Raw genomic sequence first — 55,773 nt, 5'->3', positions numbered from 1 at the left:
AAAGTGCACGTCATCCCTCATGAAGAAGTCTTCATGATCGTGGTTCGCGGTGAGACCGACCACGAGGACAGCGACGAGTTCGAGGCCGTCTGGGACGCGGCCGACCGGGCGGCCCTGCCGGTCACGGCGATCGACCTGTCCCAGGTGACCTTCGCCGACAGTATGCTCCTGTACGCCCTTCTCGACGCTCGCCGCCGCCATGCGGCCGCCGGTCGGGATCTCGTCCTGCTGGGCCCGCTCGCCCCGGCGGTCACCCGGCTCCTCACTCTCAGCGGCGCGCTGGCACACTTCCGGATCGCGGGCGCCGGCCCGTCGCCCACCAGCTGACGGCGCACTCCCATGACGAAGCCAAGCGCGGGTATACGCGACAACGCGAACGGTCAAGACGCGAAGACAGACTCCGGGAACACTTTCATGGTCACCCCGCTCAGCCAGCAGACGACACGCGAACAAGGACTCCCTTTGCCCCTGCGATACAGCATGGCGTGGGACGCGACGCACACGTCGATCACCGATGCCCGACGCGCCGTACGCATATTGCTCGACGAGGCAGGACACCACCCCGACCAGCGGCCGAGCCAGGACGCCCAGCTCGTCGTCAGCGAACTGGTCACCAACGCGATCCGGCACGCCCCGGGCCCCGGAGCCCTGACTCTGGAGCTCACGTCCGATGCCACCCTGCTGCGGATCACCGTCCGCGACAGCTCCTCCCGCCCGCCCGTGCTCCCCACTCCGGATCCGGGCCGGCCCGGCGGCCACGGCCTTCGCCTGGTCACGCTGCTGTGCGACCGGCTCCAGCACACCGCCCTGACGACCGGCAAGCAGATCGTCGCCCAGCTCCGCCTCGGCTGACCCACCGCATCGAGCGCACCGCGGGAGTCGGCCAGGGCGGGGGCGACCGGACGCCGTTGCTCCTCCCGTCGCCCGATCTCGCCGCGGTGGGTACGGCCGAGGAGGGTCAGCCGGTGGTGAGCATGCCCTCGCGCAGGCGGCCCAGGCAGCGGGAGAGCAGCCGGGAGACGTGCATCTGGGAGACGCCGAGGCGCTCGCCGATCTCCGCCTGGGTCAGCTCCTCCACGAACCGCATGTGGATGATCCGCCGGTCCCGGTCCTCCAGCCCGGCGATCAGCGGCGCCAGCGCGTGGAAGTCCTCGACCAGCTCCAGCGCGGTGTCCTCCGCGCCGATGAAGTCCCGCAGGACGGCCTCGCCGTCCTCGCTGCCGTTGAGGGTGGCGTCCAGCGAGGAGGAGTTGTAGCCGTTCGAGGCGAGGCGGGCCTCGCGCACCTCGTCCTCGGGCAGGCTCATCAGCTCCGACAGCTCCTTGACCGTCGGCTCACGGTCCAGACGGCCGCGCAGCTCCTCCGTCGCCCGCGCCAGCTGCACCCGGGCCTCCTGGAGCCGCCGGGGCACGTGCACGGCCCAGGTGGTGTCCCGGAAGAACCGCTTGATCTCGCCGACGATGTAGGGGATCGCGAAGGAGGTGAACTCCGCCTCACGGGACAGCTCGAACCGGTCGATCGCCTTGATCAGACCGATCATGCCGACCTGGACGATGTCCTCCATCTCCTCCGGGCCCCGGCTGCGGAACCGGCCGGCCGCGTAGCGGACCAGCGACATGTTCATCTCGATCAGCGTGTTGCGGGCGTAGCTGTGCTCGTGCGTGCCCTCCTCCAGCGTGGCCAGCCGCGCGAAGAAGAGCCGCGACAGGTCACGGGCGTCCTTGGGCGCGACCTTGGAGGGGTCGGCTACGTGCGGTAGCTCGCTGCTCCGCGTATGTGTTGCCAGCGTCTTCATGAGCGACATGTCCCCTCCCAAGGCCGAGTCGGCACCACGACCGATCGTCTGACCGGCTGCCGGAGCGCCGATTACCCTGTCATTTTGCCTTCATGCCTGTGTTTCCACGGAACCGGGTGCCGGACAGGGCCCAGGTCCGGGCCGCTGCCCGTCAGGTACGAGGCGAATCGGGGATCAGGAGGACGGTACCTCCGGGCAAGTCCGGTTCGGGGTGGGCGACCGGAATTCCTGGGGCAGGCGGGAGATGTCGAAGGCGGCAGGGTCGAGGTCCGCGGCCAGGAGCAGCAGTCGCAGCGGTTGCTGGCGCAGGCCCATCACGGTCGTCCGGCGGTTCGGGCCGTCGACCAGGGCGGTGGCGAACAGGAAGTGCAGACCGGTGACATCCATGAAGGGCGCGTCGTTCAGGTCCCACAGCAGGTCGGCCACGTCTGCCGGTAGCGCGTCGGCGGCCGCACGCAGCACAGGCACAGTGTCGAAATCGACGTCGCCGCGCCACGATATGCGAGCCGACGTGCCGTCGAGGGTTGTGGTGATGGACATACTGGGCGCGCCCCCTTCCGGGGGTTGATGAGCCCAAAGACGAGCGCCCCCGTAGCGAACAGGGGGTCCACGACGATGGCAGGGGCCCGGTGCCCGTGATGGGGGCAACGCCCGGCTCCCCGAAAGACCAGCGCTTGCAGCGGGCCGGTCGGTCTCGTTTGTCTTCCCACCGTCGCACACCTTCCCGGCACAAGAAAGCACCGGGGAGCAGGAGGGCCGGCCTGTGGCGCAATCCGCTCCTCCGCGACCAAGGTCAGGCGGTAGGCCGACCGAAAGTGTGCGCTTCGTTACGCATGCCCTTCGGTGAGCTCCTCGGCATCCCGGCAGGCGCGGCCCGAGTCGGTCCGCGAGACGTCCTCGATGCGAGCTCCCGCCCTCCCGGCCGGTGCCCGGACATGCCTGTGGGTCCCTGGCGATCGCTCGGCCGGGCCCCACAGGGCGGATATGTGCGGTGTGGTCAGGTCACCACCGGTACCAGCGGCTGCGGCCGCCGCCGGCATTCGTGGAACGCACGAGGAACCCGAGCAGCCACACCACCAGGACGACCAGAGCCACCACCCAGAGAATCTTGAGGGCGAACCCGGCGCCGAAAAGGATGAGCGCGAGAAGCAGCACAAGCAAAAGGGGAACCATAGTTATCAACCTCCTGACCCGCCGTATGCCCTTTGCCGTCGAGGACATTCCTCCTCTTCGCCTTGTTTACAGGGGGTGTGCCGGGGCACGAGGCGGTCACCGCAACATCGGACGAACGCTTCGAGGAGGCTGTCTTTCATGAGTGCCAGCGAGAAGGCCAAGGCGACGAGCGAGCAGGTCAAGGGCAAGTCCAAGGAGGCCCTGGGCAGCGCTGTCGGCAACGACCGGATGGCCGCCGAGGGACAGGCCGAGAAGAGCACCGGCGACGCCCGCGCGGCCAAGGAGAAGACGAAGGACGCCTTCAAGCACTGACGCTCCCATCTCTCAATACCCCAGAATTCAGGGGGCCTTCCCATCGACGGAAGGCCCCCTGAATTCTTTGGTCCGAGACCAGGAATGCGAGGGGGCCGCATGTCGCGGCGGCGGACGGACACGGCACGTCCGCCGGAGGGGGCGGCGGCCCAGGCGGACCTGCGACCGGCTCACCGTTCCGCCGCGGGGACCATCCACCCCGTTCCGACCCTCATCACCTCACTGCATCCATATGGGATGAATAGGGCGTATAGGGACTGGATACTCCGACAGACAACCCCCCGAGAACGGAGAGCGCCCCATGGTGATCAAGAAGATGCACGACCTGGGCATCCGCAGCGAGCACGCTTACATCGCCGGCCTGGCCTCGATCGGCCTGAGCTTCGCCTCCTGGTTCGCGAGCCTGCAGGCCGAGAAGGCCGGCATCGAGCGCGCCGACCGATGGGGAATCTTCGTCGGCGAATGGGCACCGACGTTCATCGGCCTCGGCCTCGCGCTCTCCCACTACGAACAGCAGGAAGGCACCCTCGACGGCTCCCTGCACTCGGTGAGGGAGGCCGGCTGACGACGCTCCGCCTCAAGGGCCGAGAGAGGTCCGTGTGCAGCCCGCTCGACCTCGCGCTCGACCACCTCGGCGAAGGCCCCTGCCCGCTCGGGCAGGGACCGCGCCTCACCGTGGAGGCCGACGGGTATCAGCCGACGAGGTTCCGCCGTGCGAGAGCAACCGAGGAGGCGGCTTCGGGCGGCTATTCCACCGTCCACCCGATGTGGCCGATGCCGGTGGAGTAGATGGCGCAGTGCCCCGCCGACTCCTCGGTGCGGCCCGGCTGCGCCGTCACGGAGGTGCCTTGGACGTCCGGCGCCCAGCCGCAGACGATGTCGGCGTGGAAGGTGATCGGGCCGCTGGTGTTGTTGGTGCAGTCCACCCCGCCGGTCAACGGGTCGTTGTTGTGGATCCAGGTGGTGCAGTCCAGACCGGAGCGGGCGGCCGCACGTGCCGGGGCGGCCGCCGCGGGCAGTACGGTCCCCAGCCCGATCAGGGCGGCGGCGACGGCCACGGCGCAGATGGCGCGAATCCTCAATTCTGCTCCCAGCAAATCGACCTGATGGTTCCTCTCAGAGCCTTGCCCGGGAGAACCCGCGCGTATCGGTCCATTCGAGTGAACCGGTTCGAGACGTGTTCGCAGCACGGCGCGCCCTGGTGAGGGGGCCGGCACGGCGGCTGTGGTGCGGCCACAGGAGCGACAGCCGTGGGCCGGAGGCAGGACGGGCGCTCCAGCCGGCTTCCGGGACAGGCCAGTCGTACGACGGTGACGGGCCGTCGGTCGCCGCGCGCGGCGTCAGTGCCGGGCCGTGGCGCGGCGGCGCAGTTCCTTCTTGTCGGGCTTGCCCACGTCGGTGAGGGGCAGTTCGGCGGGGAAGGTGATGCGGGCCGGCTCGTACATGGCCCCGCGTTCGGCGCGCACGAAGGCACGCAGTTCGTCCGCGTCGATGGTGGCGCCGGGGGCGAGCAGCACGGCGGCGTGGACGCGTTCCGTGCGGTCCTCGTCGTGGACGCCGAAGACGGCGCTCTGCCCGACCTGCGGGTGGCTGTTGAGCAGGTCTTCCAGTTCGGTGGTGTACACATGGCCGCCGACGACCACGATCATGTCCTTCATCCGGTCGACGACGGTCAAGTAGCCGTCCGCGTCACGGAATCCGATGTCACCGGTGTGCAGCCAGCCGTCCTGGAGGATCTCCGCGGTGAGCCGCGGCTGCTTCCAGTAGCCCTCCATGACCATGTCCGAACGCACCACGATCTCGCCGTGTTCACCGTCGGGGAGCGCGCCCCCGTCCTCGTCCCGGATCTCGACCTCGACGCCGTCCAGGATCTTTCCCGCGCTGCGCAGCCGCTCGGGGCGGGTGTGGTCGTCCTCGGACAGGACGCTGATCAAACCCGCCTCGTTCTGTCCGTACCCCTGGAGCAGCACGGGGCCGAGGCGGCGTACGGCGTCGGTCAGCCGTGCCGGAGACGCCTGGCAGCCGCCGTAGAGGACCTGGCGCAGGGTGGAGGTGTCGGTGTGCTCCATGCGCGGGTGGTCGAGCAACTGGTAGAGGAGGGGCGGCAGTAGCCACAGGTGGGTGATGCGCTCGCGCTCGATGGCCTCGAGCACCTGTCCCGGCTCGAAGTCGTCGAGCAGGACCACGGCGCCACCGTACTCCAGCACGGCGTCCATGACCATGCCGGCGACATGGGCCATGGTGGTGGCGACGAGCTGGCGGCGCGTCAGGGCGGCGCTCTCGTCGAGCGGGCGCGCGGAGCGCTGCGCGTGCACCTGCTGGTACGTGGTGCAAATGCCCTTCGGGTGGCCGGTGGTGCCGCCCGTGTGCCGGATGGCGCAGATGTCGTCCGGCCGCGCCTGGCTCGCGAAGGGCTCGTCGGGCTGGGCCGCGCAGAGCGCCAGCAGGTCCTCGCCCGTTTCGGTCGGGCCGAGCACCAGCACCGACTTGATCGGCACCAAGGCGGTGATGTCGGCGGCCCGGTCGGTCATCCGGGGATCGACGACGAGTGCCCGGCTCTCCACGTCGCGAACGATCACGGCCTGTACGTCGACGGCGAGCTTGCTGTACAGGTGATTGACCCGGGCGCCGATCAGATGGGCCGCATAGCGCACGGCCAGGGCCTCCGGCAGATTGCCGCTGAGCAGAGTCACCGTCTGGCCGCGCTCGATGCCCCGGGCCCGCATGGCCCACGCCATCCGGTGCACCAGGGTGCGGAACTCGCCCGCGGGGACCCGCTGGTCGCCGTATACCAGTGCCTCGCGCTCGGGGTTCTCCCGCAGGGCGTCGAGGATGTACTCCACATGGTTGCGGAAGCGTGGGGCGACATCGGACATGTGTGATCCTCCTGAGCCGGAACGCAGGGGTGGCGCGCGGGCCGGCCTGACGGTTCTTCATCTGTGGGGGGTGGTCAGGAGGCGTGCGCCTCATGGCCTCGGTCGCGTGGGCGTGACTCCACGCGGGATGGCGGCCCACCCGTACCAAAGGTTGCCTGGGCCAACCATGTCTACGACTCTAGGGCGTTACGCCGACCAGCGCTAAATCCGGCGGCCGATCGGCGCGACAATCGGCCATTGCCTCGCGCGTGCCTCATAGACCCTGGTCAGGGATGGTTTTCGGTCACCTCGCGAGCACGGGCGGGTGCCGCCTGAGCGCTCGCTACCGGGCGTCGGAGGCTGTCGGTGCTCCGATGTGGGGGGTGGGGCCGGAGTCGGCTCGCGGCGGCGGCCCGGTATCGCGGGCACGGAGCCGGGCGGCAGGGACGCGTCCGGATATCGGCGCACGGCCACCACCCTGTCGGCGGCCCGGTGCGGGACCGGTAGCGCCTGTGGAGGCACATCCGCACCACCGGCGAGCGCGGATGGCACCGATTCCTGCGTCGTTCGACGGATGTCCGCCCGGTCGGCGGCGGACAGCATCGTGCCATCCCCTGCTCCCCAGCCTCAGCAAGGAATCATGAGCACCTCCCCGTTGGCGTCAGGACCGGCCCGCCCGGTCCTGACGGCCGTCGAACCCGTCGTGGCACTCACCGTGCCGTCGACCGAGCAGTACACCTGGTCGGACGTCCGCCGCCGCTACCGGAACAGCCCGGCATCCCGGGCGGTGGAGCGGCGCGGGCGCACGAGCACCCGAACCGTCGTGAGCAGGGCAGGCGTGGGCCGGCGGACGGGAGCGCGGCGGTGAGTACGGTCACCCGGTCGGACACCACCACGGCTCGACCGTCCCGCGCCGCCTGGACGGTCCTGATCGCCATGACCGGCGGGCTCGCCATGATCATGCTGGACCAGACCGTGGTCACGGTGGCGCTGCCGACGATGACGCGTGATCTGCCGCTGTCCGCCGGCGGTCAGCAATGGGTGGTGAACTCCTACGTCCTGGCCATGGCGGCGACGGTCGCCCTGGGCGGCAAGCTCGGTTCCAAACTCGGACCGGTCACCACGTTCCGGGTCGGAATCTGGATCTTCTTTCTCACGTCCGCCCTGTGCGGCCTCGCCCCGGCCGGGTCGATCGGGCAGAGCTGGCTGATCGGTGCCCGCGTCGCGCAGGGCTGCGGGGCGGCACTGATGATGCCGGTCAGCGCGAGCATCGTCATCGCGGCGTTCCCGTCGGACATGCGCGGTCGCGCGATGGGGGTGTACTCCGGTATCAGCCAGCTGTTCCTCGCGCTGGGGCCCCTGCTGGGCGGCACGCTCACCGAGTGGGTGTCGTGGCGCGCGGTGTTCTGGCTCAATGTCCCGGTCGGCGTGGCCGCCCTCGTACTGATACGGCGGGCCCGGCCCGCCAATCCCAAGCAACCCGCTCTGTCCGTGTCCGTCCCGCACGCTCTCCTGCTCATGGCGGCCGTCGGCACCACGGTCTACGCACTCCAGCAGTCGTCCTCGTGGTCGTGGGGCTCGGCCCGCACGCTGTCCGTGCTGGCCACGGGCGTCGTACTGTCCGGCGTCTTCGTGATGACGCAGCTGCGGTCCCGCGATCCCCTGGTGAAACTCCGGCTGCTGCGCCACCGAGGCTTCAACGGCAACGTCGTCGTGCTGTTCGCCACGCAGTTCAGCATGATCGGCCTGGTGCTGTACTCGTCGCTGTACGCGCAGAACCTCCTGGGGTACGGGCCGGTCCGCGCGGGGTTCGCCTCGCTGTCCTTCATCGTGCCGCTGATGGTCGCGGCCCAGATCTCCGGACGCTGGTACGACCGCTCCGGTCCGCGCGCCCCGCTCCTGACCGGTCTGTCGCTTGCCGCCACCGGAACCCTTGTGTGGGCCCTGACGCTGACCCGGATCGATTACTGGGCCAACGTCCCCGGCTCGGTCATGGTCGGATTCGGGCTCGGGCTGGTGTTCTCGCCGGTGAACACGGACGCCCTCAGTCGCGTGCCCTCGGCGGACCGCCCCCAGGCTTCGGGCATCATCCAGACCGTCCGGCAGCTCGGCGGCACCCTGGGTGTCGCCGTCATCGGGACCGTCGTCCTCGACCAGCTGAACCGCGTCGTATCCCCCGCCGACCGTCTGCACCACGCGGCCGAGGCCATGCGGGGCGGATACCTCACCGCCGCCGCGGTCTTCGGCGCCGGCCTCCTGGCCAGCGCGTTCCTGCTGGCGAAGAGGAAGCCGGACATGGACGACTGATCCGTCACCACCCCGTCCGAGGACATTCCCACCACTCAGGAGACAAGACGTCATGACCGACCGCATACACAGCGAATCCTGGTTCCCGCGGCAGGTGACCCGATGAGCGCGCCGCACCTCGCCGGTAACTACGCCCCGGTCACCGAGGAACTCACCGCCCACGACCTGCCCGTGACCGGTGCCATCCCGCCCGAGCTGTCCGGCTGGTACCTGCGCAACGGCCCGAACCCGGCCGAGGCCGCCTCCGGACACTGGTTCTTCGGGGACGGCATGGTGCACGGTGTGCGCATCGAGAACGGCCGCGCGGTCTCGTACCGCAACCGCTGGGTACGCACGACCCGGTTGACCGACGGCGCGCGGCCGCACGACGGCCACGGCAACACGGATCTCACCGCCGGTCCGGCCAACACCCACGTCATCAGGCACGCGGGGCGGGTCTTCGCCCTGGTGGAGACCTGTCTGCCCTACGAGTTGACGTACGACCTCGACACCAAGGGGCCGTACGACTTCGGCGGCCGGCTCAATACGGCCATGACGGCCCACCCCAGGATCTGCCCGGTCACCGGCGAGCTGCACTTCTTCGGCAAGGGCTCCCCGGGCGTCCCGCTCACCTACCACCGCGCCGATGCCTCGGGCGAGCTGGTGCTGAGCAGGCCCGTCGAGGTCCCCAAGCCGACGATGATGCATGACTTCAGCATCACGGCCGATCACGTGATCTTCATGGACCTGCCGCTGGTCCTCGATCCCGCCCTCGCCAAGGCCGGCAGGATGCCGTTCTCCTGGGACGACGGCTACGGCGCACGACTCGGTGTCCTGCGCCGTGACGATCCCCACGGAGCGGTCCGCTGGTTCACCGTCGACCCCTGCTACGTCTTCCACGCGCTCAACGCCTACGACGCCCCGGACGGCACGATCGTCCTGCATGTGGTGCGCTATCCCGAGATGTGGCGGCGCAGGGACGACGGCACCACCGAGAAGCCCGGTGACGGGGGCACGCTGTGGAAGTGGACCATCGACCCGGCCTCCGGCTCCGTCCGCGAGGAACAACTCGACGACCGGGCGGGTGAGTTCCCGCGTGTGGACGACCGTCTGGCCGGTCTCGACTCGGGACACGGACACCTGACCAGCGACCACACCCTGGTGCGCTACGACCTGGACACCGGGGCCGCCGACGTCCACGACTTCGGCCCCGGCCGCACGCCCGACGAGGCCGCCTTCGCGCCCGCCGACGGCACGGCCGGCGGGCCGGGGTGGCTCATGACCTATGTGTACGACGCCGCCACCGACCGAAGCGACCTGGTCATCCTCGACGCCGACGACCTCGGCGCGGATCCGGTGGCGACGATCCACCTGCCCGCCCGCGTGCCGTTCGGCTTCCACGGCAACTGGCTCGCCGACCGCGACGCCTGAAGCGTGCCCCGCCGTTGATCGCTGTCCCGGTGTGGGGGGCCGGGCGGCGAGGGACACGCATGGACAACGCCCAGCGGACGGAGGGTGGTTGGACGGGCTTGGACAGTCCGTCCAGACCGGAGGGCGGGCCGATGGGAGCCTCGGTCGTCGGCACGACCAGCGTGCCCGCATGTGGCGGCTGTCGCCCCGGGGCCGGTGTCCCTGAGCGGCGTGTGCCTTGAATGCGTCGCCCGTGGTGTCACGCCGGTCGTTTGCGAGTCGACCGGGCGTGCCGGCGTGCGAACGGACCGCGCCGCACGCGCTCGCAGCGGTACGGCGAGACGGTCGGCGTCGCCTGTGCCGACTCCCCCGCACGCCGCCCGGACACCGGGACACCGGCCCCGGCCCGGGCGGCCCCCGGAGCGCGCCGCCCGGGTGGCACGGTTTCCTGCGTCGTTCGACGGATGAACGCCTGGGCGGGACGGCCGAGCATGGACGCGTTCTCGTCCTTCGACGCCGGAGTAATCCTCATGAAAGCCTCCAGTCTCCTGTTCGGGCTGGCTCCCTGGATCCTGTTCTCCCTGATAGCCGAGCACGCGGGCACGGGTGCGGTCGGCTGGGCGGCACTGGCCGCCTGTCTCGGCTCCCTGCTGCTCGCCGTGCGCGGCACCGTCCGCGACGGTCTGAAGGTCATCGACGCGGCGGGAGTGCTGACGTTCGGCGCGCTGACCGTGCTCGGTCTGACCGGCGGACACCGCGTCGAGCAGTCGCTGGTGGACTACGGCCGGGGCGGTGCCGCGCTGCTCCTCGCGGCGATCATGCTGGTGTCGGCGTTCACGGTGCCGTTCACCGAGCAGTACGCGCGCGCCGGGGTCGACCGGCGCTACTGGGGCAGCCCGGTCTTCCGGGCCGTCAACCGGCGGATCTCCCTGCTGTGGGCGGGGGTCATCTTCGTGATGGCTCTGTGCCATCTGCTCGCCGGTGCCCTCGGTACCGGGAACCTGCTGCTCAACTGGGTGGTGCCCGTCCTCCTGGTGCTCGCCGGCCTCAAGCGCACCGAGGCGATGGCGGGCGCGGCCCACATCGGCGGCGACGCGGCCCCTCGGCGTTGAGGGCGCACTCCCCCGCCGAGCGGCATGACCGGCGGCGTGTCCATGACCATGCTTGACCGGGACCGCGGTGCCCATGGCCGCCCACCGCGGCGAGGGGCCCGCGGTCGTCGGCGAGCGGACGGCAGCGAGTCGTCAACGCCTGCGTCACGGCGACGGCGGCAACCGTCGCGCCGGGCCCGCAGATAGGTGTGCCTGCCGCCGCCCGGGTGACCTGGCGGGCGGTGGCAGGCGCGCGGACCACCCGACGCTGGTACCACCGCCGTGGGCCGTGCGCTCCTGCTGCCCGGGACGGCCAGCACGCACTCCCCACTGCCCTCAGCGTCTGGAGGCGCCCCCACCCGATGCTGACGTCCCCCGCACGGCCCCAGGCCCGCCCGGCTCCCTCCTCCGCCTTATGGCCGCGGACGCCCGGCGGGCTGGCGGGCCGCCGGGCCGACACGGAAACGGAACCCGTCGGCCGCCGGGGACGGACCAAGGAACTGATCACATGGGCGAGAAGTCCGCCGGAGACCGCACCGCGTCCAGGGGCTTTAGGCTGCCTGGTGTGAACGACGTGCGGCCGAACAACCGCCGGAGCCTGGACACCTTCCTGACGGCGGCCCTCGTCCGCGGCCTGGGCGCCGGCACCGCCCACCCGCCGGTCCTCGTGGTCACCGGCGAAGCCGGGGCCGGAAAGAGTCGGGCGCTGCGCGAGGCGCTGGCGAGCGTCCCGGCCGCGTCCCGGCGGGCCGCGAGCACGGAGATCCCGCGCGGGACGCCGTACATGGTGGTGTCGGTACTGCTCGGGCTGGACCTCGGCCGCCCGGTGCCCGCCGACGCCGAGGAACGCCTGCTCGCCCGGCTCGACGATCTCTGCGCGGCCGGGCCGCTCATTCTTGTCGTGGACGACGCCCACGAGGCTGACAGCGCCTCGCTGGCCCTGCTGAACATGATGGCGTCCGCCGCCCGCGACCTTCCCCTCGCCCTGCTGATGGCCCGCAGGCCCCGCCCGGAGCGGGACCACCTCGTGCGGCTCCTGCGCGCGCCCTCGGTGCGGGAGGTCGTACTTCCCCCGCTGGACGACATCGATCTCGACGCGCTGGTCCACGAGCACACCGGGCGGTGGCCGGGCCGCCGGCTCCGTCCGGTGCTCGCGCCGCACCGGGACAACGCCCTGCGCGTGCTGACCCTCCTCGACGGCCTGGCGGACGCGAAGGCTCTCACCACCACGGGGGACGTCCTCGAACTGCGGCCCGGCAGCACGGCCGAGGAGGTGGCACGTGGTGGCCTCGGCGACCCCGTGGCCACCACCGTGTCCGCCCTCCACGGGCCGGCCAGGCACGCGGCCCGGATCCTCGCCGTCCTCGGCCGGCCCGCCACCGTGGAAGAGATCGCGGCCGTCGCGGGGGTCGCGGCCGTCGCCCTGGTGGAACCCGTGCAGGTCCTCCTGGACCGCGCCGTCGCGGTGTTCGAGCCCGGCGGGCGGCTGGCGTTCGCCCACGACAGCTACCGCGACGCCGTCGAACTCGACATCCCCGGGCCGCTGGCCCGCGTCCTGCACACCGCGGCGGCCCGGTACGAGGAGCCGGCGGGCCGCGTCCGGCATGTGATCGCGTCCGGAGCCCCGGCCGAGGACGTGCTGCTGGCCGTGCGGGGCGCCGAGGCGGACCTGGCCCACGCCCCGGCCGTCGAGGCGGACCTGCTCGCCGGTCCGGTGGCGGCCGGCGGCTCGTCGCGGGCCGCGGTGGAGCTGGCGATCCGGCGCTCCCGGGCGCTGGCCCGGTCGGGTCGGCCGAGCCGGGCGGAGACCGTGGCCCGTACCGCGCTGGACCACGCCACCGATCCCGTCCAGACCGTCGAGCTGAGCCGGGTGCTGATCTTCGCGCTGACCCTCCGGGGGCGGGTGCCCGAGGCCCTCGCCCTGGTGGACGCCTCGCTCGACGCACCGGTCTCCGGGCATGTGCGCGACATCATCGGGCAGCACCGGGTTCAGCTCACCCAGCTCGCCGGTCTGCGGCCCCTGCCGCTGAGCCCGCCCGTCGCCGACCCCCGGGAGCTCACGCTGACCGGCCTGGTGACCGAGGCCGTCAGGTTGTCGCTGATCGGTCATCCGAAGGTGGCGCTCGAACTGGCCTGGGAGGCATCGCGACAGCACATGTCGGCCGAGGTGGACCCCTACGAGGGCGCCTCCAGCGACGTGTGGCCGCCGTTCGTGGAACTGCACGTGGAGGGACCCGGGGCGGCCTGGACCGCCATGCAGGACGTGGCGCGGCTGCGGGAGGACCGGGCCGCCCAGTGGCAGAGCGTCCCCCATCAACTGCTGCGCGGATCCATCGACTTGGCCGCCGGGCGGCTGGCGGACGCCGCGGCGGCCTTCGACTCCGGGCTGGAGAGCGCCGACTGGGCCGGCCTCGCCTGGACCTCGATGTCGGTGGGCGCGCGGGCGCTCATCGACGTGCTCCGCGGCGACCCGGAGGCGGCCGACACCCGGCTGCGCGCATGGCACACCGCCCCCGCGCCGTTGCAGTTCGGCATACCCCAGCCCGAGCGAGCCGAGGTGGCCCTGCTGGAGGCCCGGCGGCGGTACCGCGAGGCGTCCCGGCTGGCCCGCGAGGTGTGGCGGACCGCCGCGCACCGTAACCTGCTCACCTGGCTCGCCACCGTCGCGCCCGAACTGGCCCGGATCGCACGGCGTGCGGCGGACGAGGAGCTGCGGGCGATGATCGCCCGCGATCTCGCACGGCTCCCCCGCCCCCTGACCCCCGCCCTCGCGCCCACCGTGCACCTGGCCGAGGCACTGACCGGCACCGACGCCGACGGCACGGTGGAGCGGGCGTGCGCCGCCGCCGAGGACGCGAACCGGACCGGTCTGCACCTGGCGGAGCTGGCGGCCTGGGAGGAAGCGGCGGTGGCCGCCGCGGAAGAGGGCGACCGGACCCTGGCCCGGGAGTACGCCCGGCACGCGCTGCGGTGCGCCGAGGAGACGGGTGCGACGGGCGCGGCCACGCGGGTCACCGGTCGGCTGCGCGCCGCCGGGGTGCGGCTCGGCGCGACGGCGGCCCGTCGGCGGCCGGCCACCGGGTGGCGGGCACTGACCCCCACCGAGACCCTCGTCGCCGACCTGGTGGCGTCCGGCCGGACCGGCCCCGAGATAGCCCGGGACCTCAACGTCTCGACCCGCACGGTGCAGACCCATGTCTCCCACGCGCTGGCCAAGCTCGGCCTGGCGAGCCGTATCGAACTGGCCGCCGCGGCCCGGGCCAGGCCGGACCCGCCGCCCCGATGAGCGCCTCGCGCCGCACGTCCGCACCCCCGGCGCGTACGCCGACCCCGCCTCGCGGACCTGCGGTCACCCGGCTCGCACAGCTCCGTGCGAGCCTCCCCTCGATGAGGGGGCGCGGGAGTGGGCCGTAAGCGTAGGACGGCCGGACTCCGACGGTCAGGAGCGTGCCGACGGCTCCCAGATACGGTCGTAGGCAGCCCAGTTCGGCTGCGGTCCGGGCAGCGGCGGGTGGCCGGCGCGCAGGCCGTCGAGGGTCATGGCCAGCATCCTGCGCCGCGCGTGCTCGTCCTCCTCGGTGCGGCGCGGGTAGCGGCTGAACATCTCGACGACGTGGGTGATGTCCAGTGTCGTCACGTCCTCGCGTACGGTCCGGTCGTCGATGCCCCGGCGCAGGAGCCGCTCCGCCAGCGCCTTGGCGCGTTCGTTCGCGTCGACCAGTTCCCGGGGCAGGCTGAACGTGCCGGCGAGTGCCGCGAAGGCACCTGCCCGCTCGTCGACCGCCGCGGCCATGTAGGAGGCGAGAGCCGCCCAACCCGTGCCCTCCGCCTCAAGTGCCTGCTGCAGCCCGGCGATGGTGCTGGTGATGCCGGTGACGCACAGCCGCTGAAGAAGCTGCTCCTTGCTGCCGTAACGGCGATAGAGGGTGCCCATGCCGACCCCCGCCCGCTCCGCGATGGCGGACACCGGGGCGTCGGCGCCTTGTTCCGCGAACACCGCACGCGCCGCGTCCAGGACGAGCACGTCGTTGCGCTCGGCCTCGGTCTGGCGGCCGAACCGTCCGCCCGCGCGCCTTCCCCCGGCCGCTGAATTCTCCATGGACCAACCCCTTGCCTATGGGAGCGATTCACTCCGATACTCCTGCGGAGCGAATCGCTCCGACAGGAGGTCTGATGGAAACCACGTCCTTGCTCGCCCTGTCCGCCCCCGCCTTCGTGCTGCTGATCGTCCTGGAGATGGTCTACTACCGGCTCCACCCCGACGAGAACGCCAGCGGCTACGGGGTGCGGGACACCGCGACCAGCCTGACCGTGGGCGCGGGGGCCGCCGCCACCGACGTCGTCTACAAGACGATCGCGGTGGCCGTCTTCGCCGGCCTGTACGCACTGACGCCCCTGCGGGTCGAGGTTACCTGGGCGACCTTCCCGCTGGTCCTCCTCGCCCAGGACTTCTGCTACTACTGGATGCACCGTGAACACCACCGCGTCCGCGTGCTGTGGGCCAGCCACGTGGTGCACCACTCCAGCCTCAGGTACAACTTCGCCACGGCGATCCGGCAGCCCTGGACCGGCCTGACCTCACAGATCTTCTACATACCCCTCGCGCTGGCCGGTGTGCCCGCGTGGGCGATCCTGCTCTGCGGCAGCATCAACATGCTGACCCAGTTCTGGCTGCACACCGACCGCATCGGCCGGCTTCCCCGTCTTGTCGAGAGGATCGTCAACACCCCGTCGAGCCACCGGGTGCACCACGCCTCCCAAGGCGGCTACCTGGACCGCAACTTCGGCGGCATCCTCATGGTCTGGGACCAGCTCTTCGGCACCTGGGCCGAAGAGGGCGAGCGCCCCGTGTACGGGCTCACCAAGAACATCGGCACCCACAACCCGCTGCGCGTCGTCTCCCACGAGTACGCCGCCCTCGGACGGGACGTGGCCCGGGCCTCGCGGTGGCGGGACCGGGTCCGTCACGTGGTGGGGCGGCCGGGCTGGCAGCCCGGACCCGCCGCGGTCGGCGGACCTCCCCGCACGTCGGCGGAGAGCACGGTCGGCACCGCGGACACCGCCGTACCGGTGCCGCGGGCGCCCCTCGCCGCGGTGCGCTCCCCGCTGCCGGCGGCGACCGTCACGGACGACCCGCGATGACGTCGCCGGGCGGACGGGGCACCCGCGCGCCGGCCGGGACGCGCACACGGGAACTGAGCGAGTCCATCCTGATCGGTGCCTCGCCCGAGCGGGTGTACGCGGCGATCAGCGATGTCCGGCGCGTGGCCGGCTGGAGCCCCGAGTGCGTCGGAGTCCTCCTCCTCGCCGGACGCGGCGGCCCTCACACCACGTTCCTCGGGTTCAACCGCAACGGCGGCCGGCGCTGGTTCACCCACTGCCGGGTGACCGAGGCGAACGCTCCGCACGAGTTCGCCTATCGCGTGTCGATCGCCGGACTGCCCCTCGCGGTCTGGGGTTTCCGCCTCACCGAGGCCGAGGGCACCGGACGGATCCAGGTCACCCAGTACTGGCACGACCTGCGCCAGGGCGCGCGGGGAAGGGCGGCCGACCTCCTCGGCAGGGTGTTCGCCGGCACGACGCCGGCCGAGCGGGTCCGGGTGAACCGCGCGGGCATGGCGGCGACTCTTCATCGCCTGCGGTCCGCGCTGGAGACCGCCCCGGAACGACCGGTTCCCTGAGAGCCCGTCGGCCGGTCCCCCGCCCTCGGCATCAGACAGCCCCCCGCCCTCGGCATCAGGACCGACCGCCTCGCACGGTCTCCTGGAGCCAGTCGAAGACCACCTCGCAGTGGAGCTGGGGAGCCATCGGCGAGCAGTGCAGCTGGGCGCCCTCGGCGGCGGTGAGTTTCACGTAGTCCTTGGGGGAGGTCAGCTTGTCGTACAGTTCGCGGGCCTGGCCCGGATAGAACTGGTCGCCCTCGTAGTCGAGGACCAGCATCGGCGTCCTGATCCTGCTCACCACGTCCGTGACCGTGAGCGCCTGGACGGCCCGGGCCGGTGTGTAGAAGTCCGTGAACACCTTCCCCTGCCGGGCGGCGAGCATCGCCGGGACGGAGAACGGCTCGAAGCGCTTCTTCATCGTCGCCGCGTCGGCCGCGGGCAGGTGTGGGACGACCTCCTTGTTCCAGATGGCGTTCGTCTCCGCCTTGCCCGGCCGCAGGATCTCCCGGATCTCCGGGGGAAAGCCCCGCCACGGTTCCACGCAGCCGGGCATCGCGACGGCGGCGGCGAGCCGTGGCTCGAACGCGGCCGCCCGGGGCACCAGATCGCCCGCCATGCTCAGCCCGGTGAGCGCGATCTTCCCGGTGTCCACGTCCTGCCGCCGGGACAGCCAGTCGATCAGCGGCGCGACGACCTTCTCCCAGGTGGGCGTGAAGGTCACCTGGTCGACGAAGAGCAGCTGTCCCTGCCCGGGGCCGTCGTAGACGAGCGCGTTCCAGCCCCGGTCCAGCGCCGCGGGCACGCCGTACGTCCACATGTCGACGTTCTGGCCGTCGCTGCCGTTGGTGAGGATGACCGTGGGCCGGCGCTTCCCGGACTCGTCGGGCCGGAAGAACCACACCGGCAGGGGGGTTTTCCCGTACGGGACGCGGTCCGTCACCGGCGGCGGGTCGCACAGCGAGCAGAACTTGTCCCACGCGGCACGCCCCGCCTTGTACAGCCGTTCCTCGTCGCCGGGCGCGTCGGAGCCGAGGACGAAGAAGAGCGCCTGGCCGTAGTACTGCGCCGCGCGCAGGGCCCGGAAGCGCGTGGTCTGGGCGTCCGGTACGCCGCTCTCAGGTGCGGCCATGAGCCGGTCGCCCAGCCGGCGGAACGTCGTGACGTACGACTGCGCGGACAGGCCCGCCTTGTTGATCGCGTTGACGGCGGTGAGCACCTCGCCGACCTCGGCCGCGCCCGCGCCCGACGCGCCGAGGGCGAAGAGCCCGTTGAAGTTGTACGCCGAGTTGTCGAAGAGCGTCATCGCTCCGGGTGTCAGATCCGCGCCCGGCGCGGTGCCGGAGGCCGACGGGCTCGCCCCGAGGTCCGGGGCGGCCACCAAGCGGCTGCACCCCGTGGCGAGGACGGCTCCGGCGCCGATGGTCAGCAGGTTTCGCCTCGCGGGGCCGGTCGCTGGGCTGTTCGTTTCGTGCGTCACACCAGCCGACAGTAGGACCACCCGCGCCGGTGACCGCCGCGCCGCACCCGGAGGTTCCCCCCACGGAGGGAGTCGCCGGCGGTGCCGCGGTGGGCGCGGGTGCGGTCGGCGCAAGCGGCTCGACGGGGCGAAGTGCGTGTCCTCTCCTGCCGCTCTCCCGGCGAGGGGTCGAGCGGGGCGAGTCGTATCGGGCATCGTCCGCCGGATTCCACGGACGGTGTGGATTCCGCCCAGAGTGCGGCGATGTCGAGGCCGGGTTCGCCGCTCCGGGTTCGATGTCCGATGTTCCACATCGGTCGCAGGGCCCCGGCTCCGTCGAAGGGGATCTGCCGCCGGGCTTCGGAGGCCGGCCGGAGGGTGAGATCCGCTCGGATGACGCCGTGGAGAGTCTCGTGGGAGCGCCAATGACACCGGGCCGCACCCCTCTTCAACCGGATCTGCTCGGCGACGTTGGCCAGGTTCTCCCAGACTTCTCGCACCGTGATGTCGTTCTCCGTAGCGATCTCCTCCGGGACCAGCAGGACTGCCGCTTCGAGCAGCTCGGGGACGTTCATGTCCTGATTCTGGACCGCCGAGAGATTCAAAAGAGCGGTTCAGCGGCGGCCTCTTGACCATCCGTCACACGAATTGAAAGCGATTCAGGCCCCCCATCGGCTTCCCGATCACTCGCCTAATGTGACGAATCGTCGGTTTGATGCCGCACAGCGGGGCAGAGGGATCTGTGAAAGGCGGTGATTTCAATGGACGAGAGGATCCGCAGGTACTTCATCGGTGCCTCGCTGGTGGGACTGCTGGCCGGGGCTCTGGCCGGCTTCGCGTCGGGAGAGGTCTTCGGCGCCCTGGTGGGCGCGGGAATCGGCTTCGCCCTGGCTGCCGGCAGCGTCCTGTACTGGAGTGAGCACGGTGGCGCGCGTCGCGGCAGGCCGGCAGGTGAGGTTCCGTCGGTCCGCCGGGACCGGCGCCTCGTCGGGACGGGCCGGGTGCCCGCCCAGCGGACCGGCTCCGGTCGGCCCCACCTGCGTCACTGACCTGCCGAGCGGCCGTACCGTACGCCTTCGCCGCTCGCCGCACACGGCTCTCCAGGCCGTGTGCGGCGAGCGCGTCAGGGGCGCGTGACGGCTCGGGTCGTCACCGCGTCGCGCGCCCCCGAGACACCGCGCGTCCCGGACCGTGGGTCTCACCGCGCATCGGTACCCCTGTCTCGCGCGGTGGCCAGCCGGGTCTCGGCCTGGGCCAGCAGGGTGTCCAGTACGACCGGATAGGCGCTGAGGTTCATGCGGTCGGCCAGCAGGTGCGCGGTGGCGGCGATGTGCGGATGGGTCCCGGCGGGCAGTCGGGCGTAGGTCGAGGTCCAGACTTCCTCGTCGGCCTCCCTGACCTCGTCCTTGATGGCGAGTGCGCCCGCGTCCAGGGCGGCGAAGGCCAGCGCCAGGTCGATGAAGGCGTGGTACACGCCGACGGCCTCCGCGTCCTCGAAGCCCGCCCCGCGCAGGATGCCGAGGATCGTCTCGTCGACCGCGATCTCGCGGGGCCGGCCGGTGACCCGGCTGGCGGTGAGCAGCGCGGCGTGGGGGTGGGCGAGGTACGAGGCGTGAATGGCGAGGCCCAGGGCGCGCAGGTCGGCGCGCCACTTCCCGGTGGGCGTCCAGCTGTCCAGGGCCCTGCCCATCAGCTCCTCGCCGATGGCCCGGGTCAGTCCGTCCAGGCCGGCGAAGTAGCGGTACAGCGTGCTCGGGTCGGCGCCCAGGGCGGCACCCAGGCGGCGGGCGGTCAGCCCGGACGCTCCGTGCTCGTGCAGCATCCGCAGGGCCGTCCGCACGATCAGCCGCTCCGACAGGACGGTGCCCTGCCGGGTCGGCCGCCGCCGGCGCCGTTCCGCCTCCGGAACCACCTTCTTGGGCACCGTGTCACCGCCTCGCGCTCCTTATGCCAACGCCGTAGACCTTAACAAGCCGCCTCGTGTTCCATCAGGTCACCTCCCGGGGCTCCCGCCCGGGGAACCGTCTCAACGAAGTGGTGTGTGACATGCGCGTACTCCTCGTCGGTGCGGGCGGTGTCGGAACCGCCGTCACCCGTATCGCAGCCCGTCGCGGCTTCCTGGCCCACATGGTCGTCGCCGACTACGACCTCGCCCGTGCCGAGGCGGCCGTCGCCGCGCTCGACGACCCCGGCGGCCGTTTCAGCCCGTGCCGTCTGGACGCCTCCGACGAGGAGGCGGTACGGCGTCTCCTCGTCGCGCGGCGCTGCGACGTCCTGCTCAACGCGACCGACCCGCGCTTCGTGATGCCGCTGTTCAACGCGGCGCTCGCCGCGGGCACGCACTATCTGGACATGGCGATGTCGCTGTCCGTGCCGCACCCGGCCGCCCCGTACGAGCAGTGCGGGGTGAAGCTCGGCGACGAGCAGTTCGCCCGCGCCGGGGACTGGCAGGATGCCGGCCGTCTCGCCCTGGTCGGGATGGGAGTGGAGCCGGGTCTGTCGGATGTCTTCGCCCGCTACGCCGCCGACGAGCTGTTCGACGAGATCGAGGAGCTCGGGGTCCGCGACGGCGCGAATCTCACCGTCGAGGGCTACGACTTCGCGCCGTCCTTCAGTATCTGGACGACCATCGAGGAGTGCCTCAACCCGCCCGTGGTCTACGAGAAGGACCGCGGCTGGTTCACCACGGCGCCGTTCAGCGAGCCGGAGGTCTTCGACTTCCCCGCGGGCATCGGCCCGGTGGAGTGCGTGAACGTCGAGCACGAGGAGGTGCTGCTGATGCCCCGCTGGGTGGACGCGCGCCGGGTGACGTTCAAGTACGGTCTGGGCGACGACTTCATCGCCAAACTCCAGACCCTCCACGCGCTGGGGCTCGACTCCACGGCGAAGGTCGCCGTCCCCGGCGCGGACGGACCGGTCGAGGTCTCCCCGCGCGACGTGGTCGCCGCCTGCCTGCCCGACCCCGCCACGCTCGGCGACCGGATGAAGGGCAAGACCTGCGCGGGCACGTGGGTCAAGGGCACCAAGGACGGCGCCGCGCGCGAGGTGTACCTGTACCACGTCGTCGACAACGAGTGGTCGATGCGCGAGTACGGCTCCCAGGCCGTGGTCTGGCAGACGGCCGTCAACCCGGTGATCGCCCTCGAACTGATCGCGAGCGGCGCGTGGCAGGGCACCGGTGTCCTCGGCCCCGAGGCGCTCCCGCCCCGGCCCTTCCTCGATCTGCTGATCGAGTACGGGACTCCGTGGGGGCTGCGCGAGGAGCGCTGACCCGGTCGTCGGCGTCCCCGCGGCCGGACCCGCCACCCCAGCCGCCGTCGCGCGCCGGCCCGGGAACCCCTCCGGGTAAAGGGAGTTGAAGCTTCCCCGGGAGTGTTGAACGATGATTCAATTCTTGCCGTGCCAGGAGGGTTCCCGGCACGGCAGCCCCACCGGAACGCGGAGGACCCTGCGGTGAACCTGACATGGATGCTGGAGGCGTCGGCCCGCGGTTGCGGTGAGAAGCCGGCCCTCGTCTCCGACTCGGGGTCGATGACGTACGCCGAGTTGCTCGCGGCCTCGAAGCGCGCCGCCGCCGTGCTGCGGGAGCGCGGGGTGCGGCCGGGCGATCGCGTGGGGGTGATGACGTACAACACCCCCGCCTTCGCCGTGGCGGCCTTCGGAATCTGGCGGGCCGGGGCGGCACTGGTGCCGGTCAATCACAAGTTGACCGCGCACGAACTGGCGTATGTCGCAGGGCATGCGAAGCTGCGGGTCGCCGTCGTCTCGGAGGAGCTGGCCGGGCGCGTGCGCGAGGGCGCCCCCGAGGCCGATGTCCTCATCACGGACGACGCCGGTGGCGGCGAGTTCGACCGGCTGGTCGCCGGAGCACCGGAATGGGAGGGTGCGGAGGTCGGTCCCGAGGCCGTCGCGCAGGTGCTGTACACCTCCGGGACGACCGGCGCGCCCAAGGGCTGCCTGCACTCGCACCGCGGGCTGTCCGCCGTGCCCGCGTACACCACGGCGGCCGCGGGGCTGCGCCGCGAGGACCGGTTCCTGCTGGCCATGCCGATCTGGCACGCCTCGCCGCTGAACAACTGGTTCCTGTCGATGATCTACCTGGGCGGCACCGTCGTCCTGCTGAAGGAGTACGAGCCGCTCGCCTTCCTGGAGGCCGTGCGCAGGCACCGGGTCACCGCCTTCTTCGGCGCCCCCATCGCCTACCTCGCCCCGCTGAAGGCGCTGCCCGCTGCGGGGGCCGACCTGTCCGGCTTCGATCTGTCGAGCGTGCGGCTGTGGGCCTACGGCGGGGCGTCGCTGGGCGCCGAGACGGTACGGACGCTGGAGGCGGCGTACGGCCCGGACCGTTTCTGCCAGGTGTACGGGATGAGCGAGATGGGGCCGGTGGGTGCGGTGCTCCGCCCGCAGGAGCAGCTCGCCAAGGCGGGGTCGATCGGGGCGGGCGGCATGCCGGGCGTGGACATCCGCGTGGTCAGGGACGACGGCGCGGACGCCGGGGCCGGCGAGACCGGGGAGCTGTGGCTGCGCTCGGGGACCCGGATGCTGGGGTATCTCGACGATCCGGAAGCGACCGAGCGTGCCTTCGCGGGCGACTGGTACCGGTCCGGGGATCTCGCGCGGGTGGACGAGGACGGCTACCTGTTCATCGTCGGCCGGATCAAGGACGTGGTCATCACCGGCGGGGAGAACGTCTACGCGCCCGAGGTGGAGGAGGCGATCCTGCGGTATCCGGCGATCCGGGACGCCGCCGTCGTCGGGCGGACGCACCCCGACTGGGGCGAGACCGTCGTCGCCGTGGTCGAGGCCGACGCGGCGGTGACGCTGGAGGAGTTGCGCGGCTTTCTCGCCACCCGGCTGGCGAAGTACAAGATTCCCCGGGAGCTGGTGGTGGTGCCGTCGCTGCCGCGCACGCCCTCCGGCAAGGTGCAGAAGCACATCCTGCGCGAGCAGGTGCGGACCGGCTCCTGACCCGCCCGGTGCCGCGGGGCCGGCCGCCGGTCGCCCGGCCGGCCCCGCGGTGTCTCAGTCCTCCTGCTTGCCCGCCCGTACGATCGTCCCCTGCGCGACGGCGACCAAGCGCTCCTCCCCCTGCTCCGAGACGACGTAGACCGAGCACTGGCACACGGCCTGACGCCGGGTCGTGACGGTCGCCTCGGCGCGTGCGACGACGAACTCGCCCACGGCGGGCCGCACATAGTTGATCTTGTATTCGGCGGTGAGCGCGTCACCGCCCAGGGCGAGTCCGCCCGCGAAGGTCAGCGCGTTGTCGGCCAGGTAGCTGAGCACCCCCCCGTGCACGAAGCCGTGCTGCTGCTGGATCTCGGGCCGGTTGGCGACGCGGATCTCGGCCGAGTCGGGTCCCGCGGAGGTGAGTTCAGCGCCCAGGAACATGCTGAACGGCTGGGCCTTGAAGATGCTCTGTGCGAAAGCGGCGTGGTCCATGGTCATGCGTGCCGTCCTGATGCTCGGGGGGTGGTGGGGGTGTCCGCGTCCGGGTCGGTCAGCCGTTCGTCGATGTTCTGCTGGAACATCGCGAGCAGGCCCTCCGCCAGGCCGAGTACGTGGTGGTCGCTGCCCCCGTGGAGCAGATGCCGCTGCACGTTCTCGGCGATGGCGAAGTCCTCCTGGTCGAAGACCGTGTCATTGGTGAACTCGAAGCGCTTGGCGAGCGCGCTCTGTCCGGCGGACCCGGCGAAGTCGCCGTCGCGGTAGAGCATCTCGTGGGTCCAGATCGTGCGGTTGGCGGCCAGGGGCCAGAAGGTGTTGATGGACACGTAGTCGGGATGCAGGATGAAGAAGGTGTTGGGGAAGAGTGTGTAGTACACCGAGGCGTAGTCCAGGACGCGCCACTCCTCCTGCGGCTTCAGGGCCGTCTCGCCGATGTTGGTGCGCGCCGCGGACAGCCGGATGTGCGGTCCGTCCTCGTCGTGCGCGATCACGCCCTTCTTGAAGGCGAAGGCGAGGGTGTCCCGGTGCAGATACGGGACGTGATAGCCCTCCAGATACGTCTTGATCAGCAGCTTCCAGTTGGCCTCCTTGATCACCTTGGTCTTCTTGTACCGGACGAGCGAGGCCACGTCGAAGTTCACCAGGTCGTCGTGGAACGTCCCGAGGAACCCGGGGATGTCGAGCGTCTCGCCGGGGGTGCGGCCGACCCAGATCAGGCCGCCCGACTCCGCGGCGGGCAGTTCCACCAGGCCGTAGTCGCAGGTCTTGACGCCGGGGAAGTCGTGCGCCCGGGTGATGCCCTTCAGGGTGCCGTCGAGGCCGTAGACCCAGCCGTGGAAGGGGCAGATGAAGTTCTGCACCGTTCCCGTCGGCTGGTCGGCGAGGCGGGCTCCGCGGTGGCGGCACTGGTTGTAGAAGGCGCGGACCCGGCCGTCCTCTCCCCTGACGACGACATAGGGGAACCGGTCCCAGTCGCTGGTGAGGTAGGCCCCGGGTTCGCCGAGCGCCGAGGCGTGCCCCGCGACCAGCGGGTAGTGCGAGAAGGCCGAGGCGATCTCCCGCTCCAGGAGCGCCTCGTCGGTGTACTTGCTGACCGGGATCGTGACGACCTCGTCCAGCATCTTCTCGTCACGGCGCGTCTCGCGCAGCGCGAGAAGACGCTCGATCATTGTCACTTGTTCACTGTGCCGCATGGGGTCCCCGTCGCCGTTCAAGCTCTGAATGCTCGTTCAATTAATGCTACGAAAGGTTACGGGGGCGAGGCAATGGGACTTCCGGAGGAGGGGGCGTTCAGGAGGGTGCGCGGCCGAGGGCCCGGAGGCAGAAGTCGCGGATCTCGGCGACCAGTCGCGCGTCCGGTACCTCCGTCTTCTGCGCGACCTCCGGTGAGAGCCTGCCGACCAGCGCCTCGGAGATGGCGCCGATGACGGCGCCGGCCGCCACCGCCGCGTTCTGCCGGGCGAACCGCCCGGCCGCGACGCCGTCCCGGATGACGCCCTCGCACAGCTGCGCGTACTCCCGCCGGTACACCAGCCGTTCGCGTTCCACCACCGGCGAGACCGGTTCGAAGAGCAGGGACCACGCCAGCCGCCGGCCGCGCAGGGCACGCCCCGTGAACGTGTCCGCGAACGCCCTGAGCCGGGCCTCGGGGTCCCCGGGCGCGGCGTCCACCGCGGCGCGCACGGCGTCCAGTTCACGCCCCGCGGCCCGCCGGAAGACCTGTGCCAGCAGTTCGTCCCTGCTGCCGAAGTACGAGTAGAGCGAGCCCGCGCTCACTCCGCACGCGCCGGCCACCGCGGCCACCTTCGCCCCGGCGAAGCCCTCCTGTGCCACCAACGCGTGCGCGGCACGCACGAACGCCTCTTCCTTCGTCTGCGCGTGCCGCTTCGTGCGTTCCGTACGCCGATACACCATGGCGGGAGCTGGGCCTTCCGTGTCGCTGCCGGGAGGCACCAGTGAACCAGGAAACCCCTGGGGGGTGTGGGGCGGACCCCGCGTCACCGCGCGCGGTTCAGGCCGGTCCGACGCACGCCGTCCGCTGGACGTCGAGGAGCCATGCGGCGCACGCGGGCGTGCCGAGCAGGTCGGAGTGGCCGCCCGGGAAGATGCGGCGGCTGAACGGGCCGGTCGTGGTGTGCTGCCACGCGGCGATCGTGTCGTCCGTGGTCAGCGGGTCCTCGGCACCCCGAGCGGCCAGCACCGGGCAGTGCAGACCGGGAACGGCCGCGGGGTCGAACCGCCGGAGCAGGGCCAGGTCCTGGGCGGCCGTCTCGGCGACCGCGGCGCGCCAGTCGTCCGACGGTGCCCCGGCCAGGGCGCCGGGGTCCGCCCGGTCCAGGAAGGCCGCCGCCCCGTCCGGACCGGCCGCGGCCGCTGCCGGCACCCGCAGCCGGGCGGGGCCGGCGGCGCCCACCGCCACCAGCGCGGTGACCTCCGTACCGGCCGCACGCAGCCGGGCGGCGGTGGCGTAGGCGACGTACGCGCCGTAGCTGTGACCGAACAGCAGGACCCGGGCGGCGCGCCGGCGCCGGATCTGGTCGGCGCAGGCGCCCGTCACCGCGTCGAAGGAATCGGCCGGGACGCCGAAGTCCCGGCCGGGCCGTCCCGGATAGCGCACCGCCAAGGACGCCCGGCCCAGTTCCTTCGTCAGCGGGCGGAACTCGGTGCCGAAAGAGCCGGCGCCGGGGAAGAACACGGTAGTGACGTCGTCCATGGTTCTGGCCTTCCGTGGCTGTGGGTTCGCCGTCGTGCTCACCGGTCCGCGCTCTCGTATTCGGGTTCGACCCTCGACGGGCGCCGCCGGGCGAGGGCGGCGGTGGCCAGCCAGACGGCGGCGAACAACGCCCAGCACCACCACATCGGCGGGCCGGCGAGCGCGGTCACCGCGACCACCGTGACCGCGCAGAGCACGGCGACCGCGCGGGGCGCGCCGGGCCCGGCCAGCTTCGAGTACGAGGCCGCTCCCAGCCCGTAGAGCACGAAGTAGATCCCGCCGGAGAGCACGAAGAGCAGCTGGAAGGACATGACGCCCGTGGAGCCCAGGAGCGCGATCAGGGTCAGGACGGCGCCGACCGCCACCACGGAGGTCACCGGGTTGCCGTCCCGGGTGCGTACCCGGGCCAGCGGGCCGGGCAGGTAGCCGCTGCGCGCCATGCCGTAGACCAGCCGGGACAGGGCGAGTACGGAAGCGCACACGTTCGCGGCGATGGCGGCGACGACCAGCGCCAGCGTCACCGGCCGGCCCAGCTCCCCGAGCGAGCGCTCCGCCAGCCGGAGCAGCGGCGCCTGGTCCAGGGCCTTGTCACCGGGGTCCACCGCGCTGAACAGGCCGAGCAGCACCAGGCCGTACAGGGCGACCACGATGACGTAGGAGGCGGCGAAAATGCGCGGGATGGCGTCCGGGCGTTTGTGCTCCTCGAAGGTGAAGGCCACGGTCTCCCAGCCGGTGAAGGCGACGTAGACGGCCGTGAGGACGCCGCCCAGTTTGCCCAGCGGCGGTACCGCGGTGCCCGGCGCGCGCACCCCGTGCACCCCGAGCGCGACCAGGGCCGTGCAGGTGATCAGGGCGAACAGGGCGAGCACCAGGGTGACCTGGACCTTCCCGGAGACGTTGGTGCCCAGGCAGCCGATCAGGGTGGCGGCGGCGAGGACGGCGACCGGGAAGAGCCAGGCCAGGCTCGGCAGTCCGGAGAACTGGGCGACGTAGCGGCCGCCGGTGATGGCGGTCGCCGGGATGCCGGCGACCAGCGCGAGGGTGGCCAGCAGTCCGGCGGAGCGCCCGACCGGCCGCCCGAAGGCCACCTCCGAGTAGTGGGCGACCCCGGAGGCCGACGGGTGGCGGCGGCCCAGCCAGGCGTAGCAGTACAGCAGCGGGATGACCGACACGGCGGCGACGGCCCAGGGCAGCCACGCGGAGCGGCCCAGCTCCTGGTAGCTGGTGCCGGGCAGGATCATCATCCCGCTGCCCAGGATGGTGGAGAGCGCGAGGAAGGTGCCGACGGCGCCGCCCAGCGACTTCTGGAGTCCGCTCATGCCGCCTCCTTCTCGGCCGCGACGGTGGCGAGCACGCCGGTGAGGGCGCGATCGAGGGCGGGGGCCCAGGACGGGTCCGGACTGTGCCCGCCGGGGACGACCGTCAGGTGGAACTCCCCCGCCACCCGTCCGGCCCAGGCGGCGCAGCGTTCGGGCGGGATGAACCGGTCGTCCCGGCCGCACAGCACATGCAGGTCGGTGAGGCGGTCGGCGGGGTCCAGGCGGTCGGCCAGGCGGTCGGCCACCACGGTGTCGCCGCGCAGGCCGGTGGCGATCTCCGCCAGCATGTTCTCGTCGTCGAGCACCTCCTGGGGAAAGCCGTCGTGGGCGAGGATCCGGGCGATCTCGGGATCGGGCAGTCGTGACATCGTCGGTATGCGTCCTGAGGAGTCGGGGCAGGGCGTATTGATCACCAGTGCCCCGATCGGGCGGCTGCCTCGCATGCCGAGGGCCGGGAGCAGACGGATGGCGGACAGTCCGCCCATGGAGTGTCCGGCGAGGACGACGCGGCGGGCGGCGCCGCGGTCCGCCGCGCGCCGCACCGCCTCGACGCTCCGCCGCTCCCAGTCCCCCGAGTCGAGGTCGGTCACGGACTCGGCGTTCGGCAGGGCCAGCACGGTCAGCCCCAGCCGGGCGGCGGCGTCGCTCATCAGGGTGAGCGGGGCGCCGCCGCCCCCGGCGGCCGGGAAGCAGACGCACAGGTCCCGGCCCGCGGCGGCCGGGCTCACTGGTGGAACTCCTTGGCGTCGACCACCTCCACCTGGAGCTCGGTCAGTCCGAGCATGAAGTTGGAGCGCAGCTTGCGCGGCTCCTCCAGCACCGCGAACGCCTTGTCCCAGGCCGCCAGTTCCTCTACGAACGTCTGGATCTCCAGGGTGGCCGCGGGGGCGCCGACGCAGCGGTGCACCCCGGCTCCGAAGGCGAGCTGCTTGTTGTCGGCGCGGTCGATCAGGAACTCGTCGGGGCGGTCGAAGACCTCGGGGTCCCGGTTGGCCGACATGTTCCACAGGGTGACGAAGCTGCCCGCGGGGATGACATGGCCGCCGACGTGGAAGTCCTCCACGGCGAGCCGCTGCACGTAGCTGTTGGTGGAGGTCCAGCGCAGGAACTCCTGGGTGGCCACGTCGCAGCCGGTGTCGCCGTCGGCCACCGTGCGCCACTGGTCGCGGTGCCCGTCGATGGTGTGGACGGTCAGGCTCGCGGTGTGCGGGGTGGTCTCGTTGCCGCCGACGGCGACGTTAAGCCCGTTGAGCACCGCCACGTCGCGGGGCATGGTGCCGTCGGCGACGCACCGGGCGAGGAAGCCGATCATGTCGTCGGCCTGTCCGGAGTCGAGCCGCTGCCCGATCAGCTCGTCGATGAACTCCAGGACGTCCAGCTGGGCGTCCACGAGCGCGTCGAGCGGGGAGGTGCCGGCGTACACCTCGTCCCGGTAGCCGATCATGGTGCGGGTGTCCTCCAGGAGCTTGGCGGCGTCCTCGGCGCCGATGCCGAACAGCACCTCCAGGACGCCCTTGGGCAGCTCCGGGGCGACGACGCTGCCGAAGTCGAGCCGGTCGCCGACCGACAGCTCGCCGAGCGTGTCGCGGAGGTTGCGGCGCACCGTGCGGCCGACCTTGGCGAGCATGTCCCGGCTGAAGCCGCTCGTCTTGATCGGCTTGCGGATGCCGGTGTGGGCGGGCTGGTCCGTGACGATGAGCATGCGGCCCGAGGCCGAGTCCTTCTGCGGCAGATACGAGCCGTCGACCATCGTCCCGTACGACGAGCTGAGCCGCTGGTGATCGACGTAGGCCGCGTAGATGTCGGCGTACCGGGTCAGCGCGTGGAACTCGTAGCCGTCCTCCCGGCGGTGCACGGACACCGGGTGGTGTGCGCGCAGGTCGGCCAGGTACGCCCACGGGTCGCCGTCGGCGAAGAACTCCGGCGAGTACAGCGGGCTGTCCTCAACGACGTGCATGCGGGCCTCCGATCAGGCCGGCGATGCGCGCCGGGGTGCGGCCCTCGAAGAAGACGTGTCCGGGGACCTTGACCCCGGTGCGCTCCTTCAGCAGGGCGCGGCAGCGCAGCACGGCCAGCGAGTCGACGCCGGCGGCGAATATGTCGGTGTCGTCGGCGAGTTCGCGGTCGAGTACGGTGCGTACGCAGTCGGTGATGGCAGCTGGTGAGATGTCTGTCATGTCTCCTCGGCCCTGTCTGTCGTTCGGTAGTGGTCCATCAAGGCGGGGGCGTCGACCTTGCCGCCGGCCCGGACCGGATAGCGGTCCACCAGGCGGACGCCGATCGCGGGTGAGAAGCCCTGGACGACGGTCTCGATCCGCGACCGGGCGGCCGGGTCCCCGAGCGTGGCCCGGTCGGTCCGGACGAAGGCCACGGTGTGCCGTTCCTGCTGGACGACCCGGCAGTCGCGCACCCGGGGCAGGGCGGTGACCCGCTGTTCCAGGTCGGCCGTGTCGACCCGCATCCCGTTGACCTTGACCCCGCCGTCCAGCCGCCCGGCGAACACGAGGTCGCCGTCGCCGTCGACGCGCACCAGGTCCCCGGTGTCGTACGACGGCACGCCGTCCGCGTCGCGGAACCGGCGGGTCATGACGCCCCCGTCGATGTAGCCCAGGCAGACGGACGGTCCGTGTACGACCAGTTCGCGGACGTCGGGCGGCCCGTCCTGCGGTGGGCGCAGCAGTTGCCGGCACCCGTCCAGCGGCCGGCCGATGGGTACGGCCGGTGCGTCGAGGTCGGCGGGAAGGCGGTAGTGGTGGGTGGCGAAGGTGGCCTCGGTCGGCCCGTACAGGTTGACGAGGCGCCGGTGCAGGCCCGCCTCCTTCGCCTGCCGGTACGTCGACATCCGGAACTGCTCGCCGCCGCTGAACAGGCGGGGGACGTCGGCGACGGCCTCGGGCAGCACCTCGACGACCGTGGCGAGCACCGCGGCCGGCAGCAGCAGCCGGCCGATGCCGTACGTCCGTGTGAGGCCGGGCCAGGCGAAGACGTCGTCGTTGACGTGGGGCAGGCAGATCACACGCCCGCCCGCGGCCACCGTGCGCCAGGTGTCGAACCACCAGCCGTCGTAGGTCGGGGTGGCGAAGCCGCCGGCCGTGAGCCGGCCGGATGCGGGTACGTCCAGGTCACGGCAGCCGAACAGCGCCAGCAGGTTGCCGCGGGTGACCGCGACGGCCTTGCGGGTGCCGGTGCTGCCGGAGGTGTAGTTGACGGCGACGACCTCGGCGGGGAGCCGGTCCGGGGGCAGCCGCTCGTCCGGGCGCCCGGCGGGCTCGACGGACGGGTGCGGGCCCGCCGACACGGTGAGGGTGAGGTCGGGCCGGACGCGGTCGAGGTCCGGCTCGGTGAGGGTGTGGTCGTCGGCGACGGCCACGGAGCCGGCGCGCCAGACGCCCAGCTGTCCCGCGAAGCAGCCGAGCCGGTCCCGCGAGCGTACGACGACCACCCGGGCCGGGCCCTCGGCGCGGACGGCGGCCTCCACCGCCGCGGCGAGCCGGTCGACGTCCGCCCAGCTGTACTCGGTGCCGTCCTCGACCCACACGGTGTCCGCGGCGGACCATCGCGGGCCGTGCAGCAGCTCGTGCCAGGTGTCCGTCATGACCGCAGTCCCAACTCGTCGATGATCGCGCTGATGCTGATCAGGCTCAGCCGGACGTCCCACTTGTCGGGGTGGGGTCGGCGGCCAGGGCGGTCAGCGCGTCGGGGCGGAAGACGCCGGTGGCCGCGACCAGGTCCCGCCAGCGCGCCATGGTCGGCTCGTCGGCCGTGTCGGCGAGTCCGTAGGCCGTGAAGCCCTGTTTGGCGCGGTGCAGGACGCGTTCGGGCACGATGCCGGCGTAAGCCTCCTTCAGGCACGCCTTGCCCTCGAAGTCGGCCACCTTGCGCTCGTCGGAGATGCCGAGGGCCAGCTCGACGACGGGTTCCCCGAGGAAGGGGTAGCGGCCCTCCACGGAGTTCGCCATGAGCATCATGTCGCCGTGGTCGCCGAGGAGATGTCCGCTCAGCTGCACGTACACGTCGGCGACCGAACGCAGTTGCATCGGGGTCAGCGCGGCGGTCTCCCGGTCGTCGAACGGGATGAGCCGGTCCCGCCAGTACTCCCGGCCGGGCAGTTCCCGCAGCGCCTGCGGGGCGAGGCACAGCTCCCGCCGGCGGGCGGTGCGGGCGGGGTCGGTCTCCCAGGAGAAGTCGGCCCTCCCCCACGCCTGTTCGTTCTCGGCGTGCGGCTCGGGCGGTTTTCTGCGGGCGCCGTCGAACGCGTAGGAGTCGTAGCCGAAGAACAGCTCGTCGGCGCCCTCGCCGGAGATCACGCCCTTGAGTCCGGTGCGCCGGACCTTCCGGGCGAGCATCAGGGCCGCGACGTTGTAGGTCTCCCGCTGCGGATAGCAGCAGTGGCGCACCATGTCCTCGAACTCGGCGGCGACATGGGCCGGGGTGCAGCGCACCTGGTGGTGCTCGCTGCCCACGGCCTCGGCGACCTCGCGCTGGAAGCGTCCCTCGTCGAGCGCGGCGTCGTCGAAGAGCACGGAGTACGTACGGGTGGGTTTCCCGCGGGCGCGGGCGGCCTCCAGCACGAGCGTGCTGGAGTCGAAGCCGCCGCTGAGGTAGGCGCCGATCTCGACGTCCGCGCGCAGCCGGTCCGCCACCGAGCGTTCCACGGCCGCGCGGATCTCCTCCCCGGTGACGGGGCGGTCGGCCGGTTCGAAGTCCCCGTACCGCCAGTAGCGCACGGTCTCGGGCTCCCCCTCGCCGAAGCGGACCACGCAGCCGGGGGGCACGGCGCGCACGTCCTCGACCAGGGTCCGCGGCGCCACGATGTTGCCGAGCGCCAGGTACTGGTCGACCGCGCCGAGGTCGAGCCGCCAGGCACGCGGCACGCTGCGCACCAGCGACTTCAGTTCGGAGCAGAAGTGCACCTGGGTGCCGAGCACGGCGTAGAAGAGGGGGCAGATACCGAAGCGGTCCCGGCCCAGGTAGAGGGTGTCGTCGGCCCGGTCGTGGATGACGGTGGCGAACTGGCCGTCGACACGGGCCAGTCCGGCGGGCCCGTAGCGGGCGAACAGTTCGGGCAGTACGGCGACGTCGAGCCGGTTGTCGGGCGGGGCGCCGCCGAGCAGGGCGCGCAGTTCGGCGGTGTTGTAGATCTCGCCGTTCGTCAGGGCCGTGTACCGGCCGCTCGGGTCCTCGGCCGGCTGCCAGCCGTCCTTCAGCGCGGTCATCCCGAGCCGGCCGAGCTTGGCGGAGAGGGTGGGTGTGTCCAGGGAGTAGGTCTCGTCCGGTCCGCGGTGCACCAGCCTGGTGTGCATCGCGGCGGCGACGGACCGGTCCAGGGTCTTGTCCGGGGCGTAGGTCCCGCACAGGCCGCACATCGTGTCACACGCTCCGTTCCCGCAGCCGGTCGGCGAGGACCCGCAGGTCCTCCGCCCGGAGCACGTCGCGGACGCCGGCGTCGGTCCAGCCGAGCTTCTTCATGCCGGTCACCAGGACGACGGCCGAGGCGGAGTCGCCGCCCAGCTCGAAGAAGTTGTCCTCCAGCCGCGCGTCCCGCACGCCGGTGAGCGTGCGTACGAGGTGCAGCAGTTGGTCGTCCGGGCCGTCGGGGGCGTCCTCGGGGGCGGTGCGGGCGTGCCGCCGGGTGCGCAGGGCGTCCCGGTCGATCTTGCCGTTGGGGGTGCTGGGGAAGACGTCGACGCGCTCCAGCACGGACGGGATCTTGTACGGGTCGAGGAGGCCGTCGAGGTGCCCGCGCAGGGTGCGCGGGTCGGCGCTGCCCTGGTAGTAGCAGACGAGGGTGTCGGCGGCGGGGTCGTCGGCGGGGTGGGCCTCGGCCGCGTCGGTGGGGGCTTCGGCTGTGTCGGTACGGGCCTCGGACACGTCGGTGTGGGCCTCGGCCACGACCACGGCCTCCCGCACATCCGGGTGGCGGCACACCGCGGCCTCGATCTCGCCGGGGTCGAGCCGGTAGCCGCGCACCTTCACCTGACGGTCCAGCCGCTCCACGAAGTACAGCCGCCCGTCGCGGAGTTCGACGATGTCACCGGTGGCGTAGCCGCCCGTCCCGGCGGGTCCGGGCAGCGGGGTGACGCCCTCCTCGGTGAGGTAGCCGGCGGCCACGGAGGCGCCGGTGACGACCAGTTCGCCCTGCCGGACGCCGGGCCCGATCGCTCCCGTACGGGGGTCGCGCAGGAGGTACGCGCAATCGCCCACGAGTTCGCCCAGCGGCACGGCGTCCCGGCACTCGTCCGGGTCGAGGGCGTCGCTGAGCAGGTTGCAGACGGTGGTCTCGGTCAGGCCGTAGGCGTTGTGGAAGCTCGCCGCCTTGGACCAGGCGCGGACCACGGCCGGGCGGCACGGGCCGCCCCCGTTGACGACGTGCTCCAGGCGCATCCCGTCGGTGGGTTCGGTGACCGTCAGGGCGAACGGTGTCGTCTTGAGGTGGGTGATCCCGAACCGTTCGAGGGTGTCGGCGAGGACGGCGCCCGGCGCGAGACGCTTCTCGTCCACGACGACGAGGCAGGCGCCGGCGGTGAGCGTCCACAGGATCTCGGTGAGGCAGCCGTCGAAGGTGAGGCGGGCGAACTGGAGGGTGCGACTGCCCGGTCCGATCGACAGCCGGGTGATGTGGTCGCGGACGACCGGGGCGAGCGGGGCGGACCGGACGAGGACGCACTTGGGGGTGCCGGTGGAGCCCGAAGTCTGGATCGCGTATCCGATCTCGCCGTCCGCGAAGGGCAGCCGGCGCGGCTCGGCCGGGCCGGCCGCGGTGCGCCAGGCGGCGGGCAGTTCGGTGAGTTCCACGTCGCCGTCGTCGGCGCCGTCGTCACCACCCGGGCCGCGGGCCAGCAGCCGGACGCCCATGAGGCCGGTCTTGGCGGTGTTGGAGGCGTCGCTGTCCCGCTCGTCGACGAAGACGAACGGCCGCCGTGCCTTCAGCGCGCCGATCAGGGCGACGATCGCCGCCGCGCCACGGGTGCCGAGCACCGCGACGCATTCGTCCGGGCGGGTCCGCTGCCGTAACCGGTGGGCGAACTCGTCGGTCCGGCCGCCCAGTTCGCGGTAGGTCAGGACGGAACTCACGGTGCGCAGCGCCTCGTCGTCCGGATGCTCCCGCACGGCGCGGTCGAATCCGTCGAGCACCGCTGGTGCTGTGGCTGTCATGTCACCCTCCTTCGCTGTGGACTGCCGGGAACCGTGCCTCGTGGCGGCCCGCCCCTTGCTGCCGGACGGGATGGGTGAGCGTGCCGACGTCCTGCACGACCGCCTGCACCGTGTCCCCGGCGCCGATGACCGCAGCTCCGGGGGTACCGGTGCAGATGACGGTGCCGGCCTCGAGGGTGCGTCCCGCGCTGAAGTACTCCACCAGGCGGTCCAGGCCGAACTTCATGTCGGCGGGGGTGGCGGCGGCGATCGTCTCTCCGTTGCGGACGGTGGCGATGCGCAGGGCGGTGAGGTCGTCGTCGTCGAACTCGTCGAGTGTGACCAGGAGGGGGCCGACACTGCAGAAGGTGTCGAACCCCTTGGCCCAGGGGATGTGCCGGGGGTTCTCGCGGATGACGTCCTCGGCCGTCATGTCGAGGACGGCGGTGACGCCCGCCACGACGGAACGCCAGTCGGCGCGGTCGACGTCCTTGCAGGCGGTCTTGATGACCAGGCCGAGTTCGGCCTCCGCGGTGACCCGCCGGGACTGCCGGGGCAGTTCGATGTGGTCGCCGTTGCCGATCAGGCAGTTGGCGGGACGCAGATAGGAGCCGGGCCCGGAGCGGGGCTGCTCGGACTCCAGGTCCTCGGAGTGGCGCCGGTAGTTGAGGCCGGCGCCCCAGATGTCGGCTCCGGGGTCGACGACCGTGGGGGCGAGATCGAGGTCGGGTGGTGCGGGGAGGTGGGCATCCGCGTTCCGTTCGAGGGCGCGGGCCAGCTCCGGTGACTCGGTCTCGCCGAGCAGGTCGCCGATCCGGGTCGTGTCGGCGTAGCCGGGTATGTCGGACAGGTCGAACCACTGGTCGCGGTGGTGGACGGCGATGCCGTGGTCACCGGTGGACGTGCCGGTCCTGGTGATTCTCATGGTGGTCTCCCGTGGGTGGGCGTACCGGGTCGCGGTCCGCCGGCCGGCCGGGTTCCTGCTTCCGGTTCCGGTCGATCCGGGCGGGCGCGTCCCACTCGTCCTTCGCTCGTTCGCGTGCCTCGCCCGTCGTTCCGGGCGCGGCGGGCGGGCGGCCGAGGAGATGGAATGCCGCCCGCGCCGCCGCGGACTTTCGGTGGCCGGGCAGGGTGAGGTCTCTCCGCGCGGGGATGTGTCCGGTGGACGGTGCCATGGCCGTGCCGGCGCCTCGGCGCGGCTCGCGGTGCGGTCAGGCGTTGATGCGCCTGGCGGCGGTGCGGAAATCGGCCTTGCGCGGGCTGTGATCGGCGATCTGTACGGCCGTCTCCATCACCCGCGCCGGCTCGGTGTGATATTCCTCGGCCAATTCCTCCACCAGCGGGAAATAGCCCGAGTGGATCCCGATCACCGCGCCGAGTACCTGCATCGTGCGGTCCTCGGGGATGGGAATCATGTTTTCCCGGCAGTACTCGGCGAGTTTGGCGAGTTCCTGGTAGTCGAAGAGATCGCTACCCAGCATTTTGACGACACCGGCCAGTGCTTCGATGGCGGCGTTGCCGGATCCGCGGCCGATGCCGTCGAGGGTGGCGTCGACGACGGTGGCACCCGCCTGCATGGCGGTGATGCTGTTGATGTTGGCCATGCCGAGGTTGTCGTGTCCGTGGAAGCCGACGACCGGGAAGTACTTCCGTACCGCGCTCACATAGGTCTGCACGTCGGCGGGGAGCATCGCGCCGTAGGAGTCCACCACGTAGACGCCCGCGATCTCCGGGGTCACCCCGTCGAGCAGCTGGACGAGCTCGCGCACCGGTGTGGCGCTGGACTTCATCAGGTTCAGGTAGACCTGGTCGCACAGTTCGGTGGCGCGCCGCAGGTAGTCGAGGTGCTCCGGTACCCGGTCGGGCTCCATGCCGACCCGGATGAAGGACATCCCCCGGGCGCTCATCTCGGCGATGGTGTCCAGGCGGGTGAACTCCGGCTGGGCGAACATGCCCCAGGGCTTGCGGGTCAGGGCGGAGCGGGCGAGGTCGGCCCAGCGGTAGTGGTCGATGTTGCACGGCTTGATGCCGCTGCGTTCGGCCTCCAGACCGATCCCGTGGCCCACCTCCACCTTGGCGACCGGTATGTCGTCAAGCCGGGTGAGCAGGTGAGTCACGAACTCTTCGTCGAGCTGGAAGTCGACGGCGTAGGAGCCGTCGCGCAGAGTGCAGTCGAGCAACTCGATGACCGGCGCTTCTTCGGGCCGGCCGCCCGCTAACCACATGGCGTTCTCCTTGTTTTCGACAGCGCGGGTTACGCCCTCGGAAAGGGCGGGTGAATCGGGGAATCAGCGGTGACGGAATACGGGGACTCGGTATCCCCTCGTGGTGTGCCGTGAGTTACGGGTTTCCCAACCCCGCTTGCCGTAGACACCGATACAGGCTTTGACTGGATAACGCGCCTATTGCCCCGGCGAATTGGCTCGGGGCAATTGCCCGTCCACCGGGGCCGTGGGCGGCGGTGCCGGCCGTCCTGACTGGTCGGGCCCGGATCGCGGGACCCGGTTCCGTCGGGCCGACGGACGGCACGCCCGCGGGCTTCGGTACGCCGGCCGCGGCGTCGGGGCATGGATTCCGGTCGAGATGGCGCGCTCCCCCGGCTGCCCCCTTGACGACCGGCGCCCTATCGGTCGCGACTCGGTCCGGCACCGGGGCGCACGCGGTGCGCGTCGGTGAGGGGTCCGGGCCGCTTCCGGTGCCCGCCGGTGAGGGGCCGGGCCGCTTGAGGGTGACGGCGAGGGCGTACGGGGAGCGGACGGCACGCCGACGCCCCGTTGCGGGCGGGGCGACATCGACACCCGCGAGGCGCGTTCGCCCCAGCGAAGGGTGAGGCTCCTGGTCTCGCCGTCGACCATCTCGGGGTCCGCCTCGGCGCCGAACTGACCGCGGCCGACCGTGCGGGTGGCACAGGTCCTCGGCGGCCCGGGCACTCCACAGGTCCCGGGCGTCCAGCCGAGGGCCGCGCCCCGGTGCTGCTGGGGCACGGTTCCTGCTGGGGCACGGCGAGAGTGGAAGGGTCCTGGGATGCCTCGTCCGCCGCGAAGAACGAAGGGCCGCTCGGCGGTGTGTTCCCGTCCCGTACGGAAGCCGGTCGCCGGGCAGGTACGGCACCGACAGCCGGGAGGCCGCCCGCCTACTCCAGGCGGTCCTACTCCATGTCCCACTCATCCAGCAGGTCGAAGAGGTGCCGGTCGCCTTCGAGCTTCAGGGAGTCCAGCGGGATGCGACCGTAGAAGGCCAGGACCAGGTCGCTCGCCGTACCCCGGACGGAGACGTCGACCGGCTCCGAGTCCTCGCCGGCAGCAGGGCCGGATTCGGGCAGACGGAAGGCCCGCGAACCGTCGACGGAGAGCGACTGGCGCCAGGAGCCGCCCTCGGTGGCGTGATAGTCGACGACGGCGGCCTTGTGCGGCCAAGCGACCGTCGTGGTGCAGCAGGTGAACAGGAAGTCCTCGACCCCATCAAGCGCCACCTCCTCCGGCAGCGGCTCCGGGGCGCCCACGGCGAGCTGGGCGTCATAGGTGTGCATCGCGACTTCCTGGAGCTGGTGCCGGGCGACGGCGCCGCAGGTCCGCGGCGACTGCGACGCGCCCCACCACGTCCAGCAACCGCGCTCCGGGCCGGCCTCCCGCAACGCGTCGAGCATCTGCCGCGTCGACTCGGCCAGCCAGGCGAGCAGGGCCTCGCGCTCCTGCGGTGCGGCCAGGCCCTCCCCCGCCGACTTGCCCGAGGCGTCCGGCCCAGCCGCGACCGTGGCGGCCCAGGCGCGCCGCCCGCCGCCCAGATGGTGGACCAGGTCGAGCAGCGTCCACTCGGGGCAGGTCGGCACCCGCACATCGAGGCTGGGCGCGGAGGCGACCGCGGCCCGGAAGGCGGCCGACCGCTCGTCGATCAGGCGCAGCAGCTCAGGGAAGTCCAAGGTCTTGGTCACCCGGGTTTCCTATCACCGTGCGGCGGAGACGTGACAGCGATTTTTGCGGGCCGGCCCTCCACCTTTGCGGCGCGACGATCTGGATCAAGGACCGCACCAGAGCTGCCGCTTGTTCACGACCGCCCGGTACCGGTCCTGCGTGGCGACGGCCTGCCCGGACCGGAGCAGTCCGCCCACCTTGAGGGCAGCCCCGGCCGAGCGAGTGGCCGGAACGGCACACCTCCGACATTGCCGCCGCCAATCCTCGGCGGCAGCAACGCCCCCCCCCTCCCCCACGCCGCCGCAACTGGACGACACCACGGACCAGACCTCTTCACGACAGGGGCGACCGTTCCACCAGTGGCCCGGCCGTCGAGGCGCTGCCCCCGCTCCCCGTCGCCTCACCCCACCTCCCGACCCTCGATTTCGATGGCCCGCACACTTAATTTTCGCCAGAGTATTGACCTTTCATTCATTCGAACCCATTCTGCATGGACATATTCAGCCAGTGGTTGTATCCGCGGAAGAGGTCATCCCTATGGCAGGCATGGTCGAACAACGCTCGATCGACGTGGTCCCCGACGCCGAACGGCACGGCAACGCGTTCAGTCAGTTCACGCTCTGGCTGGGCGCCAACCTGCAGATCACCGCGGTCGTGACCGGGGCGCTCGCCGTCGTCTTCGGCGGCGGGGTCCTCTGGTCGCTCGTCGGCCTGCTGCTCGGCAATCTGCTCGGCGGCGCGGTCATGGCCCTGCACTCCGCCCAGGGGCCCCGGCTCGGGCTCCCGCAGATGATCTCCAGCAGGGCCCAGTTCGGCGTCCGGGGCGCCGTCGTCCCGCTGGCTCTGGTCATCGTCATGTACGTCGGCTTCTTCGCCAGCGGCAGCGTGCTGGCCGGCGAGGCCGTCGGCCGGCTCACGCACCTCGGCGACACCACGGGCATCGTGATCTTCGCCCTGGTCACCGCGGTCACCACGGCCGTCGGCTACCGGCTCATCCACACCCTGGGCCGAACGGCCGGCATCGTGTGCGCGCTCGCCTTCGTCTACCTCGGGATCCGCCTGCTGGAGCGCGCCGACCTGACCTCCCTCCTGGCCGACCACTCCTTCCACCTGCCGCTGTTCCTCCTCGCCGTCTCCCTCTCGGCGTCCTGGCAGCTGGCCTTCGGCCCGTACGTCGCCGACTACTCGCGCTATCTGCCTCGTGACACCTCTCCCCGCGCCACCTTCTGGTGGACCCTCGGCGGCTCGGCCCTGGGGTCCCAGTGGTCAATGACCTTCGGCGTCCTCGTGGCGGCGACGGCCGGCGGCGCCTTCCTCGACAACCAGGTCGGCTACGTCGTCGGGCTGGGCGGTACCGGCCTGATCGCCTCGTTCCTGTACTTCGTCATCGCCCTCGGCAAGTTGACGGTCAACGTGCTCAACACCTACGGCGGCTTCATGTCACTGGTGACCGGCATCGGCGGCTTCCGCGAGCAGCGCACGATCTCCCCGCGTGTCCGCACCCTCTACATCGCCGGAATCATGGTCGCGGGAACCGCGATCGCCCTCGTGGGCAAGGACAGCTTCCTGACCTCCTTCAAGGACTTCCTGCTCTTCCTGCTCACGGCCTTCACCCCCTGGTCGGCGATCAACCTGGTGGACTACTACCTGATCGCCAAGGAGCGTTACGACCTGCCCGCGCTGAGCGACCCGCACGGCCGCTACGGCGCCTGGCGCATCCGCGCCCTCGTCGTCTACGGCATCGGCCTCCTGGCCCAACTGCCGTTCCTGGCCACCAGCTTCTACACCGGTCCGCTGGTCGCCCCGCTCGGCGGCACGGACATCTCCTGGATCGTGGGCCTGCTGGTCCCGGCCGCCCTCTACTGGCTCGTGGCCCGCCGGGACACCGGACACGTGCCGGACCGCATGATCCTCTCCGCCGGGCCGGGCGCCTCGACCCCGGCGGCCAATCGCATCCCTCGTGTGAGCGAACGCTGACCGGACAGAATTCACCGACCGGGAGCAAAGAGTTGACTCTGCGTCACCGGATGGAAATCCTGGTAAACGCACCCAGATTCATCTTCCATGCACATGGGGGAAAGATGTCTCGAACGACTCATATCCGGCGGGCTGTCTGTGTGGCGGCCGCCGCCGCGCTCACGGGATTCGGACTTGTCGGCACGGCGGAGGCCAACGCGTCCCGTCCCGTCCACCAGGCCGTGCCCCACTGGTACATGACGCCCAACCCCGGCAACGACTGCGAGCTCAACATCCGCGCCTCCGCGAGCCCCAGCGGCAAAAAAGTCGGTCATCTGTCGAGCTGCAGCCAGGGCGCCTGGTGCTGGTCCCAGAAGTCGGACTGCGGTGCGACGGTCAAGGGCGGTTCCTACACCTGCCGATACGCCGACGGAAGCGGCGGGCTGCGCAGCAGCGAATGGGCACGCGTCGCCGACAAGGACGGCAAGCTCGCCTACGTGGCCAGGTGGTGCGGCTTCGCTCAGGAGCTGTAGGACCCGGGGCGGGCGGATGCCGTCAGGATGCCGTACGGTGGTCGGCGTCGAGGTGAAGCGTCGGAACGCCTCGATGCCGGCTCCGGCTCCATGGCGCGTAGTCCTACGTGATGGAGCTTTCCCATGTCTCACTCCGACCATAGGCCCACCCTCGTCATGGGCGCCCGCGGCAGCATCGGGGCGTACGTGCTCAGCGCTCTGCGTGAGCGGGGCCTGCCGGTACGCGCCTCGGCCCGCACGCTGCAGCCGGGGCAATTCCCGGCGGATGTCGAGGTGTTCACCGCAGACCTGAGCGACCCGGCCGGCCTGCGCACCGCGTTCGCCGGTGTGCGTCAGGTCTTCCTCTACGCCCATCACGACGGCACGGACGGTGTGATCGCCGCCGCACGGGCCGCCGGGGTGGAGAAGCTCGTGCTGCTGTCCTCGGGCAGCGTGATCCACCCGACGTCGGTGGGCAACACCATCACCGAGGAGCACCGCGCGATCGAGAACGCGTTCGCGGCGGCGGCCGATCCGACCGTGGTGCCGGTGCGGCCGCTCGTGCTGGCGGCCAACGCGCTCAACTGGGCCTGGCCGATCAAGGCCGGCAACGCCGTGGCGCTGTACAAGCCCGATGCCCTGACCGCTCCGATCCACGAGCGCGACATCGCCGCGGTCGCCGTCGCGGCGCTGACGGGAGACACCTCGCCGCAGGTGAGCGGCCTGCTGACCGGCCCGGTTCGGCTGAGCCAGCGCGACCAGGTCGCCATGATCGCGGCCGCCACCGGCAAGGACATCACCGTCACCGAGCTCTCCCGCCGGCAGGCCGCGGACCAGTTCGCGCGGTTCATGCCCGCCGATCAGGCCGAGGCGGTGCTGCGGTTCCTCGACGACGCCGGGGCCGGCAACTCGCCCGCCACCGACACCGTCGCCCGGGTCACCGGCCGCCCGGCGACCGGGTTCGACATCTGGGCGGCGGACCACGCCGCCGACTTCTGACACCCGCCCGGCTCCAGCCGCGATCCGGAGTGCGGGAGACGGGTCGAGGGGACGCCTCACGCACGTTCCGGCCGGACCGATCGCCGGCCCGGCCGGAGCACGCTCCCTCGTCGCCGGTAGCGTGCCCGTCACGCGGCGGCCAGGCTCAGGCTGCGCCAAGGCCCCGTGATCTCAGCGCGTGGCCGGGCGCTTGTCCCTGACGACCTGTGCGGTGGCCTACCGCTGTGCCTCGGGATAGGCCGCGGTCGCGCGGATCTCGACGAGGAGTCCGGGGCTGGCGAGGCCGCTGACCCCGATGATCGTCCAGGTCGGGTAGGGCGCTTGGACGAGCCGCCGCTTGGCCTCGACGAAGCCGGGCAGATGGCTGCGGATATCGACGTGGTAGCTGGTGACGTCGACGAGGGCGGACATGTCGAGGTTCTCCAGCCGGAGGATCTCCTCGATCTTCCCGAGGGCGATCTCGGTCTGCTCCTCGATGGTGTCCGGGATGGTTCCGTCGGCGCGGCGACCGATCGTCCCGGCGATGAACAAGAGGCCCTGCGCGCGGACCGCGGCGGAGTAGCCGAAGCCGGCGAAGGCGCTGGTGGTCTCTCCGAAGACCGGGTTGTCCTCGGGGATGTCGATGGTGCGGACCGTCATGGTGCTGCGTCCTTCTCTTTGTCGATGGGTCGTCGAGGTCGTGGAAGCGGGGGAAGTGGTGGAGGCCGTGGAGGTGGTGGCGGCCGGGACGCCGGTGGCGTCAACTGCCCCAGCGGGACTCGCGGCAGGAGTGCTCCAGCCGGGTCCGGCCGAAGCTCTCGCGCTCACGGAGCAATTCGCCGGGAACCGTGTGCCGAGGCGCGTTCCGCGGGTCTTTCGCGGCCTGCGCCACGATCGCGTCGGTGAGCGAACGGACCATGTCCAGCCGTGGATAGGCCGCGTGCACGACCTCGGCCTGCTCGTCGGTGACGGCGTCGAGGTGATCGGCGTTCCCCGGCCCGCCGAAGTCGATGGCCACCCCCTCGCGAACGAGCGCGCACAGCGTGCCGCGGCGTTCCGCGATGCCCGGGGAGGTGTGCAGGGCGATGGCCTGCCAGACCTGGTCGGCGTCGGCCTCGGACACGGCGTGCTCGATCAGGAACGAGGCGGCCCGGTCGGCGCCTTCCACCTCGAACCGCTGGCGGTGCGGCCCGTCCGACGCCACGCCGAGGTCGTGCATCGCGCACCCGGCGAACAACAGGTCGTCGTCGTAGTCACGGTCGGCGGCCAGACCGCGCCGGCCGGCGAGCAGCCGGGCGAACAGGTAGCTGCGGATGCTGTGGTGGAAGACGGACGGTGTCTCCACCGATCGGATGAGCCCGATGACGGCGTCGGCAAGTGGCGTGCCGGGCAACGAGATCGGGTCGGCGGTCGCCGCGTAGGTAGGTCCGGTCATGCCTTCAGCCTGGCCGCGACGGCCACGACCTGGCGAGCGGCAAAATTTCCTTGCTTCGCTAGAATCTTGCCATGACAGTCCATCACGTCGCGGTCCTGGCGCTGGACGGGGTCACCCCCCTCGATCTGGCGATCCCGACGCAGATCTTCACCGCCCGGCCGGAAACCACCTATGAGACGACCCTGTGCGCGCTGGACGCGAAGGTGCGGACCACCGCGGGCTTCGCTCTCCTCGCCGACGGAGACCTGGAGCGGGTGCGCACCGCCGACACCGTGATCGTGCCGGGATTCGAACCGCTCGTCCCGTTGCCGGACACCGTGCTCGGCGTACTGGCCGAAGCCCGCGACCGGGGCAGGCGCGTGGTGTCGATCTGCACGGGCGCCTTCGCGCTGGCCGCGGCGGGGGTCCTGGACGGGCTGCACGCCACGACCCACTGGAAGCACATCGACGACTTCGCGCGGGAGTTCCCGGCCGTCACGGTCGACCGGGACGTGCTCTACGTCGACGAGGGCGACGTGCTCACCTCGGCCGGGGTGTGCTGCGGTATCGACCTGTGCCTGCACATCGTGCGCCGCGACCTCGGCGCGGAGGTGGCGAACCAGATCGCCCGCGGTCTGGTCGCCGCCCCGCACCGGGACGGCGGGCAGGCGCAGTACGTGCCGGCCCCCGTCGCGGTGGCCGGTGAGGCGTCGCTCTCCGGTACCCGCGGCTGGGCCCTGCACCGGCTCGGCGAGCCGCTCACACTGCGCGTTCTCGCCCGGCACGCGGGGCTCTCGCAGCGCACCTTCATGCGCCGGTTCACCGAGGAGACGGGCACGACCCCGTTGCAGTGGCTGCTCGGCGCCCGGCTCGGCAGGGCGCGGGAACTGCTGGAGTCCACGGACCGGTCGGTGGACCAGGTGGCGCGGGACTGCGGACTGGGTACGGCGGCCAATCTGCGGCTGCACTTCCGGCGCACCCTGGACACAACCCCCACCGCCTACCGCCGCGCCTTCACGCGCGTGGCCTCGCGGGGCCCGGCCGACTCACCGGTGCTCCCCCCGCAGCGCTCCCGCGCCGGCGACGCCGCTGCCGTCCGGTGACGGTACTCTCGCGCACACCAATCCGGTCGGCCGCCGGCCTCGGATCAGATGTGTGAGGGATCGACGCGCGGGAGGATCCCGCGGAACGGGGATCGTGTCCATGGAGCGGGGCCCGATGGAGCAAGGGGCGCAGGCCGGTTCGGCGCTGCGGCTGCGGCACCTGCCCCGGCAGCCGACCGCCGCCGTCATCGCGCTGCACGGAGGCCGGGCGGACAGCTACGAGGCCGCCCGGCCCTGGCAACTGGCGGCGCTGCGCATGCGCCCGGTGCTCCGGGCGGCGGCCTCCGGCGTCCCTCCGGACGAGACCGCGCTGGGCCATGTCCGGTACCGGCACCGGGGCTGGAATCCGGAGGAGGACCCCCTGTACGACGCCTACCGCGCGCTCGAAGAGCTCGGTCGCCTGATCGGTCCCGTCCCGGTCGTCCTCATCGGCCACTCCATGGGCGGCCGGGCGGCGCTGCGCGCGGCGGCCCACCCCGCCGTGCGCGGTGTCGTGGCCCTCGCGCCGTGGCTGCCCGAGGGCGAGGGCATCGAGCACCTCGAGGGCACGCGGACGGTGATTCTGCACGGTGAACGCGACCGGGTGACCAGTGCCCGCGCGTCCATGGACTACGTCCGCCGGGCCCAGGCCGCGCGGGTGGACGCCGGCATCATCCTCATCCGCGACGGGGACCACGCGATGCTGACCCGCCCCGCCCTCTGGCACCGCACGATCGCCGAACTGGTCGCGGATCTCCTCGGGCCCGGCGAACGGCCTTCCGGGCTGGCCGCCGCGAGCTCCCGCCCCGGTTCCCCGCTCCGCCTGTGACCGAGCGGGGCCGCGTCGACGGCGGTCCGCGCCGGGCGCCGAGGGCGGCATGCCACAATCCCTACCGGCTGGTAACTGCCAGGTGCCGGCGAGTCGAGGAAAGGTGCCCCCATGGCCCGCGTGTTCACGGTGAGCGACAGCATCCACATCGACGTACCGCCCGATGTGGCCTACCAGGCCATCTGCCGCCCCGGTGACATGGGCCGCTGGAGTCCGGAGAACCTCGGCACCGCCGAGGGGACGGGGCAGGCACCGGCGGAGCTCGGCACCACGTTCGTCGGTCGCAACAAGCGCGGCCGGTTCCGCTGGGTGACCCGGTGCACGGTCACGGCGGCCGACCCCGGCCACCGCTTCGCCTTCCGCGTGCACGCCATCGGCGTCGGCCGGCCGCGGCTGCGCGGCCCGATCGCCAGCTGGGAGTACCGCTTCGAGCCCGTCGACGGCGGTACGCGGGTCACCGAGACCTGGACGGACGACCGGCGCGCCTGGCCCGACTTCGTGGCCGACACCTTCGACCGGATCGCCACCGCGGGACACACCTTCGCCGCCTTCCAGGCCCGCAACATCCGCGCGACGCTGCGCAACCTCAAGCGGGAGCTGGAGACCGCGAACTGACACGGGCGCGCACGGGCATGCCGGCCGTGGGCGACCGGTCGCGCTCGCGGCGGAAAGCCGAGCCGTACGGCCCCCTGGCGACCGAGCCGAGCCGGTCCGGCGGCCGCCGGTTCCGGACCGGCCCCGGTCACGCTTCTTCCGCGTCCTCACCGGCCAGGAAGGGACGCAGCAGCGCGAGCAGGGCGCGCGGCCGGTGCAGCGGGATGATGTGGCCGCAGTCCTCGATGACGTGTCCGGTCAGCTCGTCGGTGACCGGGCGGAGCTGGCGTTCCAGCGCGGCGCCGACGGGCCGGGCGCCCAGTGCCATGGTCGGCACGGTCAGGCGGGCGGTGGCGACCGCCCGCTCGATCTGTGCCGCGCTCTCGGGCAGCGCCCGGTAGTACGAGAACGCGCGGCTCAACGCCTCGCGGCCGGTGTACGCGCGGACGAACGCGTCCCGGAGGGCGGGGCGCACCCCGTCGCCGAGCGTCCCGGCGCGCAGAAACCAGTCGACGTACTCCGCCTCATGGCCCTCCAGCACGGTCTCGGCGAGACCGGGCGCGGCGGAATGGAAGCCGAACCACCACGGCGGCCCCTCGGCGAGGAACTCCTCCGCGCCGGGCAGCCTGCCCAGGAGGGACTCCATGACGACCAGGCGCCGGACGAGACCGGGGCGGCGCAGGGCGAGGAGGAAGGCCGGGGCGGCGCCGGCGTCGATGCCCACCACCGCGGCCGAGGACACGCCGAGCGCGGTGAGAAGCGCGGCGGCGTCCTCGGCCAGGGTGCCCGCGTCGTATCCGGAGCCGGCCCGGCCGCTCGCGCCGAACCCGCGCAGGTCCGGCGCGATGACGCGGTGACGGCCGGACAGGTCGGCCATGACATCCCTCCACACCTCCCAGGTGTGCGGGAAGCCGTGCAGCAGCAGAACCGCCGGGCCCGATCCGGAAAGGGCGACGTTCAGTTCGACACCGTTCGCGAGGACGCGTCGCAGCTCGGGCATGGAGGGACTCCGGGTACTTGGTCAGTGTGAGTGACCAGGTCACGCTAGGGAACTAACCTGGTCCGTCCAAGACGGCACTTTCCCTTCAGGTGGTGAGCTCCAGGTGACCACATCGAGATCCGGCGGACGTGACCAGCGGCCCGGTGAGCGTGGTGACCTGCTGGATCCGAGCTGCCCTACCCGCCAGTTGCTCGACCGCATCGGCACCAAGTGGACGTCCATGGCGGTCAAGATCCTGGCCGAGGAGGCGCCGGGCGAGCTGCGCTTCGCGGAACTGCGGCGCCGTGTCCCGGGCATCTCGCAGAAGATGCTGTCCGTCACCCTGCGGAGCCTCGTCCGCGACGGCCTGGTCGCGCGCCGCGTCGAACCCACCGTGCCGCCCGCCGTCCACTACCGGCTCACCGAGCTCGGCCTGTCCCTCGACATACCGCTCTCCGCCCTGCGGGTCTGGGCCGAGACACACATGCCGGAGATCGACCGCAGCAACCGGCTCGCCGACGCGTCGCCCCCCGACTAGGGCGCGGACCGAAGGCGCCGGTCACCGCCACTCGGTCGCCGAAGAAGCCTGGCCGCCCTCCGCGCGGGGATATGACGGGTTCTTGGGAGGCCGGGGGGCATGGAGAACGGCTGGCGGGCAATGCGCGAGTGGTGACACGCATTGTGATCGTCTTCCTGACCCTGCTCGCCGCGGTCGCGAGCGCCGCGGTGGCCGTCGCCATGTCGCCCTACTGGTGGTTCGCGGCCGTTCCGCTGCTGTTCCTGGGCCTGCTGGGCGCGTGGGACCTGGCGCAACGCCGGCATTCGGTGCTGCGCAACTATCCCGTCCTCGGCCATGCCCGTTTCCTCATGGAGCGGCTGCGCCCGGAGCTCCAGCAGTACTTCGTCGAGCGGAACTTCGACGGCCGTCCCTTCGACCGGGACGTACGCAGCATCGTGTACGAACGGGCCAAGGGCACGGACGCGGAGGAGCCGTTCGGCACCGAACGCGATGTGTACCTTCCGGGCTACGAGTTCCTGGTGCCGTCGATGGCGCCGAGCCCGGTGCCGAAGACCCCGCCGCGCGTGCGGATCGGCGGGCCCGACTGCGAGCGGCCGTACGACATGGCCCTGCTGAACGTGTCGGCGATGAGCTTCGGCTCGCTGTCGGCCAACGCGGTCCTGGCGCTCAACGGCGGTGCCGCGGCCGGCGGTTTCGCCCAGGACACCGGCGAGGGCGGCCTTTCGGAGTACCACCTGCGCCCAGGCGGCGACCTGGTGTGGGAGATCGGTACCGGGTACTTCGGCTGCCGTACCCGGGACGGGGACTTCGACCCGGCCCAGTTCGCCGAGAAGGCGGCGCACGACCAGGTCAAGTGCGTGTCCCTGAAGCTGTCCCAGGGCGCGAAGCCCGGCATCGGCGGTGTGCTGCCGGGGGCCAAGGTGAACGCCGAGATAGCCCGGGTCCGGGGCGTGCCCGAGGGACGTACGGTCCTCTCCCCGCCGTACCACCGGGTGTTCTCCACCCCGCGGGAACTCGTCCGCTTCATCGCCCGCATGCGTGAGCTGTCCGGTGGCAAGCCCGCCGGGTTCAAGCTGTGCGTGGGCTCGCGCCGGCAGTTCCTGGCGGTGTGCAAGGCCATGCTGGAGGAGGGCACGGCGCCCGACTTCATCGTGGTGGACGGCGCGGAGGGCGGAACCGGCGCGGCGCCGCTGGAGTTCGCCGACCACATGGGCGCCCCGCTCACCGAGGGCCTGCTCACGGTGCACAACGCCCTCGTGGGCACGGGCCTGCGCGACCGGATCAAGATCGGGGCGAGCGGCAAGGTCGCCACCGGCACGGACCTCGTCAAGCGCATGGTCCAGGGCGCCGACTACGCCAACGCGGCCCGCGCCATGATGTTCGCCGTCGGCTGCATCCAGGCGCAGCGGTGCCACACCAACACCTGCCCCACCGGCGTCACCACCCAGGACCCCCACCGCGCCCGCGCCCTGGACGTGGGGGACAAGACCCCGCGCGTCCAGCGCTTCCAGGAAGCGACCGTGGCCGGCGCCCTCCAGATCATGGCGTCCATGGGGGTCACCGACCCCGCCCAGCTGCGCCCCCACATGCTCCACCGCCGCATCGACCCGGTCACCGAACGCTCCTACGAAGAGCTGTACGAGTGGCTGGAGCCGGGGCAGCTGCTCGCCGAGCCGCCGGAGTCCTGGGCGGCCGACTGGAAGCACGCCGACCCCGACCGTTTCACCGTCTGACCGGAGGATCCACATGTCCCGTACTGTTGCCCGCGTCATCGTGGACGCGCTGAGCGAACTCGGCGTACGCCAGGTGTTCGGCGTCGTGGGAGACGCCCTCAACCCCGTGACCGACGCCATCCGCGGCACCGAGAGCCTGGAATGGGTGGGCTGCCGGCACGAGGAGGCGGCGGCCTTCGCCGCGAGCGCCCAGTCCCAGCTCAGCGGAACCCTCGGCGTGTGCATGGGCACCGTAGGACCCGGTTCCGTCCACCTCCTGAACGGGCTGTACGACGCCGCCAAGAGCCACGCCCCGGTCCTGGCCATCGCCGGGCAGGTACCGCTCGCCGAACTCGGCAGCGACTACTTCCAGGAGGTCGACAACGACGCCCTCTTCAGCGACGTGGCCGTCTTCCGCGCCACCATCACCTCGCCCGACCAGCTGCCGCAGCTGCTGGAGACCGCGGTGCGCACGGCGATCGGCCGCAAGGGGGTCGCCGTACTCACCGTGCCGGGCGACCTGGGCGAGCGGGAACTGACCGACGACCGGCCGCCCCGGTTCTCCCTGGCCCCCGCGGTGACCCGGCCGGACGGTTCGGCCGCCCGGCGCGCCGCGGAACTCCTCGACCGGTCCGAGCGCGTCACCCTGCTCGTCGGCGAGGGGGCGCGCGCCGCCCGCGAGGACGTCCTCACCCTCGCCGACCGGCTGGCCGCGCCGATGGTGCTCACGCTGAAGGCGAAGGCGGGTTTCGAGGGCGAGCACAACCCGTTCCAGGTCGGCCAGACCGGTCTGATCGGCAACCCGGCCGCGGCGGAGGCCCTCCAGGACGCGGACACCCTTCTGCTGCTCGGCACCGACTTCCCCTACCGGGACTGGTATCCCGAGGGCAGGACGGTGATCCAGGTCGACACCGAGGCCACCCACATCGGGCGCCGGGTGCCGGTCGACGTCGGGCTCGTGGGCGACACCGGCGCCACCGTACGCGACCTCCTGGAGCACCTCGGCACGGTGGCCGGGGGCGCACGTGACCGCGCGCACCTGGACAAGGCGCGCGAACGCTTCGACGGGTGGCGTGCGGGCCAGGCCCGGCTCGCCGACCCCGATCACGACAAGGGCCTCGTGGGACGGCTCCGCTCCGCACTGGACAACCGCAGCCATGACATCAGGCCCGAGGTGCTGGCCGCGGCGGTGGACCGTGCCGCCGCCGACGACGCCGTCTTCACCTCCGACACGGGCATGGCCACGGTGTGGCTCTCCCGTTTCGTCGAGATGCGCGGTGAGCGGCGCCTCATCGGCTCGTACAACCTCGGTTCGATGGCCAACGCCATGCCGCAGGCGCTGGGCGCGCAGTGCCTGGACCGCGAGCGCCAGGTCGTGGCCTTCTGCGGCGACGGCGGACTGAGCATGCTCCTCGGCGACCTCATGACCCTCAAGACCCAGCGCCTGCCCGTCAAGCTCGTCGTCTTCGACAACCGCCGGCTCGGGATGGTGAAGCTCGAACAGGAGCAGGCCGGTCTGCCCGAGTTCGGGACCGTACTCGACAATCCCGACTTCGCCGCCGTGGCCGAGGCCATGGGCATCACCGGCATCCGGGTGACGGAGCCGTCGGAGGTGGAGAGCGCGGTGCGACGGGCCTTCGACACTCCGGGCCCGGTCCTGCTCGACGTGCTCACCAACCCCGACGAGATCGCCGTACCGGCCCAGCCGACCGTCGAACAGGGCTGGGGGTTCGCGGTGGCCAAGGTGAAGGAGGTCGTACGGAGCCACGGGGACACCAGCGACCACTGAGTGCCGCGAAGCGTTCAGCGAAGTGGCCCGTGCCCGGCGTCGCGCCCGGCCGCGCTCCTGGCACGGGCCTGTCCGGGATATCGGCATTCAGGCGTTTACCGGTGCGCCGTGCGGACAGACGAAGGCTCTCGAAACGGAATACGGGTTGCTCCGGCATCCCGCCCACGACACCAGCGGAGGACCAAGTTGACCGAGAACATGTGGAACTACGCCCCGACCGCCGGCCACACCCCCGACGCCGATCTGACCGGCTACACGGTGGAGGCGAGGGACGGGCACATCGGCAAGGTCGACAAGCACTCCCACGACGTCGGATCGCAGTACATCGTCGTCGACACCGGTGTGTGGATCTTCGGCAAGGAGGTCCTGCTCCCGGCCGCGACGATCACCCTCATCGACCACGAGGCGAGGACCATCAGCGTCGCCCGCTCCAAGGAAGAGATCAAGAACGCACCGGAGTTCGACAAGGACAAGCACCTGGGCGACCCCGCCTACCGGGACCAGATCAGTGGCCACTACGGAGCCGGCGGTTCGGGGCACTGACCCGCCCCCCGGTCGGCGCTCAGGCGCCGCGCGGAGCCCGGACGGCCCTGGCCGTCCGGGCTCCGTGGATTTTCAGCACGACGATGCCGGCGGGAACGGTGAGGATCATCAGCACGCCGCTGCCGACGAGCACGGCGGGGGCACTGGTCCGGTCGAGGAGGAAGCCGCCGAGCGCGGCCCCTACAGGGGAGGCCGTCAGGAGCACGGCGCCGCGCGCGGCCAGAACCGTGGTGAGCGCGCCGGCGGGCGCGCGGTCCTGGATCAGGGTGAGGGACAGCGCGGAGTAGGGGCCGTAGACGAGTCCGGCGAACGCGAACCCGATCAGGGAGGGGACCGCGGAGTCCGTGAGGGCGAAGGGGAGCATGCCGACGCCGTGGCCCGCGATGATCCCGAGCACGGCCGGCCACAGCGGGAGCCGTCCGGCCGCGCCCAGCGCGAGAGCGCCGATGACGGCTCCGATGCCGAAGGCGGCCCAGTAGCCGCCGAGCAGCCCCGCCCCGGCGTCGAGATCGCCGGAGACGAACAGGGGGAGGGCGACTTCGACGGGGCCGAAGGCGAGATTGAACACCCAGGTCACGAGGAGCAGTCCGAGGAGTTCCGGTCGGCGGCGCAGAATCCCCGGCCCGCGCGGTGCCCCGCCGGTCACCGGGGGCTCGGACGACCGGGGCAGGGGGGTGCGGGCGGTCCGGACGGCGAGCGCGGCGAACGTGGCGGCGTCCAGGCCGATGATCCAGGCCGGGGACACCGCTCTCACGAGAAAGCCCGCGAGTGCGGGGCCCGCTATGGTCGCGCTCCACAGACTGGTGCTCAGCACGCTGTTGGCCGCCCGGCGCCGGCCCTCGGAGAGCACAGGGGCGAAGAGGGCGTGCTTGCCGGCCTTGCCCCAGGCGTGGAACAACGAGGAAGCGCCCAGGAGCCCGACGTAGACGGCCGGGGTGAGCACCCCCGCCAGGTGGGCGAGCGGCACCGCTCCCAGCAGGACGGCCCGTGTCGCGGCGTCGGTGACCAGCAGTCGCCGGGCGGGGAGCCGCCGCGTCCACCTGCCCAGGAGCAGGGCGCCCAGCGCGCCGGGCAGGACGTAGGAGGCGACGGCGATACCGGCCAGCGCACCTCGGCCGCCGCCGGGGCCCAGTGCGAGCGCCAGCCACGCGACCGCGACGACGCTCATGCCGTCGCCCAGGTCGGACAGCGCGAAGACGGGCATCAGCCGCCGAAAGGCGCGGTCGGCGAACAGGGAGCGACAGGGGCCGGGCGCCGGACGCGCCCGTGCTGCTGAGAACATGCGGGTCACAGTCGTCCTTCAAGCGCGCTTGAAGTCAAGGGGCCTGACCCGGCATCGAGGAGGAGGGCATGCGCTATCTGCCCATCGGGGAACTCGCGGACAAGGCGCACGTGCGGGCTTCGGCGCTGCGCTACTGGGAGGAGCGCGGTCTGCTGCCCGGCGCGCGCCGCGAGGGCGGCCGCCGGGTGTGGCCCGCCACCACGCTCCGGCGGGTCGCCCTGATCAAGATGGCTCAGCGGGCGGGGTTCACCCTCGCGGAGATCACGCGGCTGCTGAGCGAGGAGACCACCGCGGCCGCCACCCGCCAGTGGCGGGACATGGCCACGCGCAAGCTGCCCGAGCTCGACCGGCACATCGCGCAGACCCAGGCCCTGCGCCAGGCGGTTGCCGACTGCCTGGAGTGCGGCTGCATGAACTTCGACCGGTGCGTACTCCTCGACACCGCGGACCTGGCGCCCTGACCGCGCACACCCGACGGCGGTGCGACGGACCGGTTCCCCGACGCCGTCAGGTCTGCTGCGCAGCCTTGACGGTAATGGTATGGGCCAATACCGTCTGCCTCGCACAGAACTCCACATGCTTCAACACCGCGCACCTCCATCAGAGTTGACGACGCATCCGCCGCCCGGGGGCGAGAGCCCGGGAGACCGTCACAGGCGGCGTAGCGAACAGACGCGATCATGTCCTTCCTCGGAGGCCAGACCTATGCAACTACCCCTCGCAAGGGCACGCCGCGGCGGATGGAAGAGAGCGCTCTCTCTCCTGCCCGTCGTCGTGGCGACGGTGGCGGCCACCGTCACCGCGGCACCGAACGTCCAGGCGGCGGTGCCCCCGGCACCGTCCGGCTTCACGCTCACCTGGAGCGACGACTTCAACGGTGCGTCCGGCACCGGCATCGATCAGAGCCTGTGGAAGTACGACACCGGGCCGGGCAGCAGCTTCGGCACCGGTGAGATCGAGACGATGACCAACAGCACCTCGAACGTCTACTACGACGGTCAGGGCCATCTGGTGCTCCAGGCCCTGCACTCGGGCAGCGACCCGCGCGGCGGATGGACCTCGGGGCGCGTGGAGACCCAGTCGGCGGGCTTCGGCGCCCCGGCGGGCGGTGTCGTACGCATCGAGTCCGTCCTCCAGCAGCCCGATGTCACCACCGCCAACGGCGCGGGCTACTGGCCGGCGTTCTGGATGCTCGGCGCGCCGCTGCGCTCCGGGGTGACCTGGCCGAAGTCCGGCGAGGTCGACATCATGGAGGACATCAACGGCCGCAGCTCCGTCTTCAGCACCCTGCACTGCGGGGTGAACCCGGGCGGTCCGTGCAACGAGTCGACCGGCATCGGCTCGGGTGAGCGCGCCTGTCCGGGCTGCCAGACCGGCTTCCACGACTACGCGGCGGAGATCGACCGCTCGGTGTCGCCGGAGCAGATCAGGTTCTACCTCGACGGGAACAACTTCTACACGATCAACGCCAACCAGGTGGACGCCACGACCTGGTCCGACGCGGTCGACCACCCGTTCTTCATCATCTACGACCTGGCGATGGGCGGCGGCTTCCCGGACGCCTTCGGCGGGGGCCCGAACGCGTCCACGGTCTCCGGCGGCAAGCTGGTCATCGACTCGGTGTCCGTCTACAACAAGGGGCCCGGCTCCGGGGGCGGCGGCGGTTCGGTGAGCGGTCAGACGATCACCGGACCCGGCGGCAAGTGCGTGGACGTGGCCGGTGACGACACCGGCGGCGACGGCACCGCGGTCCAGCTGTGGGACTGCCAGTCGGGCGCCAAGGACCAGCACTGGACCTGGAACGGCCAGACCCTCCAGACCCTCGGCAAGTGCCTGGACATCGCCGGCGGCAACAGCGCGGCCGGTACGAAACTGCAGCTCGCCACCTGCAACAGCGGCGGCTACCAGTCGTGGGTGCGGCAGCCCGACGGCTCACTGCGGAACCCGACCAGCGGCCGGTGCGTCGACTCCCCCTCGGGTGCCACCGCGAACGGCACCCGCCTCCAGATCTGGGACTGCAACGGCTCCGGCGCGCAGCAGTTCGCCATCGGCACCCCGGTCTACGGACCGGGCGGCAAGTGCGTGGACGTGGCCGGTGACGACACCGGCGGCGACGGCACCGCGGTCCAGCTCTGGGACTGCCAGCAAGCCACGTCGCTCGACCAGAAGTGGACCTGGAACGGCCAGACCCTGCGGACGCTGGGCAAGTGCCTGGACATCGCGGGCGGGGTGAACGCGGCCGGCACGAAGCTCCAGCTGGCCAACTGCAACGGCGGCGGCTACCAGAACTGGGTGGCGAACGCCGACGGCTCGATGTCCAATCCGACCACCGGCCGCTGCATCGACTCGCCCTCGGGCGCCACCGCGAACGGCACCCGCCTCCAGATCTGGGACTGCAACGGCTCGGCCGCCCAGAAGTTCTCGCTCGCCTGAGCGACGACACCCCTGTCCGGACCGAGGCGGGGTGGCCGCAGGGCCGCACCTCGACAGGTGCGGCCCTGCGGTGTGTCGCGCGCGGCGGCGGCTCCCGGTCAGGCCGAGCACTCGTCCGGGGTGACGGCCGTCAGCGGGGAGAGGGAGACCTCGTCGTCGACCAGGCCGTCGTCCTTCTTCACGGGCGAGGTGGAGGTGAAGTCCGTGATGGCGTAGTAGTGGTGGCCGTAGCCCTGGCCCGGCTTGTCGCCGGTCTTGCCGTAGTTGATCCACATCACGCCGGCCACCTGCTGCTGCTGGTACCGGTGCTGGAGGTGGGCCTTGTAGCCCTGCGGGACGAACGCGGAGAACTGCTGCGTGGTGCCCTGTGCCGTACCCCAGGTGTAGGAGTAGCTGGTCGAGATGGTGGTCTCGATCAGCTTGTCGATGCCCACCTTGAGGCTCGCCGAGACCTGCACGCTGTTGGTGGTCGTATAGGTCGTCGACGAGGCCCAGTTGACGTTGTTCGCGTCGTTGCCGCCGGAACAGTTGGCGTAGTCCGAGGTCAGCGCGGTCCACTGGCCGTATCCGACGGTCTGCGGGTC

Annotated in this window: 54 protein-coding genes (2 of these 54 running past the window's edge); 26 read left to right on the top strand and 28 right to left on the bottom strand. The window is 71.7% G+C overall.

Annotated elements, in window-relative coordinates:
• Both GHR20_RS35490 and GHR20_RS35485 read left to right on the top strand, forming a co-directional pair.
• A protein-coding gene (locus GHR20_RS35490; RefSeq protein ID WP_111587104.1) for an STAS domain-containing protein crosses the window boundary here: on the top strand, positions 1–327 show its 3' portion. The gene continues 21 nt to the left of window position 1, outside the view; 327 of the gene's 348 nt are visible here — the last part of the coding sequence; the start codon falls outside the window, past its left edge; the stop codon is at positions 325–327.
• 135 nt (positions 328–462) lie between these two features.
• Entirely contained in the window at positions 463–852 is a 390-nt protein-coding gene (locus GHR20_RS35485; protein ID WP_243878232.1) for an ATP-binding protein, read from the top strand.
• Between the two features lie 106 nt (positions 853–958).
• Here the strand turns inward: GHR20_RS35485 and GHR20_RS35480 are convergent, their stop codons facing one another.
• The 3 genes from GHR20_RS35480 to GHR20_RS35470 all read right to left on the bottom strand — a co-directional run bounded on the left by GHR20_RS35480 (position 959) and on the right by GHR20_RS35470 (position 2,968).
• Positions 959–1,804 (bottom strand): RNA polymerase sigma factor SigF, encoded by an 846-nt coding sequence (locus tag GHR20_RS35480; protein ID WP_153815604.1) that lies wholly within the window; start codon positions 1,802–1,804, stop codon positions 959–961.
• A 165-nt stretch (positions 1,805–1,969) separates the two neighbouring features.
• Positions 1,970–2,335 (bottom strand): hypothetical protein, encoded by a 366-nt coding sequence (locus GHR20_RS35475; protein WP_153815603.1) that lies wholly within the window; start codon positions 2,333–2,335, stop codon positions 1,970–1,972.
• A 462-nt stretch (positions 2,336–2,797) separates the two neighbouring features.
• Positions 2,798–2,968: a hydrophobic protein gene (locus GHR20_RS35470; RefSeq protein WP_111587143.1), complete on the bottom strand. Its 171-nt coding sequence runs from the start codon at positions 2,966–2,968 to the stop codon at positions 2,798–2,800.
• Positions 2,969–3,106: 138 nt separating this feature from the next.
• On the opposite strand from GHR20_RS35470, the gene GHR20_RS35465 reads away from it, so the two are divergent.
• Together GHR20_RS35465 and GHR20_RS35460 are read left to right on the top strand one after the other, a co-directional pair.
• Positions 3,107–3,280: a CsbD family protein gene (locus tag GHR20_RS35465; RefSeq protein WP_111587144.1), complete on the top strand. Its 174-nt coding sequence runs from the start codon at positions 3,107–3,109 to the stop codon at positions 3,278–3,280.
• A gap of 301 nt (positions 3,281–3,581) precedes the next feature.
• The gene (locus GHR20_RS35460) at positions 3,582–3,845 is read left to right on the top strand and encodes a hypothetical protein (RefSeq protein ID WP_148025202.1); all 264 of its coding nucleotides are present in this window, start codon (positions 3,582–3,584) and stop codon (positions 3,843–3,845) included.
• 181 nt (positions 3,846–4,026) lie between these two features.
• On the opposite strand, the gene GHR20_RS35455 is transcribed toward GHR20_RS35460, so the two are convergent.
• On the bottom strand, positions 4,027–4,362 hold the full coding sequence (locus GHR20_RS35455; protein ID WP_148025201.1) for a hypothetical protein: 336 nt from the start codon (positions 4,360–4,362) through the stop codon (positions 4,027–4,029).
• A 258-nt stretch (positions 4,363–4,620) separates the two neighbouring features.
• Positions 4,621–6,156 (bottom strand): AMP-binding protein, encoded by a 1,536-nt coding sequence (locus tag GHR20_RS35450; protein WP_153815602.1) that lies wholly within the window; start codon positions 6,154–6,156, stop codon positions 4,621–4,623.
• Between the two features lie 619 nt (positions 6,157–6,775).
• Here GHR20_RS35450 and GHR20_RS35445 point away from each other — a divergent pair.
• From GHR20_RS35445 to GHR20_RS35425, 5 genes are all read left to right on the top strand, one after another.
• Positions 6,776–7,003 carry a hypothetical protein gene (locus tag GHR20_RS35445; RefSeq protein ID WP_153815601.1) on the top strand — a complete coding sequence of 76 codons (228 nt, stop codon included), beginning with the start codon at positions 6,776–6,778 and terminating at the stop codon, positions 7,001–7,003.
• Positions 7,000–8,442, top strand: a complete 1,443-nt coding sequence (locus GHR20_RS35440) for an MFS transporter (RefSeq protein ID WP_153815600.1) — start codon at positions 7,000–7,002, stop codon at positions 8,440–8,442. The genes GHR20_RS35445 and GHR20_RS35440 overlap by 4 nt, the downstream gene beginning before the upstream one ends.
• A 102-nt stretch (positions 8,443–8,544) precedes the next feature.
• Positions 8,545–9,852, top strand: coding sequence for a carotenoid oxygenase family protein (locus tag GHR20_RS35435; protein ID WP_153815599.1), 1,308 nt, complete (start codon positions 8,545–8,547; stop codon positions 9,850–9,852).
• Between the two features lie 509 nt (positions 9,853–10,361).
• Complete coding sequence (locus GHR20_RS35430) at positions 10,362–10,943, top strand: hypothetical protein (RefSeq protein ID WP_153815598.1); 582 nt, start codon at positions 10,362–10,364, stop codon at positions 10,941–10,943.
• A 544-nt stretch (positions 10,944–11,487) separates the two neighbouring features.
• Positions 11,488–14,208, top strand: a complete 2,721-nt coding sequence (locus GHR20_RS35425; protein ID WP_194859078.1) for a LuxR C-terminal-related transcriptional regulator — start codon at positions 11,488–11,490, stop codon at positions 14,206–14,208.
• A gap of 153 nt (positions 14,209–14,361) precedes the next feature.
• Here the strand turns inward: GHR20_RS35425 and GHR20_RS35420 are convergent, their stop codons facing one another.
• Complete coding sequence (locus GHR20_RS35420) at positions 14,362–15,021, bottom strand: TetR/AcrR family transcriptional regulator (RefSeq protein WP_153815596.1); 660 nt, start codon at positions 15,019–15,021, stop codon at positions 14,362–14,364.
• Positions 15,022–15,095: 74 nt separating this feature from the next.
• On the opposite strand from GHR20_RS35420, the gene GHR20_RS35415 reads away from it, so the two are divergent.
• Together GHR20_RS35415 and GHR20_RS35410 are read left to right on the top strand one after the other, a co-directional pair.
• Positions 15,096–16,064 carry a sterol desaturase family protein gene (locus GHR20_RS35415; RefSeq protein WP_153815595.1) on the top strand — a complete coding sequence of 323 codons (969 nt, stop codon included), beginning with the start codon at positions 15,096–15,098 and terminating at the stop codon, positions 16,062–16,064.
• A complete protein-coding gene (locus GHR20_RS35410) occupies positions 16,061–16,603 on the top strand; it encodes an SRPBCC family protein (protein WP_153815594.1) in 543 nt (180 codons plus the stop codon). The genes GHR20_RS35415 and GHR20_RS35410 overlap by 4 nt, the downstream gene beginning before the upstream one ends.
• Before the next feature lie 55 nt (positions 16,604–16,658).
• Here GHR20_RS35410 and GHR20_RS35405 read toward each other — a convergent pair whose 3' ends face one another.
• Together GHR20_RS35405 and GHR20_RS35400 are read right to left on the bottom strand one after the other, a co-directional pair.
• Positions 16,659–18,062 (bottom strand): CocE/NonD family hydrolase, encoded by a 1,404-nt coding sequence (locus tag GHR20_RS35405; protein ID WP_153815593.1) that lies wholly within the window; start codon positions 18,060–18,062, stop codon positions 16,659–16,661.
• Positions 18,059–18,616: a hypothetical protein gene (locus GHR20_RS35400; protein ID WP_194859077.1), complete on the bottom strand. Its 558-nt coding sequence runs from the start codon at positions 18,614–18,616 to the stop codon at positions 18,059–18,061. The genes GHR20_RS35405 and GHR20_RS35400 overlap by 4 nt, the downstream gene beginning before the upstream one ends.
• Positions 18,617–18,802: 186 nt before the next feature.
• Between GHR20_RS35400 and GHR20_RS35395 the strand changes: the two genes are divergently transcribed.
• Positions 18,803–19,090, top strand: coding sequence for a hypothetical protein (locus GHR20_RS35395; protein ID WP_146609843.1), 288 nt, complete (start codon positions 18,803–18,805; stop codon positions 19,088–19,090).
• A 149-nt stretch (positions 19,091–19,239) separates the two neighbouring features.
• On the opposite strand, the gene GHR20_RS35390 is transcribed toward GHR20_RS35395, so the two are convergent.
• Positions 19,240–19,965 (bottom strand): TetR/AcrR family transcriptional regulator, encoded by a 726-nt coding sequence (locus tag GHR20_RS35390; protein WP_153815592.1) that lies wholly within the window; start codon positions 19,963–19,965, stop codon positions 19,240–19,242.
• A gap of 122 nt (positions 19,966–20,087) precedes the next feature.
• Here GHR20_RS35390 and GHR20_RS35385 point away from each other — a divergent pair, with 122 nt between their 5' ends.
• A complete protein-coding gene (locus GHR20_RS35385) occupies positions 20,088–21,311 on the top strand; it encodes a saccharopine dehydrogenase C-terminal domain-containing protein (protein WP_153815591.1) in 1,224 nt (407 codons plus the stop codon).
• 183 nt (positions 21,312–21,494) lie between these two features.
• Positions 21,495–23,009 carry an AMP-binding protein gene (locus GHR20_RS35380; protein WP_153815590.1) on the top strand — a complete coding sequence of 505 codons (1,515 nt, stop codon included), beginning with the start codon at positions 21,495–21,497 and terminating at the stop codon, positions 23,007–23,009.
• Between the two features lie 54 nt (positions 23,010–23,063).
• Here the strand turns inward: GHR20_RS35380 and GHR20_RS35375 are convergent, their stop codons facing one another.
• The 14 genes from GHR20_RS35375 to GHR20_RS35310 all read right to left on the bottom strand — a co-directional run bounded on the left by GHR20_RS35375 (position 23,064) and on the right by GHR20_RS35310 (position 38,586).
• On the bottom strand, positions 23,064–23,489 hold the full coding sequence (locus GHR20_RS35375; protein WP_111587159.1) for a PaaI family thioesterase: 426 nt from the start codon (positions 23,487–23,489) through the stop codon (positions 23,064–23,066).
• Positions 23,486–24,658: an SRPBCC family protein gene (locus tag GHR20_RS35370; protein WP_208446860.1), complete on the bottom strand. Its 1,173-nt coding sequence runs from the start codon at positions 24,656–24,658 to the stop codon at positions 23,486–23,488. The genes GHR20_RS35375 and GHR20_RS35370 overlap by 4 nt, the downstream gene beginning before the upstream one ends.
• 121 nt (positions 24,659–24,779) lie before the next feature.
• Positions 24,780–25,403, bottom strand: a complete 624-nt coding sequence (locus GHR20_RS35365) for a TetR/AcrR family transcriptional regulator (protein WP_153815589.1) — start codon at positions 25,401–25,403, stop codon at positions 24,780–24,782.
• Between the two features lie 97 nt (positions 25,404–25,500).
• The gene (locus GHR20_RS35360; RefSeq protein WP_153815588.1) at positions 25,501–26,202 is read right to left on the bottom strand and encodes an alpha/beta fold hydrolase; all 702 of its coding nucleotides are present in this window, start codon (positions 26,200–26,202) and stop codon (positions 25,501–25,503) included.
• A gap of 38 nt (positions 26,203–26,240) precedes the next feature.
• Positions 26,241–27,521 carry an APC family permease gene (locus GHR20_RS35355; protein WP_153815587.1) on the bottom strand — a complete coding sequence of 427 codons (1,281 nt, stop codon included), beginning with the start codon at positions 27,519–27,521 and terminating at the stop codon, positions 26,241–26,243.
• Complete coding sequence (locus GHR20_RS35350; RefSeq protein ID WP_153815586.1) at positions 27,518–28,249, bottom strand: alpha/beta fold hydrolase; 732 nt, start codon at positions 28,247–28,249, stop codon at positions 27,518–27,520. Before GHR20_RS35350 ends, GHR20_RS35355 begins: the two co-directional genes overlap by 4 nt.
• A complete protein-coding gene (locus tag GHR20_RS35345; protein ID WP_153815585.1) occupies positions 28,246–29,478 on the bottom strand; it encodes a cytochrome P450 in 1,233 nt (410 codons plus the stop codon). The genes GHR20_RS35350 and GHR20_RS35345 overlap by 4 nt, the downstream gene beginning before the upstream one ends.
• Positions 29,465–29,698: an acyl carrier protein gene (locus GHR20_RS35340; protein ID WP_111587165.1), complete on the bottom strand. Its 234-nt coding sequence runs from the start codon at positions 29,696–29,698 to the stop codon at positions 29,465–29,467. The genes GHR20_RS35345 and GHR20_RS35340 overlap by 14 nt, the downstream gene beginning before the upstream one ends.
• Entirely contained in the window at positions 29,695–31,116 is a 1,422-nt protein-coding gene (locus GHR20_RS35335) for an AMP-binding protein (RefSeq protein ID WP_153815584.1), read from the bottom strand. Before GHR20_RS35335 ends, GHR20_RS35340 begins: the two co-directional genes overlap by 4 nt.
• A gap of 46 nt (positions 31,117–31,162) precedes the next feature.
• The gene (gene asnB / locus GHR20_RS35330; RefSeq protein ID WP_208446859.1) at positions 31,163–32,887 is read right to left on the bottom strand and encodes an asparagine synthase (glutamine-hydrolyzing); all 1,725 of its coding nucleotides are present in this window, start codon (positions 32,885–32,887) and stop codon (positions 31,163–31,165) included.
• Between the two features lie 4 nt (positions 32,888–32,891).
• Entirely contained in the window at positions 32,892–34,676 is a 1,785-nt protein-coding gene (locus tag GHR20_RS35325; RefSeq protein WP_153815583.1) for a non-ribosomal peptide synthetase, read from the bottom strand.
• A gap of 1 nt (position 34,677) precedes the next feature.
• The gene (locus tag GHR20_RS35320; protein ID WP_148025177.1) at positions 34,678–35,580 is read right to left on the bottom strand and encodes a fumarylacetoacetate hydrolase family protein; all 903 of its coding nucleotides are present in this window, start codon (positions 35,578–35,580) and stop codon (positions 34,678–34,680) included.
• 286 nt (positions 35,581–35,866) lie between these two features.
• A complete protein-coding gene (locus tag GHR20_RS35315) occupies positions 35,867–36,880 on the bottom strand; it encodes a hypothetical protein (protein ID WP_111587170.1) in 1,014 nt (337 codons plus the stop codon).
• A 923-nt stretch (positions 36,881–37,803) separates the two neighbouring features.
• Entirely contained in the window at positions 37,804–38,586 is a 783-nt protein-coding gene (locus GHR20_RS35310) for a maleylpyruvate isomerase family mycothiol-dependent enzyme (protein WP_153815582.1), read from the bottom strand.
• Between the two features lie 517 nt (positions 38,587–39,103).
• Here GHR20_RS35310 and GHR20_RS35305 point away from each other — a divergent pair.
• The 3 genes from GHR20_RS35305 to GHR20_RS35295 all read left to right on the top strand — a co-directional run bounded on the left by GHR20_RS35305 (position 39,104) and on the right by GHR20_RS35295 (position 42,033).
• Entirely contained in the window at positions 39,104–40,543 is a 1,440-nt protein-coding gene (locus tag GHR20_RS35305; RefSeq protein ID WP_153815581.1) for a cytosine permease, read from the top strand.
• Between the two features lie 104 nt (positions 40,544–40,647).
• A complete protein-coding gene (locus GHR20_RS35300) occupies positions 40,648–41,055 on the top strand; it encodes a hypothetical protein (protein ID WP_153815580.1) in 408 nt (135 codons plus the stop codon).
• 123 nt (positions 41,056–41,178) lie between these two features.
• On the top strand, positions 41,179–42,033 hold the full coding sequence (locus GHR20_RS35295) for an NAD(P)H-binding protein (RefSeq protein WP_153815579.1): 855 nt from the start codon (positions 41,179–41,181) through the stop codon (positions 42,031–42,033).
• A gap of 216 nt (positions 42,034–42,249) precedes the next feature.
• On the opposite strand, the gene GHR20_RS35290 is transcribed toward GHR20_RS35295, so the two are convergent.
• Positions 42,250–42,672 carry a RidA family protein gene (locus GHR20_RS35290; protein WP_153815578.1) on the bottom strand — a complete coding sequence of 141 codons (423 nt, stop codon included), beginning with the start codon at positions 42,670–42,672 and terminating at the stop codon, positions 42,250–42,252.
• Positions 42,673–42,772: 100 nt separating this feature from the next.
• The gene (locus tag GHR20_RS35285; RefSeq protein ID WP_111582990.1) at positions 42,773–43,447 is read right to left on the bottom strand and encodes an HD domain-containing protein; all 675 of its coding nucleotides are present in this window, start codon (positions 43,445–43,447) and stop codon (positions 42,773–42,775) included.
• A gap of 71 nt (positions 43,448–43,518) precedes the next feature.
• Here GHR20_RS35285 and GHR20_RS35280 point away from each other — a divergent pair, with 71 nt between their 5' ends.
• The 3 genes from GHR20_RS35280 to GHR20_RS35270 all read left to right on the top strand — a co-directional run bounded on the left by GHR20_RS35280 (position 43,519) and on the right by GHR20_RS35270 (position 45,952).
• A complete protein-coding gene (locus GHR20_RS35280; protein ID WP_153815577.1) occupies positions 43,519–44,529 on the top strand; it encodes a helix-turn-helix domain-containing protein in 1,011 nt (336 codons plus the stop codon).
• A 100-nt stretch (positions 44,530–44,629) separates the two neighbouring features.
• The gene (locus GHR20_RS35275) at positions 44,630–45,337 is read left to right on the top strand and encodes an alpha/beta fold hydrolase (RefSeq protein WP_153815576.1); all 708 of its coding nucleotides are present in this window, start codon (positions 44,630–44,632) and stop codon (positions 45,335–45,337) included.
• Positions 45,338–45,448: 111 nt separating this feature from the next.
• Positions 45,449–45,952, top strand: coding sequence for an SRPBCC family protein (locus GHR20_RS35270; RefSeq protein ID WP_153815575.1), 504 nt, complete (start codon positions 45,449–45,451; stop codon positions 45,950–45,952).
• Positions 45,953–46,079: 127 nt separating this feature from the next.
• Here GHR20_RS35270 and GHR20_RS35265 read toward each other — a convergent pair whose 3' ends face one another.
• Complete coding sequence (locus tag GHR20_RS35265) at positions 46,080–46,931, bottom strand: alpha/beta hydrolase (RefSeq protein ID WP_153815574.1); 852 nt, start codon at positions 46,929–46,931, stop codon at positions 46,080–46,082.
• A gap of 103 nt (positions 46,932–47,034) precedes the next feature.
• Here GHR20_RS35265 and GHR20_RS35260 point away from each other — a divergent pair, with 103 nt between their 5' ends.
• The 4 genes from GHR20_RS35260 to GHR20_RS35245 all read left to right on the top strand — a co-directional run bounded on the left by GHR20_RS35260 (position 47,035) and on the right by GHR20_RS35245 (position 51,474).
• Positions 47,035–47,448: a helix-turn-helix domain-containing protein gene (locus GHR20_RS35260; RefSeq protein ID WP_111582985.1), complete on the top strand. Its 414-nt coding sequence runs from the start codon at positions 47,035–47,037 to the stop codon at positions 47,446–47,448.
• A gap of 131 nt (positions 47,449–47,579) precedes the next feature.
• Positions 47,580–49,163 (top strand): FMN-binding glutamate synthase family protein, encoded by a 1,584-nt coding sequence (locus GHR20_RS35255; protein ID WP_194859076.1) that lies wholly within the window; start codon positions 47,580–47,582, stop codon positions 49,161–49,163.
• Positions 49,164–49,176: 13 nt separating this feature from the next.
• Positions 49,177–50,931 (top strand): thiamine pyrophosphate-dependent enzyme, encoded by a 1,755-nt coding sequence (locus tag GHR20_RS35250; RefSeq protein WP_153815572.1) that lies wholly within the window; start codon positions 49,177–49,179, stop codon positions 50,929–50,931.
• A 186-nt stretch (positions 50,932–51,117) separates the two neighbouring features.
• On the top strand, positions 51,118–51,474 hold the full coding sequence (locus tag GHR20_RS35245) for a PRC-barrel domain containing protein (protein WP_111582982.1): 357 nt from the start codon (positions 51,118–51,120) through the stop codon (positions 51,472–51,474).
• A 19-nt stretch (positions 51,475–51,493) separates the two neighbouring features.
• Here the strand turns inward: GHR20_RS35245 and GHR20_RS35240 are convergent, their stop codons facing one another.
• Complete coding sequence (locus tag GHR20_RS35240) at positions 51,494–52,756, bottom strand: MFS transporter (protein ID WP_153815571.1); 1,263 nt, start codon at positions 52,754–52,756, stop codon at positions 51,494–51,496.
• A 68-nt stretch (positions 52,757–52,824) separates the two neighbouring features.
• Here GHR20_RS35240 and GHR20_RS35235 point away from each other — a divergent pair, with 68 nt between their 5' ends.
• Positions 52,825–53,217, top strand: coding sequence for a MerR family transcriptional regulator (locus GHR20_RS35235; RefSeq protein ID WP_111582980.1), 393 nt, complete (start codon positions 52,825–52,827; stop codon positions 53,215–53,217).
• A 244-nt stretch (positions 53,218–53,461) separates the two neighbouring features.
• On the top strand, positions 53,462–55,189 hold the full coding sequence (locus tag GHR20_RS35230) for a ricin-type beta-trefoil lectin domain protein (protein WP_111582979.1): 1,728 nt from the start codon (positions 53,462–53,464) through the stop codon (positions 55,187–55,189).
• Positions 55,190–55,287: 98 nt separating this feature from the next.
• On the opposite strand, the gene GHR20_RS35225 is transcribed toward GHR20_RS35230, so the two are convergent.
• Positions 55,288–55,773 carry the 3' portion of a hypothetical protein gene (locus GHR20_RS35225; RefSeq protein ID WP_111582978.1) on the bottom strand. Its footprint extends 240 nt past the window's final position, so the window shows 486 of its 726 coding nt (coding positions 241–726); its start codon lies beyond the right edge, outside the window — the gene reads right to left on this strand; the stop codon is at positions 55,288–55,290.

It is taken from the genome of Streptomyces sp. SUK 48 (genome assembly GCF_009650765.1).
Classification (GTDB): domain Bacteria; phylum Actinomycetota; class Actinomycetes; order Streptomycetales; family Streptomycetaceae; genus Streptomyces.
This window is presented reverse-complemented; position numbering and strand designations above follow the sequence as displayed.

Bases quoted from the DNA above. Each gene is read 5' to 3' on its own strand.
- GHR20_RS35250 (WP_153815572.1), top strand. From the start codon at position 49,177: ATGTCCCGTACTGTTGCCCGCGTCATCGTGGACGCGCTGAGCGAACTC.
- GHR20_RS35335 (WP_153815584.1), bottom strand. From the start codon at position 31,116: ATGACGGACACCTGGCACGAGCTGCTGCACGGCCCGCGATGGTCCGCC.
- GHR20_RS35285 (WP_111582990.1), bottom strand. From the start codon at position 43,447: ATGACCGGACCTACCTACGCGGCGACCGCCGACCCGATCTCGTTGCCC.
- GHR20_RS35305 (WP_153815581.1), top strand. From the start codon at position 39,104: ATGGCAGGCATGGTCGAACAACGCTCGATCGACGTGGTCCCCGACGCC.
- GHR20_RS35315 (WP_111587170.1), bottom strand. From the start codon at position 36,880: ATGTGGTTAGCGGGCGGCCGGCCCGAAGAAGCGCCGGTCATCGAGTTG.
- GHR20_RS35420 (WP_153815596.1), bottom strand. From the start codon at position 15,021: ATGGAGAATTCAGCGGCCGGGGGAAGGCGCGCGGGCGGACGGTTCGGC.
- asnB (WP_208446859.1), bottom strand. From the start codon at position 32,887: ATGTGCGGCCTGTGCGGGACCTACGCCCCGGACAAGACCCTGGACCGG.
- GHR20_RS35400 (WP_194859077.1), bottom strand. From the start codon at position 18,616: ATGAACGTCCCCGAGCTGCTCGAAGCGGCAGTCCTGCTGGTCCCGGAG.
- GHR20_RS35325 (WP_153815583.1), bottom strand. From the start codon at position 34,676: ATGACAGCCACAGCACCAGCGGTGCTCGACGGATTCGACCGCGCCGTG.
- GHR20_RS35370 (WP_208446860.1), bottom strand. From the start codon at position 24,658: ATGATCGAGCGTCTTCTCGCGCTGCGCGAGACGCGCCGTGACGAGAAG.
- GHR20_RS35475 (WP_153815603.1), bottom strand. From the start codon at position 2,335: ATGTCCATCACCACAACCCTCGACGGCACGTCGGCTCGCATATCGTGG.
- GHR20_RS35320 (WP_148025177.1), bottom strand. From the start codon at position 35,580: ATGAGAATCACCAGGACCGGCACGTCCACCGGTGACCACGGCATCGCC.
- GHR20_RS35295 (WP_153815579.1), top strand. From the start codon at position 41,179: ATGTCTCACTCCGACCATAGGCCCACCCTCGTCATGGGCGCCCGCGGC.
- GHR20_RS35345 (WP_153815585.1), bottom strand. From the start codon at position 29,478: ATGCACGTCGTTGAGGACAGCCCGCTGTACTCGCCGGAGTTCTTCGCC.
- GHR20_RS35300 (WP_153815580.1), top strand. From the start codon at position 40,648: ATGTCTCGAACGACTCATATCCGGCGGGCTGTCTGTGTGGCGGCCGCC.
- GHR20_RS35410 (WP_153815594.1), top strand. From the start codon at position 16,061: ATGACGTCGCCGGGCGGACGGGGCACCCGCGCGCCGGCCGGGACGCGC.
- GHR20_RS35385 (WP_153815591.1), top strand. From the start codon at position 20,088: ATGCGCGTACTCCTCGTCGGTGCGGGCGGTGTCGGAACCGCCGTCACC.
- GHR20_RS35355 (WP_153815587.1), bottom strand. From the start codon at position 27,521: ATGAGCGGACTCCAGAAGTCGCTGGGCGGCGCCGTCGGCACCTTCCTC.
- GHR20_RS35265 (WP_153815574.1), bottom strand. From the start codon at position 46,931: ATGCCCGAGCTGCGACGCGTCCTCGCGAACGGTGTCGAACTGAACGTC.
- GHR20_RS35445 (WP_153815601.1), top strand. From the start codon at position 6,776: ATGAGCACCTCCCCGTTGGCGTCAGGACCGGCCCGCCCGGTCCTGACG.
- GHR20_RS35415 (WP_153815595.1), top strand. From the start codon at position 15,096: ATGGAAACCACGTCCTTGCTCGCCCTGTCCGCCCCCGCCTTCGTGCTG.
- GHR20_RS35435 (WP_153815599.1), top strand. From the start codon at position 8,545: ATGAGCGCGCCGCACCTCGCCGGTAACTACGCCCCGGTCACCGAGGAA.
- GHR20_RS35235 (WP_111582980.1), top strand. From the start codon at position 52,825: ATGCGCTATCTGCCCATCGGGGAACTCGCGGACAAGGCGCACGTGCGG.
- GHR20_RS35430 (WP_153815598.1), top strand. From the start codon at position 10,362: ATGAAAGCCTCCAGTCTCCTGTTCGGGCTGGCTCCCTGGATCCTGTTC.
- GHR20_RS35360 (WP_153815588.1), bottom strand. From the start codon at position 26,202: ATGGACGACGTCACTACCGTGTTCTTCCCCGGCGCCGGCTCTTTCGGC.
- GHR20_RS35365 (WP_153815589.1), bottom strand. From the start codon at position 25,403: ATGGTGTATCGGCGTACGGAACGCACGAAGCGGCACGCGCAGACGAAG.
- GHR20_RS35240 (WP_153815571.1), bottom strand. From the start codon at position 52,756: ATGTTCTCAGCAGCACGGGCGCGTCCGGCGCCCGGCCCCTGTCGCTCC.
- GHR20_RS35460 (WP_148025202.1), top strand. From the start codon at position 3,582: ATGGTGATCAAGAAGATGCACGACCTGGGCATCCGCAGCGAGCACGCT.
- GHR20_RS35280 (WP_153815577.1), top strand. From the start codon at position 43,519: ATGACAGTCCATCACGTCGCGGTCCTGGCGCTGGACGGGGTCACCCCC.
- GHR20_RS35230 (WP_111582979.1), top strand. From the start codon at position 53,462: ATGCAACTACCCCTCGCAAGGGCACGCCGCGGCGGATGGAAGAGAGCG.
- GHR20_RS35290 (WP_153815578.1), bottom strand. From the start codon at position 42,672: ATGACGGTCCGCACCATCGACATCCCCGAGGACAACCCGGTCTTCGGA.
- GHR20_RS35450 (WP_153815602.1), bottom strand. From the start codon at position 6,156: ATGTCCGATGTCGCCCCACGCTTCCGCAACCATGTGGAGTACATCCTC.
- GHR20_RS35480 (WP_153815604.1), bottom strand. From the start codon at position 1,804: ATGTCGCTCATGAAGACGCTGGCAACACATACGCGGAGCAGCGAGCTA.
- GHR20_RS35340 (WP_111587165.1), bottom strand. From the start codon at position 29,698: ATGACAGACATCTCACCAGCTGCCATCACCGACTGCGTACGCACCGTA.
- GHR20_RS35395 (WP_146609843.1), top strand. From the start codon at position 18,803: ATGGACGAGAGGATCCGCAGGTACTTCATCGGTGCCTCGCTGGTGGGA.
- GHR20_RS35470 (WP_111587143.1), bottom strand. From the start codon at position 2,968: ATGGTTCCCCTTTTGCTTGTGCTGCTTCTCGCGCTCATCCTTTTCGGC.
- GHR20_RS35270 (WP_153815575.1), top strand. From the start codon at position 45,449: ATGGCCCGCGTGTTCACGGTGAGCGACAGCATCCACATCGACGTACCG.
- GHR20_RS35275 (WP_153815576.1), top strand. From the start codon at position 44,630: ATGGAGCGGGGCCCGATGGAGCAAGGGGCGCAGGCCGGTTCGGCGCTG.
- GHR20_RS35465 (WP_111587144.1), top strand. From the start codon at position 3,107: ATGAGTGCCAGCGAGAAGGCCAAGGCGACGAGCGAGCAGGTCAAGGGC.
- GHR20_RS35375 (WP_111587159.1), bottom strand. From the start codon at position 23,489: ATGACCATGGACCACGCCGCTTTCGCACAGAGCATCTTCAAGGCCCAG.